This window comes from Streptomyces sp. NPDC001816 (assembly GCF_042892235.1).
Taxonomy (GTDB): Bacteria; Actinomycetota; Actinomycetes; order Streptomycetales; family Streptomycetaceae; genus Streptomyces.
Map to the genome: position 1 here is coordinate 1 of NZ_JBIATY010000022.1, position 56,628 is coordinate 56,628.

The window sequence follows — 56,628 nt, forward strand, 5'->3', positions numbered from 1 at the left end:
GGCGTACGGCCGAACGCATCGGCCTTCTCCGTACCGCCCTTGCCGTCCAGCGACACACTCTGGATGTTGCCGTTCAAGTGCTGGTAGAACCACCAGCCGACACCGGCCGTGCCGAGTACCAGGAGCGACAGGCACACCGCGGCGATCTTCAGCACTCGCTTCCCGCGCCCCGCACCGGCTCGGCGCCGCGAACGACTGCCGGCACGTGAGCGGGCCGCGGCCCGCCCGCCCGGGCGCGGTCCGTCGGGCTCGCCCGTGCGCTGTCCGGGCACCCGGGCGCTGCGGGCGCGCGTGGCCTGGCCACCCCGGCCGTCCCAGGGGTCGCTCATCTACCCACTCCCATGAACGGTCGGGCTCGGCGGGCCGGGCCGTCAGGTGTGCGGCCGGGCAAGCGCGGCGGTGTTCGGGCAGGCGGAAAGCGGTGGCTCCGCCTGAATTGCGTGATTGCGCAATCTAACAAACCCGTGGCCCGAACAGCACGGATCCTGTGGGAATTCACAGGTGAGGGATCTCATGGAACCGAGGAGTGGGCCCCGGTGGGCTCAGACCTCGACCTCGTGCAGCTGCCGTACGGAGGCGGACGCGTGCTGCGAGCGAGCGGTGAGCTGCCCGACCAGCACCCGCACGACGGTCACGATGTCGGGGTCGTCGATGAAGTAGACCTGCCGGCGGCCCTCACGGCGGGAGCTGACGAGCCCGGCGAGCTTCAGCTTGGCCAGGTGCTGGCTGACCGCGGGCAGCGCACCGCCCACCCGGTCGGCGAGGTGCGTCACATCGCTCTCGCCCTGCGCCAGCGCCCACATCAGGTGCAGCCGGGCCGACGAGGCGAGCAGCCCGAACGTCGCGGCCGCCGCCGCCAGCACCTCGGCCGACGGATCCTCGAAGCCGCCGTTCTCCGCCACAATCCTCTCCTGCCCCCGCCCGCTTCACCGTTCACGCACATGCGGGCACCCAGTGTAGGGGTCCGCCCAAAGTTCCCCCCGGGCGGACGAGGACTGCGTGTGCGGTTGTTCGATGAGGACTGTGTGTGCGGTTACTTGATGTACACCAGGCCGTCCGTGGTGACGGTCGGACGGCCGCTGGTGCCGACCACGACGATCTTGACCGTGTGCGTGGCGCTGCTGGACCAGGTCTTGGTCCAGATGGCCTGGCGGTACTGCGTGGTGGTGGCCTTCAGGTCGATCGTGGCGGTCTTGGTGCCGTCCACGTAGACGTCCGCCTGCCCGGAGGTGGAGGCGCGGGAGACCACCCAGGCGGCGTCGCGGCCGGTGAAGGTCAAGGTGAGGGCAGCGCTCTTCGAGCCGCTGGAGTACGACTTGCCCCCGAGGCAGCTGGTGGACGAACGGGTCGTCCGGCTGCCGGACTTGGTGGCGGAGGTCTCCTGAAGGATCAACCAGGTGGCGGCGGTGCCGGACGCGGCCGTGCCGTTGGAACTGGTGGTGGTCGGGCCGAAGGTGGCCGTCGTCGGGGACAGCAGGATCACCTGGCGCAGTGCGGTCTCGTCGGCGGCCTTCCAGCCGAGGGTGACGGGGACCGCGCCGGTGCTGACCGTGCCGGTGCGCAGGGAGAGCTTCGGGGCGGTGGTGAAGGTCGGTGCGGTCGTCTCGGCCACGACCTTCAGCGCGGCGCTCGTCGTGGACTTTCCGGACTGGTGGACGGCCCGGACGGCGACGGTGTGCGTGCCCGCGGCCAGCGTGGCGCCGGCCGAGGTGGCGGTACCGGCCACACTGGCGGCGGGCTTGCCGTCGACCAGCAGCTCGAACTTGGAGTTGAGCGAGCCCGGCGTGGTGGTCGTCCAGTCCTTCACGGCTGACCACCTCGACCACGCCCAGGCCACCAGCACCACTCAGGATGCGGGCGCGGTCCCGACCGGCCAACACGGAAGCATGCCGACAGAGGGACACGGCCTCGTCGTGTGGGGAGCGGGATCAGGGCCGGAGCAGGGGCCGGGGCACGAGGGGAGCGGAGCGACGTTCACGCAAGGAGCCGCTCTCCAGGGCGAGTACGCCGCTTCACCTGCCGACCACGCGCCGAGTCACCTCGACACCGCCCCGGTGACCGACGCGGCAGCAGTCTTCGGCACAGAGCACTGAATCTGGTCGGCGTTTCGGCCAACCCCGGTCCCGCTGCCTCCTGTTGTGCGGCAAGGATCGGTGCACCGGGCACGCTCCATGGTGGGCTCTGTGCCGGGGTTCTGAGCACGGCTGAAATACGTGTGTTCGATATCGGTGCCGGGTCGTTGAGTCACGTGACCAGCCGGAGCGACCGTCAGGGGGATCACGTTGACCTCGGCCGACACACGCGATCAACAGGACACGCCACCTCCTCCGCCACCGCCGGCGGAGATCAGATACAGCGGGCAGTACTCGGTCAACCCGTTGGCCGAGGTGTCCTTCCGGCGGATGTGCAGGCAGATTCCCGCGGTACTGGCCCGGATCGGACGGCTGTCGTGGCGCACCGACCGGCGTGCGGTGCAGTTGCTGCTCGGCTGCCAGGTGGTGACGGGGGTGTCCGCGGCGGTCCAACTCGCCGCGACGGCCCGGGCGATGGGGTACGTCCTCGGGCCGGGCCCGGTCGGCGAACGGCTGGGCGCGGCCGTGCCGGCGCTGGTGGTCGTGGCCGCCGCTGCCGCGCTCGCCCGGGGTGCGGGCGCGGTGGCGACGTACGCCGAGCGCCGGATCACGCCGCTGCTGACGACCGAGACCGACAGTGCCCTGGTGGAGGCGGTGTGCCGGGTGGAGGCGGCGGCCTACGCGGTCGACGGCTTCACCGACCGGCAGGAGGCGGCGGAGATGGGGGTGATGCGCACCATTGTGATGGTGGCCGACGCCCAGCGGTTCATGTCCGCGCTCATCCGCATGATCACCGCCAGCGGTGTCCTGTCCGTGCTGAACCTGATGATGCTGCCGCTGCTCCTCCTCGCCGTGCTGCCCGCGGGGATCGGCGCCCTCCTGACGGCCCGGGTGGACTACGAGATCCACTACGCCAACGTGGCCAACCGCAACGCACGCGGAATGATGCGCTGGTGGGCGACGACCGCGAAGTACGGGGACGAGGTCCGCGCCAACTCGATGACGGACTACCTGGTGTTCTGGTACCGGTCGCTGTCCGACCGGTGCGACCGGCGCACCATCGCCGCGGCCCCGCGCACGCTGCGGATCGCGCTGCTCACCTCTCTCGCCGGCGGGGTCTTCCTGGTCACCACCTGGGCGGCGCTGGCCTGGCTCGCGGTGAGCGGCCGTATCGCACTCGCGATCGCCGCCACCGCGGTCGTCGCCGTCCAGACCACCCTGGCCGCGCTGTCGCAGGTCGTCGTGAACGGCGCCGCCGTCTTCCACACCAGCCTCTACCTCGGCGACATGCAGGCCTTCCTGGACGACGCGGCGGCCCGCGCCCCGCGCCGGGGGGACCGCGCCGTCACCGGGCCGGTCGAGGAGATCCGGCTCGACGAGGTGGTGTACCAGTACCCCGGCAAGGACAGACCGGCCGTGGACGGCGTCTCCCTCACGCTGCGCAGGGGGTCGATCCTCGCGATCGTCGGTGTCAACGGCTCGGGGAAGTCCACCCTGACCCGGCTGCTCACCGGGATCTACCTGCCGGACAAGGGCAAGGTCACCTGGAACGGCACGGACCTCGCCCACGCCGACCCCGCGGCCGTGTGGGCGAGGACCGGGCTGGTGCCGCAGATCTTCGCCCAGTGGCCGCTGCGGGTCCGCGAGAACATCACGCTCGGCCAGCCCCGCAGCGACGACGACGGACCCGTGTGGGAGGCCGTCGACGCGGTCGGCATGCGCGCGGCCGTGGAGAGCCTCCCGGCCGGACTGGACACCCTCCTCGCCCGGGAGATCTTCGGCGGGGCGGAACTCTCCGGCGGCCAGTGGCAGCGGCTCGCCTGCAGCCGTGCCCTGTACCGCCGGCCGGAGCTGCTGATCCTCGACGAGCCCACCTCACAGATGGATCCCCGGGGTGAGCACGCCATCTTCGGGCGGATCAGGACCATCGCCGCCGACCGGATCACGGTGGTGGTCACCCACCGGCTGGAGAACACGAAGGTCGCCGACCACATCGTGGTACTGGACGACGGCCGCATCACCGAGCAGGGCTCGTACGACGACCTGGTCCACGCGGGCGGCACCTTCGCCGAGCTGCTGGCGCTGTCCCACGACCGCTGAGAGGTCAGGGGCGGTCCGCGGCGGCCGGGCGCCAGAGCACCGGCAGGTCCGCGGGCCGTACCCGCACCGTCACCGGCAGCGTGGCCTCCACCTCGCCGTCAGCTCCGTAGGGGACCGGGCGGGTGGCCTCGATGCGGATCTCCTTTCCGCGCAGGACCCGCACCTCGGGGCGGTGGACGTGGCCGCCGGTCTTCAGCTCGTTCATGAGGGCGAAGAACAGCCGGCGCGGCGCCTCGCGGATCATGACGATGTCCAGCAGTCCGTCGTCGACCCGGGCGTCGGGGGCGATGAGCCGGCCGGAGCCGTAGTAGGGGGAGTTGGCGGCCACGACGGTGTAGCCGCGATGGGCGTGTTCCTCGCCGTCGACGGTGACGCGGTAGTCCGCCGGCCGCCAGGTGGTCACCGCGCGCAGGCCGCCCGCGTAGTACGAGGCGGAGCCGCGCAGCAGCCGGGCCTCGTTGGCGTGGCGGTTGGCCAGCGCGTCGACCCCGGCGTAGACGCTGCCGAGGACCACGGTGCGCTGGTGCACGGCCGACTCCACCTCGATGGTGTCGACATGGCTGGGCTCGGCGTGCAGGAGGATGTCGGCGAGGGCGGCCGGGTCGGACGGCAGGTTCAGCGCCCGGGCGAAGTCGTTGCCCCGCCCGGCGGGTACGAGGCCCAGGACCGTACCCGTGCCGCTGAGCGCTCCGCCGATGCCGCCGGCCATGCCGTCGCCGCCGACCGCCAGGACCACCCGGCCGCGCTCCCCGGCCTGCCGGGCGATGTCCTGGGCGTGGGCGAGGCTGTGGCTGTACTCCGTCTCCAGCTCGGCCCCGGCCTCGCGGAGCAGTCGGGCCAGTTGGAGCAGCGATGCCGCTCCGGTCGAGTCGCCCGCGGTCGGGTTGACGACGGCGGTGAACTGTCGCATCGGTGGGCCTCCGGGCGATGACGAGAGTGACGGGCTGGGCGGGGGCGGATCAGTCGGTGGGCAGCAGGACGCCCGGGTTGAGGAGTCCCTCGGGGTCCAGGCGGCGCTTGACGGCGCGCAGGGCCTCGACGGCCAGGGGTCCGGTCTCCCTGACATACCAGTCTCGGTGGTCGGTGCCCACCCCGTGGTGGTGGCTGATGGTGCCCCCGGCGGCGAGCAGGGCGTCGTTGGCGGCGTGCTTGGCGCGCGTCCAGTGCGCGACGGGCTCCTCGCCCTGGGCGCTGACGACCGTGAAGTACAGGGAGGCGCCGTTCTCGTACACGTGGGAGATGTGGCACATCACCAGGGGCGGGGTGCCGGCCTCGGTGAGCGTGTCGGTGAGGGCGGTGCGGACCGCCGCGTACAGGTCGGGGATCCGGGACCAGAAGGCCGCGGTCTCCAGCGTCTCGGCGAAGGCTCCCGCGTCGAGCAGGGAGTCGCGCAGGTAGGGCGCGGAGTAGCGGCCGTGGGCCCAGCGTTCGCCCGGTTCGGATCCGACCAGGATGCCGCCGGCGTCCCGCAGGATGGCCGCCGCCTGCTCACGGCGCTGGGCCGTGTCCTCGGCCGTGCCCTCGTAGCCGGTGATGGCCATGCATCCGGCGTTGCTCTCCAGGCCGGCACCGATGGCGTCCGGCTGGGCGAGGCCGATGAGCGTCTCGGTCTCGTCGGACAGGCGCAGCACGGTCGGCCGGGGTCCGTCCTGGGCGAGCCGGCGCAGGGCCGCCGCTCCCTCCTCGAAGGAGGCGAACCGCCAGCCCTCGTAGACGCGCACCTCGGGCAGCGGGCGGATCCGTACGAGAACGGAGGTGATGACGCCGAAGGCACCCTCGGAGCCGAGGATGAGCTGGCGCAGGTCGGGTCCCGCGGCGGAGCGGGGGGCGCGGCCGGTCTCCACGGTTCCCTCGGGGGTGGCGAGGGTGAGGCCGAGCACCATCTCGTCGAAGCGGCCGTATCCGGCGGAGGCCTGTCCGCTGGAGCGGGCGGCGGCGAAGCCGCCGATGGTGGCCCACTCGAAGGACTGCGGGAAGTGGCCGAGGGTGAAGCCCTCTTCGTTGAGCAGGGCCTCGGCCTCGGGGGCGCGCAGACCGGGCTGGAGCACGGCGGTGCGGGAGACCCGGTCCAGGTGCTGCAGTTGGTCCATGCGGCGCAGGTCCAGGGCGACGAAGGCGCGCCGCTCGGGGGCGAGTCCGCCGACGACGGAGGTGCCGCCGCCGAAGGGGACGACGGCCAGGCCGTGCGCGGCGCAGGCTCGCAGTACTGCGAGGACTTCGTCGTGGGTCGCGGGCAGGACCACGGCCTGCGGGACGTCGGAGACGTCGCCGGCGCGCAGCCGCAGCAGGTCGGGGGTGGACTTGCCGCGGGTGTGCCGGATGCGGCTCTCGGCGTCCGTGCGGACGTGGTCCGCGCCGCCGACGGCCTGGGCGAGTGCCTTCAGCGCAGCCGGGTCGGCCGTGGGCGCGGGCAGGTCGATGTCCTCCAGGGCGAGCGCCGGCGTGCTGCGCGGTTTGACGCCGAGCAGGTCGCGCAGCAGTCCGGTCACCGAGTCGGGCAGCGGTGCCGCCTTGGCCGGGTCGCCCCAGCCGTTCCACAGCATGTCCATCGAAGGGTCGTCCTCACAGATCGGTGTGCTCGGTTCGCGCGGCGGCGTCTCCGCCCGGCCCCCGGGGCGTTACACTGTGACACATGACGCCTATTCGTCACAACGGTGCAGACAGTTCTGGCAACGATCACGTGCTCGACGCGGTGCGCGACTGTGTGCTGGCCGTCGGAGTCCGCCGCACCACCCTCGCCGACGTGGCCCGCCGCGCCGGCGTCTCGCGGATGACGCTGTACCGGCGCTGGCCCGACCTGCGCACGCTGGTGGGCGATCTGATGACCCGAGAGTGGATCGACGTGGCCACCCGCGCGATACCCGAGCCCGCTCCCGGCACCGACACGCGCGGCCGGATGGTGGCGGGTCTGGTGGCCGGGGTGGAGGCGTTCCGCGCCCACCCGCTCTTCGGCAAGATCGTCGACGTCGATCCCGAACTGCTGCTCCCCTATGTGCTCGACCGGCGCGGGGCGAGCCAGGAGGCGCTGCTGGAACTGCTGGCCGGCGCGCTGCGCGAGGGCCACGCGGACGGATCGGTACGCACCGCTCACGTCGAGCGGCAGGCCCGGGGCCTGCTGCTGATCGTGCAGTCCTTCGCCCTGTCCCTGCGCACGATGACCGACGAGGACGATCCCGACCTCGACTCCGCCGCCCTGCTGGGCGAGCTGCGCACCCTTCTGGAGAGGACCCTGACGCCATGAGTCACAACGAGGCCGTACGAGGCTCGTCCCTCAGCGCGGGTCGGCGGACCCGGGAACTGGCCGAGGCCACCGACGGCAGGGTCGCCGACGTCCTGGTCGTCGGGCTCGGCGCCACGGGGGCCGGAGCCGCCCTGGACGCGGCCGCCCGCGGTCTCGACGTCGTCGCCGTCGACGCGCACGACCTGGCCTTCGGCACCTCCCGCTGGAGCTCCAAGCTCATCCACGGCGGGCTGCGCTATCTGGCCTCCGCACAGTTCGACGTCGCCCACGAGAGCGCGGTCGAACGCGGGGTCCTGATGACCCGCACCGCCCCGCACCTGGTCGCCGCCCAGCCGTTCGTGCTGCCGCTGACCCCGCTCGTGTCGCGGGCGCAGGCCTCGCTGGCCTGGGCCGGGTTCCGGGCCGGCGACATGCTGCGGCTGGCCGCCCGGACCCCGCGGCAGGTGCTGCCCGCCCCGCGCCGGCTGTCGGCGACGGAGGCCCGGCACCTGGCGCCCTCGGTGCGCGCGGCCGACCTGCGCGGCGGGCTGCTGTCCTGGGACGGGAAGGTCACCGACGACGCCCGGCTGGTGACCGCGCTGGCGCGCACCGCCGCCACGCGGGGCGCCCGGGTGCTGACCCGGGTCAGGGTGCTGGAGCCGACCGGGACCGGCGCCCGCATACGCGACGAACTCACCGGCGAGGAGGGCGAGATCCGCGCCCGCGCCGTGATCAACGCCACCGGTGTGTGGGCGGGTGACCTGGTCGAGGGGATCCGGATCCGTCCCTCCCGCGGCACCCACCTGGTGCTGCGCTCGGAGCGGCTCGGCACCCTGCCGGCCGGCCTGCACCTCCCGATCCCCGGCGAGACCAACCGCTTCGTCCTGGTGCTGCCCCAGGGGGACGGCCGGGTCTACGTCGGACTCACCGACGAGCCGGTCGACGGCCCGATCCCCGACGTGCCGGAGGTCCCCGAGACCGACATCGGCTTCCTGCTGGACGTGCTCGGGTCCGTACTGGACACGCCGGTACGCCGGGACGAGGTCGTCGGCGCCTTCGCCGGGCTGCGCCCCCTGCTGGACACCAGCGGGCACGACGGCCCGGGTGACGCACCGGCCCGTACCTCCGACATCTCCCGCCGGCACGCGGTGCTGACCTCTCCCGACGGGGTGACGACCATCGTGGGCGGGAAGCTCACCACCTACCGCCGGATGGCGCAGGACGCCGTGGACGCCGCGGTCGAGGCCCGTGGCCTGCCCGTGCGCCCCTCCCCCACCGCCCGCCTGCCGCTGGTCGGCGCCACCGCACCGGACCGGCTGCGTGCCGTACCCGCGCCCCGCCGCCTGGTCCGCCGCTACGGCACCGAGGCCCCGGCGGTCCACGCCCTCATGGAACGGGATCCGGCCCTGGCCGAACCGGTGCTGCCGGGGTATCCGGTCACCCGGGCCGAACTCGTGTGGGCCGCTCGGCACGAGGGCGCCCTCGACGCGGCGGACCTCCTGGACCGGCGCACCCGGATCGGCGTCGTCCCCGAGGACCGCGCCGAGGCGCTCGCGATCGCCGGGGAGGTCCTGGCCCAGGCCGGCACTCTGGCCTGACCAAGGTCAGGTGAGTGAGCCGGTGTTGACCGGATCGCCGGAGCGCGGCCGGGGAACGGTGCCGCTCGGCGGCGGCACCTCGCCCCGTTCCACCCACGCCGTCAGCGCGGTGAAGGCGGCGCGGTAGCAGGGCAGGATCGGCCGCAGCCGGTCCGGGAAGGTGTCGTAGAGGCTGTCGACGTGGGTGCCGCCCTCGATCCGGTAGTACCGGTGCAGCCCGGACCGGCCCTGCTCGGCGATCATCCGCGCGTAGACGTCGGACTGGACGGTGATGGGCAGCAACGCGTCCAGGGTTCCGTGCAGCGTGATCATCGGCCGGCCGATGCGGCCGGTGAGCGAGATCCGGGCGACGGCGTCATGGACGGGGCGGGGCCGTGCGGCGTAGTCGTACGCGGCGTCGGAGGGGCAGGGGGCGAGGATCTCCTCGGGGGTCGTACCGGCCGAGGCGCCGGGGCAGGCGGGGTCGTAGCCGGGGTCGAACTCGGTGCGGTAGATCTTCTGGGTCAGACCCCAGTACACCTTCTCGTGGTAGGGCCACAGGAACTCCGACCCGCGTGCGAAGCCGGCCGCGTACATGTCCTCGTCGTCGGCCCGGCCCAGTTGGCGGGCGACGGCGGTGGGCAGGAAGGTGAGCAGGTTCGGGCCTTCGGGCCGCCACAGCGGGCCCTCCCAGTCGACGCCGCCGTCGTACAGCTCGGGATGGTTCTCCAGCTGCCAGCGGGTGAGATAGCCGCTGTTGGAGATCCCGGTCATGTACGTGCGGCGCGGGGCGTATCCGTAGTGCTGGGCGACCACGGCCTTGGCGGCCCGGGTCAGCTGGGTCGTGCGCCGGTTCCACTCGGCGACGGCGTCGCCGGGACGAACGCCGTCGGTGTAGAAGTCCGGGCCGCAGTTGCCCTTGTCGGTGGCGGCGAAGGCGTAGCCCTGGGCCAGCACCCAGTCGGAGACGAGGGTGTCCATCGAGTACTGCCGGCGCACGCCGGGGGCGCCGGTGACGACCAGCTTGCCGTTCCAGTGCTCGGGCAGCCGGATGACGAACTGGGCGTCGTGGTTCCAGCCGTGCGTGGTGTTCAGGTGCGAGGAGCCGGGGAAGTAGCCGTCGATCTGCCATCCGGGCACGCCGGAGGGGTTGTGGGTGCCCTGGGCGGCGAGTCCGGCCCAGTCCGCCGGGTCGGTGTAGGGCGTGCCGGTGAGGGCACTGGTCGTCAGATCGTCGTGATGGGAGACCAGCTGCCGTTCGGCACCGGGGACCGTGATCCGGCGCCGGCGGGTGGAACCGGCGTCGGCTCGGGCGGCGGCCGAGGGCGTGACCGCCGATGCCGCCAGCAGGGCGGCGGACAGGAGAGTGGTTCGTCGACTGGGGCGCATGACGCACATCGTTGGCTTGCTGCGCCGGGTCGGCCATGGAGGCAGCCCACACTCCGGTGGCGTCCGCAGTAGAGCCGACCAACATGCTGCGACGAGCGTCTCCGGCGTGCGGGCCATCGGTGCCTGCGGCACGCTACGGGGAGGGACAGAGAAGGGGAGTGATGCGGCATGACCCTCGAACCAGACCCCGCTTCCGCGTCGCCTCCTCCCCAGGTGCGGCCCTGGGCCGTCGACGACCTGCCGGCCCTGGACCCGGATCCCTTCCTGGACGAGGTGCTCCGCGACGAGCCGATCACCCGGATCAGCCTGCCGTACGGCTCCGGACACGCCTGGCTCGTCACGCGGTACGAGGACGTCCGGTTCGTCACGTCCGATCCGCGCTTCTCCCGTGAGGAGGTCGTCGGCAGGTCGGTGACCAGCATGGCGCCGCAGGCCGTGGCCTCGCAGACGGCGGGCCTGCAGTACATCGACCCGCCCCGGCACACCCGGCTGCGCAGGGTCGTGGCCAGGGCGTTCACCGGCAAGGGCATGGCCAGGCTGCGCCCGCCGGCGGAGCGCACCGCCCACCGGATGCTCGACGGGATGGAACGGGCCGGCCCTCCGGGCGATCTGATGGAGCATCTGCACACGCCCTTCCCGATCGCCGTCGTCTGCTTCTTCCTCGGCGCGGACGAGGACGACTGGCACGAGTGGGCCGGCAACTCCGAAGCGCTCCTGGCCAAGGCGCCGGACGGCAGCGAACGCCATCAGGCGGCGCGCCGGACCACGCGCGGCCGCGTGATCGACCTGCTCGAACGCCGCCGCGCCGAACCCCGCGACGACCTGGCAGGAGTGCTGGCCCACGCCGCCCAGGCCGGTGAGATCACCGACGAGGAGGCGATCTCGCTGGCCATGGCCATCTACGTCAGCGGCGGTCACGCGGTGCGCAACAACAGCGGCTCGATGATGTACGCGCTGCTGACCCATCCGGAGCAGCTCGACCGGCTGCGCAGCACTCCCGAACTGCTGCCCAGGGCCGTGGAGGAGCTGTACCGCTTCGTCCCGCACCGCAACGGCGTCGGGATTCCCCGCATCGCCACCGAGGACGTGGAGATCGGCGGCCACCTCATCCGCAAGGGCGAGGCCGTGTACAACGCCTATGTCGCCGCGAACCGCGATCCCTCGGTCTTCCCCGAACCGGACGTACTGGACTTCGACCGGGACGGTGCCGGCCACCTGGCCTTCGGGCACGGACCCCACTTCTGCCTGGCGGCCCTGATGGCCCGTATGGAGGCCGAGGTCATGATCAAGGCCGTGCTCGACCGCTTCCCCGGTGTCCGGCTCGCCGTACCCGCCGACGAGGTCGAGTTCCAGCGCGAGGGGCTCATCCGCGGGCCGAGGACTCTGCCGGTCACCTGGTGACGCACGTCCTTCTGATCAGGCGAAGCGACGGGCCAGACTCTCCAGGACGGCCACCGCCTGGTGAGCGTGCTCGTACGGCACGAAGAGGTGGTCGTGGTGGAACCCGGCGACCACGTTGCAGCTCAGGCCGGCGTCGGCGAGTTCCCGCGCCACAGCGGCCGTCAGCCCCACCGCCTCAAGGGCCGAGTGGACGCGCAAGGTGATCCAGGCGGCCACGTAGTCGTACCCCAGTCCCGCCGCGTCCGCCTCGTCGAGCCGCGCCACCAGGGTCAGGCCCTCCTGCTCGGCGACCGTGACCACAGGGGTGATGCCGGAGGGCACACCGCCCTCGACGGTGGTGAACACGTAGCGGCCCGGATTCAGCTCCGGACGCATCCCGCTCAGCAGCTTCTGCAGATCTCTCTCGCCGGTCATGATCCCCACGGTACGGAACGTTCGATCAGCGCTGCTCGAAATGGCTCGGTCTGTCGTCGTGGTCGACCAGACGGCCCAGCCGGGCGGCCCGCTCGCGGGGCATGAGCGTCCAGGTGCCGTCGGTGCGGCGGAGGGCGGCCGAGTGCCATGGGGTGGTCCAGGCGTCCGGGGCATCGAGGAGGCGGATGCCGAACTTGGCATCGCCGACGGGCTGGGGATGGATGGACAGCCGGACGGCATGGGGGTGGTGCTCGGCGACGAGGGCGCCCCAGGCGCGGCTGCGCCGGATGACGCCGTAGGCCCGCTGACGGCACTCCCGTTGGAGGGCGGAGCGGGTGCCGGGGAAGTCTGCGGTGTCCTCGACGAGGAAGCGGGTGATGCCGCGGTAGAGGGCGCGGGTGGCGTCGTCGGACCGGACCAGGGCGCGCAGGGCCTCGGCCGTCGGGGCGTACCGCTCCTGCACACGGGCGCGCTTCACGTCGTGCGGAAGAGGGCCGTAGACGTCCCGCAGGTCGAAGACCGACAGTCTGTCGAGGGCCAAGTCGTGGATGAGGGTGTGCAGTTCGTCGGCGTAGGCGTCGATGTGCCGGTCGGGCACCCGGACGAGATCGCCGAAGACATGGCCGTCGGAGCAGATGATCACCCGGGCGCCGGGCGGGTGGATCCGCTCGATCTCGGTGCACAGGGTGTTCAGGAAGCGCAGGGACAGCCGCTCCGCCTGGTCGGGCAGGTGGCCGAGGACCTTGGCCGGGTTGGGTGACTTGCAGGGGAAGCCGGGCAGGGTGAACTCGACGGGTGCGCCGTCGCGTACGAAGCCGGCGATCCGGCGCCGCTGGTGCGCGAACGCCTCGGCGGGGGCGGGGGCGGGGGCGCGGTCGGTGGTGCGGTGGTGGGGCAGCAGCAGGTTCAGGATGTCGGTGCTGATGCGCGTGGGCGAGGCGGTCGTCAGCAGCATGTCGCTCCTTGGGAGGGGAGGGCTCGGTCAGCGGCGTCGGTCGTAGCCGACGGGCAGGTGGTGGGTGCCGCGGCCGAGGACGGCCGGGATCCAGGCGAGGTCCTCGTCGGCGACGGCGAGGTGCAGGCCGGGCAGCCGGGCGAGCAGGGTGCCGAGGGCGATCTGAAGTTCGGCGCGGGCGAGGGCGGCGCCGGGGCAGAAGTGGATGCCGTGGCCGAAGGCGAGGTGGGGGTTGGGGCTGCGGTCGAGGTCGAGGGTGTCGGGGGCGGGGAAGCGGCGCGGGTCGCGGTTGGCGGCGCACAGGGAGACGATCACGGAGTCGCCGGCCGGGATCGTGGTGCCGTGCAGGTCGCTGTCCCGGTCGAAGAAGCGCCAGGTGGTCAGCTCGAAGGCGCTGTCGTGGCGCAGGAGTTCCTCGACCGCGCGGGGCAGCAGGTCCGGGGTGTCGCGCAGGCGGGCGAGCTGGTCCGGGTGGCGGAAGAGGGCGATCAGGGCAGTGGTGATCTGGTTGGTGACTGGTTCCTGGCCGGCCACCAGGAGCTGGAAGATCATGGAGTCCAGCTCCTCCTGGGACAGTTCGCCCCGGTCCCGGGCCACGACGAGCCGGCTGAGCAGGTCGTCGTCCTGGTGGTCGCGCTTGTGGGCCACGACGTCGGCGATGTAGCTCTGCAGGCCGTGCAGCCGGGCCTCGTACGCGGGCCGCCCGGGGTCGTTGGGCCCGACCGGCTGGACGACCTTGCCCCAGTCGCGGTCGAAGCGGTCCGCCAACTCCTTCGGGAGGCCGATGACTTCGGCGAGTACCTGGAAGGGGAAGGGTGCGGCGAAGTCGCTGACGAGGTCCGCGGGACCGGTCTCGGGCAGCGCGGCGACGAGCGCGTCGGCCAGTTGCTGGAACCGGGGCCGCAGGCTCTCGATGCGGCGCGGAGTGAAGGCGTCGGTGACGATGCGCCGCATGCGGGTGTGCTCGGGCGGGTCCTGGTGGAGGAGATGGACCTGGAGCCGGGAGTGCTGCGGCTCGGGCATGATCGAGGCGCGAGCGCGCCAGCGGTCGTTGCCGCGGTCGTGGTTCTTGCCGAGCCGGTCGTCGCCGAGGGCGGAGTGGGCGGCGTCGTAGCCGGTCACCAGCCAGGCCTGTACGCCGCTGGGGAAGAGGACGCGGTGGACCGGGCCGGCCTCGCGCATCCGCTCGTAGAGGGGGTAGGGGTTGGTCTTGTAGGGGCAGCCCATCAGCGGGACCGGATCGGGCAGTGTCGTCATGGGGGTTCCTCAGAGGGCGAGTTCGGGGCGGTAGTGGTCCAGCCAGAGGGCGAGGTCGACGACGCGTTCGAGGCGCAGTCGATGGCCCCACTCCAGCCGGTCGGACGGTGTGTCCAGGCAGGGCTTGAGGCGGGTCTCGTCGGTGAGGGCGCGGACCTGCTCGGCGGCGAGGGCGTCGCGGGCGAGCTGCTGCAGGCCGCGGTTGTAGTCGGGGTGGTGGGTGGCCGGGTAGTGGTTCTTGGGGCGGTGGAGCACCGAGTCCGGGGCGAGTCCTGCTCCCGCGGCGCGCAGCAGGCTCTTCTCCCTGCCGTCGTGGCTCTTCAGGGCCCACGGTGTGGTGAAGGCGTACTCGACGAGCCGGTGGTCGCAGTACGGCACCCGCACCTCCAGGCCCTGGGCCATGCTCAACCGGTCCTTGCGGTGCAGGAGTTGGCGCAGCCAGCGGGTCAGGGACAGGTGCTGCAGCTCGCGCTGCCGGTGCTCGGCGGGGGTCTCGCCGTCCAGGTGGGGTACGGCGGCCAGCGCGGTGCGGTAGGTGTCGTCGCGGAACTCGGCGATGCGCAAGTCGAGTTCGGGGTTGAGTGGCATCGCGGCCTCGTCGCCCGTCACCAGCAGCCAGGGAAAGGTGCCGGCGGCCAGCGCCTTGGGACTGTGGAACCAGGGGTAGCCGCCGAAGACCTCGTCGGCGGCCTCGCCGGACACAGCGACGGTGGAGTGCTGTCGTATCTCGCCGAACAGCAGATACAGCGAGGTGTCCATGTCGCCGACGCCGATCGGCGAGTCCCGGGCGACGACGACCGCCGTCCGGTGCGCGGGGTCGAGGAGGGAGCGCGGGTCGAGGACGACGGTGCTGTGGTCGGTGCCGATGAAGGCACCCGCTTCGACGGCGTACGGGGTGTCGTGGCCGGTGCGCAGGACGTCGCCGGTGAACTCGACGGCCTGGTCGCTGTAGTCGACCGCGTAGGAGCGGATGCGGGCCTGCGGCCCCTGTCGCGACCGGAGTTCACCGGCGAGCAGGGCGGTCAGAACGGTGGAGTCGAGCCCTCCGGAGAGCAGGCTGCACAGCGGGACGTCGGCCTCCAACTGGCTGTGCGCGGCGGCGCCGACCAGCTCGCGGACCCGCTCGACGGTCGTGTCCCGGTCGTCGGTGTGGGGCGCGGCCTCCAGCTGCCAGTAGCGGCGCTCCCGGATCCCGTCCCTGTCCAGGACGAGCAGCCCGCCGGGCTCGACCTCCCGTACCCCGGACCACACCGTCGGCCCGGTGTTGAACAGCAGGCTGTACGCCTCCCGCAGCCCGTCCGCGTCGACCCGGGGCCGTATCTCCGGGTGGGCGAAGAGCGCCTTCGGCTCGGAGGCGAAGGCCAGGCCACCGTCGACGGCGGCCCAATGGAGTGGCTTGACACCGAGCCGGTCCCGCACCAGCAGCAGCCGCTGCTCGCGCTCGTCCCACACGGCGAACGCGAACATGCCCTCCAAGTGCTCGGCCACCGCCTCGCCCCATTCGGCGTAGGCGCGCAGCACCACCTCGGTGTCGCTGCGGGTGCGGAAGACATGCCCTCGGCGGCGCAACTCAGCCCGCAGGTGATGGTGGTTGTAGACCTCGCCGCTGTAACTGAGCACGATCGCCGGCTCGTCGGGCCGGTCGGTCATCGGCTGCACGCCGCCTTCGAGGTCGATCACGGCCAGTCGCCGGTGGCCGATCGCGGCCCGCTCACCGAGCCAGACACCTCCGGCGTCGGGGCCGCGCGGGGCGAGCGTGGCAGTCATGGCCTCGATGACCGGGGTCTGCGTGCGGGCGTCGCTGTGGAACGACACCCAGCCGGTGATTCCGCACATGGGCAACGGCTCCTGGGTCAGGGGGAGATGGGGGCGGTGGTCTTGTCGGGGAAGGCGGCGGGGCGCCGGCCGGGCAGGGCGCGCATGGGCGGCTCCTGGTCAGGGGAAACGGGGTCGGTGGACTTCTAGGGGACGGCGGCTGGACGCCAGCCAGGGCGAGCGAGCACGGGTCGGCTCCTGGTCAGGGGAGACCGGGTCGGTGGCCTTCTCGGGAACGGTGGCCGGCCGCCGGCCAGGCAGGGCGAGCAGAGGAACGGCTCCTCGGTCAGGGAGAGACGGGGTCAGTGGACTTCACACGGACGGCGCCGGGGCGCCGGCCGGGCAGGGCGCGCATGGGCGGCTCCTGGTCAGGAGGAAAACGGAGTCGGCGGACTTCTCGGAGAGGGCGGCAGGCCGCCGACCGCGGCCGAGCGAGCACGGGTCGGCTCCTGGTCAGGGGGAAACGGGGTCGGCGGACTTCTCGGGGACGGTGGCGGGTCGCCGGCCGGGCGCGGCGAGCAGCGGTACGGCGAGGCAGGCGGCGACGGCTGCCAGGTACAGCCCGGACCGGGTGCCGGCCAGGGACCAGGCGGTGGTGGCCAGCGCGGGGCCGAGGGCGAAGCCGAGGCATCGGGCGAGCTGCACCGTGGATCCGACGGTGGCCGTCCGGTCCGGCGGGGCGGCGCCCATGACCAAGGTCTGGGCCGGTCCGCCGTTCAGGCCCATGCCGAGGCCGGCCAGGGCCAGCCGCCAGGCCACGTCCACCGGCGACCAGCCGTCGCCCAGTGGTATGCACAACAGCAGTCCGGACGCGGTGAGAACGGCTCCGGTCACGGCCACCGGCCGTGCACCGTACCGGTCTGCCAGGCGCCCGCCGAGCGGTCCGGCCAGGCCCATGGCGAGCGGGAAGGCGAGGACCGTGAGGCCGGTGGCCGTGGCGCTGACGCCTTCGTCGCGCTGCAGGTGCAGGGCGACGACATAGTGCAGGGCGGCGAAGCCGGTCGCGAGGGCCAGCACGGCGCCGTGCGGCCGCAGCAGCGCCGAGGCCCGCAGCACGCCGGCCACCGGACGGCCACCGGGGCCGCGCAGCCACCACCACACCGGCGGTACGGCGGCGAGCGCGAGCAGCAGCCACGCCGGGGTGTCCGCAGCCAGGGTCAGCGCGAGCAGGAGCACGGCCACACCGCCCGCGACCAGGAGCGCGTCCGCCGACTCGCGTCGGCCGGGCGGGCGCAGCCGCCCGTCGCGCGGCAGCGCGCGCCACGCCACCACCAGTGCGAGCGCGCAGAACGGGAGCTTCACCAGGAACACGGAGTGCCAGCCGAAGTGGTCCAGCAGCAGACCGCCCACGGCCGGTCCGGTGACCGCGCCCAGCGGGCCCAGGGTCGCGGGCACGCTCATCGCCCGGCCGCGGGCCTCGGGTCGTACGGAGCGGATCGCGAGGACCGGCATCAGGACGAACAGCGCGGCGGCGAAGGCGCCCTGGGCGAGGCGGGCGGCGATCAGCCAGACCGCCCAGGGCGCGAGGGCCGCGAGCGCGCTGCACAGGCCGAAGCCCGCGGTGGCGGTCAGCACGGCCGGGCGCAGGCTCACCCCGTCCAGCCATCGCCCGGCAGGCAACAGCAGGGCCACCACGGGGAGTTGGTATCCCAGTACGGCCCACTGGGCGGTCGCCGAGGACACCCGCAGGCCGTCGGCGATGTCCGGGAGGGCCACGTTGACGATGTTCATGTCGAGCATCGCGACGAACGACAGCAGGCCCGCCAGCCCGACCAGCCGCCAGCGGTCCGCACCGCCGGGTATGTCACCGGGTTGTTCCGAGCCGGGTCCCTGGTGTGTCACCCCTCCGCCCCTCCCCTTCGTACGTGGACCGCCGGTCTGCGGCCTCGTCCCACAAGTCGGGGCGAACGGCCTGCGAGTTCCCGGCCCGGTGGTCGAAGGCGATCAGCGGGTCGCCGGTGAGGGGGTGGTCGACGACGGCCGCCCGTACGCCGAACACCTCGGCCATCAGAGCCGGTGTCAGGACGTCGCGCGGCGGCCCCGAGGCGACCACGGCTCCGGCGTGCAGCACGTGCAGCCGGTCGCACACGGAGGCGGCCGCGTTGAGGTCGTGCAGCGACACCAGGGTCGTACGGCGCCGGGAGCGCAGCAGGGCGAGCAGTTCGACCTGGTGCCGGATGTCCAGATGGTTGGTCGGCTCGTCCAGGACCAGCACGTCCGGGTCCTGGGCGAACGCGCGGGCCAGCAGAACCCGTTGACGCTCGCCGCCGGACAGGGCCGTGAACCTGCGTCCGGCGTGCTCCGCCATGCCGACGTCGGCCAGCGCCCGCAGGACGATGTCCCGGTCGGCGGCGTCCTCCCCGGCGAAGACACGCTTGTAGGGCGTACGGCCCATGGCGACGACCTCGCGCACGCTCAGCTCGAAGTCAGTGCCGCGCTCCTGCGGGAGGGCCGCGATGTGCCGGGCCGACTCGACGGGGGTCAGGTCGCGCAGGTCGGTGCCGGCCAGCAGCACGCGCCCGGCGACGGGTCTCAGGTGCCGGTAGACGGTGCGCAGAAGCGTCGACTTGCCGCTGCCGTTCGGGCCGACCAGGCCGGTGATCTCGCCCTGGCCGGCGATGAGCCGGGCACCGGCCACGACCGTGCGCCCGGCGTAGGCGACGTGCAGGTCCTCGATGTCGATCCTCAACTGCCGCTCCCCAGGCGCCGGTCCAGCAGGTACAAGAGGGCCGGAGCGCCGAGCAGTGAGGTCACCACGCCGACCGGCAGCTCCTGCGTGTCCATGGCCGTACGGCAGACGACGTCGACCACGACCAGCAACAGGGCACCGCACAGCGCGGAGACGGGCAGCAGGCGCCGGTGGTCGCCGCCGACAAGCAGGCGGCACACGTGCGGCACCATCAGCGCGACGAAGGCGATCGCACCGGAGACCGCGACCAGGACGCCGGTCAGCACGCTGGTCACCGTGAACAGCTCGCGGCGCAGACGCCCGACGTCGATGCCGAGTCCGGCGGCCGTCTCGTCGCCCATCAGCAGGGCGTTCAGCCCCCGGGCGCGGGCCTGCAGCCACAGCAGGGCGATCGGCACGGTCACCGCGGGCACGGCGAGCAGCTGCCAACTCGCGCCGCTGAGGCTGCCCATGAGCCAGAACAGGACGCTGTGCGTCTGCTGCTCGTCCCCGGCCTGCAGCACCAGGTAGCTGGTGAAGCCGGACAGGAACTGACCGACCGCCACCCCGGCCAGCACCAGCCTGAGCGGTGCGAAGCCGCCGCCGCGCCGGGCCACCGCCCAGACGAGGGCGAAGGTGGCCAGCGCTCCGGCGAAGGCCGCGCCGGACAGACCGAGGCCCAGCGCTCCGCCCGCACCGAGTCCGAGCACGAGCGCGGCGACCGCGCCGAGCGAGGCGCCGTTGGAGATGCCGAGCAGGTACGGGTCTGCCAGCGGGTTGCGCACCAGGGCCTGCACCGCGGTACCGACGAGACCGAGGCCGGCGCCGACGAGCGCCGCCAACAGGGCGCGCGGCACGCGCAGTTGCCACACGATGAGGTCGTCGGTGCCCGGCCGCGGCACCTCACCGGACAGCCGGCGCCACACCACGCTCCACACCTCGCCCGGCGCGATGGAGGTGGAGCCCCAGGCGACGGCCGTGGTCAGCGCGGCCAGCAGCGCCCCGCCCAGGACCAGTGCGAGCGGCACCACGGGAAGAGTCCGCGTCTCCGTCCTCGTACGGCGGGACGCGGTCGGTGTGGACAGCACCGTCAGCGGACCTTCCCGGGGTGGAGGGTACGGGCGATCGCCTCGACGGTGTCGGCGTTCTCGACCCCGGCGATGGTGGTCCGCTCCGAGCCGACGCGCACGAAGTGACCCTCCTTCACCGCCTTCAGCCCCTTGGTGGCCGCGTTGGACTTCAGCCACCTCTCCGCCTCGTCGAACGCCTTCGCGTCGGCCGCGTCGCTGCCCCGGTCGCGCACCCCGAGCTGGATCCAGTCCGGGTTCCGGGCGATCACGTCCTCCCAGCCGACCTGCTTGAAGTCGCCGTCGCAGTCGGCGAAGACGTTCCGGGCGCCGGCCAGGGTGATCACCGCGTTGGCGATCTGGCGGTTGCAGGTGACGGTGGGCTGCTTGGTGCCGGCGTCGTAGTCGAAGAAGAAGTACGTCGGCCGCGCGCTCTTGGCCGTACCCCGGACCGCCTTGCGGACGGCGTCCACCTTCTGCCGCATCCCGGCGACGAGTTCCTCGGCCTTGGCACTCGTGCCGGTGACCGCACCGAGGGAGGTGATGTCGGCCTCGACCGCCGACAGGTCGGTGACCGGGCCCTCGCTCCCGGCCGCGCAGGCCGTGGACTTCAGGTGGATGTGCTTGATCCCGGCCGCCTGGAACTCCTCCTCGGTCGGCGCGTCTCCCATGCCCCCGCCGCCCATGCTCCCCATGGAGGCGAAGGTGTCCAGGTACAGATCGGCGCCGGAGCCGAGGAGCTTCTCCTTGGGGATGACACTCTCGCCGAGCACCTCGACCTTCCGCGCCTTCGCGTCGAGGTCGCGGGGCAGGGTGCCCTTGCCGGGCGGGAAGCCGGTGCCGATCACACGGTTCCCCGCGCCGAGGCGGAGCAGCAGCTCCAGGGCGGAGGCGTTGCTGGTGACGATCCGCTTCGGTGCGGCGGAGAACGTCGTCCTGGCGCCCGTGCAGTCGGTGACCGACACCGGATAGCCGCCGGAGACGGCCTTGTCCGCGCTCTCGTCCGCCGTTCCCTTCCCGCCGCCGCAGCCCGCCGTCAGCAGGCCGCCGAGCACGAGGGCCGCGGTACCGCCCCACACACGCACACGCATCGAATGTCTCCAGGTCCACTTGGTACTCGGGCGAACATCCGTCGCCCGGTCCAGTAGTCGGGGCGAACGTGCCTGGAGTTCCCGCCCGATGGAGACCGACGAAGACGAGGGTGCCGGCAGGCGCCGACACCCTCACTCCGGTCTCAGACCACCACGACGGCGGGCGCGACGGCCGGCGCGTCCTTCCCCACTGCCTCAAGTGCGCGGGAGGTACCCCCCTCGTCCAGCAGATCCATCAGCGTGGCGCGGGCCCGCGCCACGCGGGAGCGTACGGTGCCCACCGGACAGCCGCACGCCGCGGCCGCCTCCGCGTACGGCAGCCCGGCCAACTGAGTGAGGACGAAAGCCTCGCGGCGCTCGTCCGGCAGTGCGGCCAGCAGATCCAGCAGGGCGATGCCCTCGTCGAAGCCGGGCAGGTCGCGCGGCTGGGCCAGTTCCACGGCCGTCTGCCAGTCCGGGACGTCGGACAGCCGGGGCCGGGCGGCCGCGTACCGGTAGCTGTCGATGACGGCGCGGCGGGCGATGGACAGCAGCCAGGCGCGTGCCGAGGAACGGCCCTCGAAGCGGTGCAGGCTGCCGAGCGCGCGCAGAAAGGTGTCCTGCGCCAGGTCGTCCACGGCCTGGGGGTCGGCGCACAGATGGGCGACGTAGCGCAGGACGTCGCGGTGCAACGCGCGCACGAAACGCTCCACGGCACGGGGGTCGCCGCCGCGGGCCGCAAGGGCCCACGCGGTGATCGACTCGTCGGTCGAGACCGGTTGGTCGCCGGCGGCGCTGTCTTCGCGCGAAGTGGGCAGGGCAGGAGTGATCACCTGGTGTCCTTCTCGGGTCATCCGGGATCCGGGCCGCGGGCACGATCGGTGCCGGCGGTCCGGTGAGAGGGGAACCGGCCCTACGGGCGCTCACGCGGGAGTACGGCGTGTGCGCGGGCGTACGGCCGAGGCCCGAGGCGCACGGGGCGGCCTCGGGGAACCGGCTGTCGTCAGGCGACAGCGACCCCGGCGGGCGGACCCCGCGAGATGATCGAGTGGACGAGGAGAAGCAGCCGCGGCGCACGCCGCGAGCGACGCCGGCGGACGCGAAGCCGCGGCCGGACCGGTGTGTCGGGCAGGGCGAGCAGCAGCCGCAGCGGTGCCACCAGCCGGGCGGACGCGGCTCGCAGGATGCGGAACGCGGCCCGCTCGCCGTACGCCAGCCACAGACCGCACAGCAGGGCGGCCAACAGGTGGGCGGCGAGCATCCCGAACGACGACGAGCCGCCGCCCATGGAGTGCCCCATGTGCGCCATGCGCCCCGTATGATCCATGCCGCGCATGTCCATGTGCCCCATGGAGCCCACGTCCAGGGAGTCCATCGGCATCGGCCCCATGTCCATGGAGGCCGTGTCGGCGGAGGCCGACTGGGCGAACGAGAACGCCTCGTGCAGCGCCGTCTGCGCGGCGACCACGACGGTCACGATCAGCGGGAGCCCGCGCTCTCGGCCCGCCAGCGACCAGCCGGCGCCTCCGGTCACGGCCAGGCCTGCGGTCAGTGCCCACCCGGGCACGTGCTGACCCGACATCATGACGTGGCCCAGGGCGGCGAGCAGCACACAGACGGCCGCGAACACCGCGGCCCGTACCGTGCGAGAACACCACCCTGCTGTCATGGCGTCTCATCCTCGCATCCGGCTGTCCGTCATCATCCGTCGGTACGGGATGTGCCCTGCCGTGTCACTCAACCGGCGCGATATGAGCCAGAACACGTCAAGCGGCGGGAACGGGCGAGGCGTTCGATCCGACATCTGTGGCGAGGCCGCTACCGCCGTCAGCCGGGGCGGATCACCACCGCGAGCGCCTCGATCGCCCCGCTGTGCTCGAAGTGCAGGGTGAACGGCACAAGGTCGCCGGTCCGCCACCCGGCCCCGGCCCGCAGGTTCACGTCCAGACCGTGCGGCGACATGAACAGGGTGCGGCCCGCGGGGACGACCGCCGAGTCCGTGTCGGTTCTGGTGGCGGCTCCAGGGCCGGTACCGCCATGCCGGCTGAGTGTGATCCGGCCGGCGGTGCGGGAGGACGTGACCTTGACCAGCCGGTCGTCGGCGCCGCCGGCGTTGGAGAGGTCGAAGAAGGCGGCCGTCTCCTCGGTGTCGCCGTACGGCAAAAGGACCCGCGCCTTCGAGACGGTGACGCGGGCCGGGCTGCCCGCCTTCCCGGCACCGACCCAGGTGGTCAGGCCGCCGAGGGCAAGGCTGCACGCCGTGACGGGTGCGAGGGCCGCGAGGAGGGTGTCGGTCAGCCGGCGCCGGGTGGGACGCCACGGGCTCTGCTCGGTCATCGGGTACGCCTCCCGGCAGAAGACGGCTGCCAGGTGCGCAGCCGAACGCTGTTGCCGACCACCAGCAGCGAACTGACCGACATCGCCGCCGCGGCGACCATCGGGGTGAGCAGACCCACCAGGGCGAGCGGCACGGTCACGAGGTTGTATCCGAACGCCCAGACGAGGTTGGCGCGGATCGTGCCCAGGGTGCGCCGGGCCAGGCGGGCCGCGTCCGCGAGGGCCTCGATGTCCCCGCGCACCAGAGTCACGTCGGCCGCGCCGATGGCGGCATCCGTGCCGCCGCCCATGGCGATGCCCAGGTCGGCGGCGGCCAGCGCTGCCGCGTCGTTCACGCCGTCCCCGATGACGGCGACCCGATGGCCCCGCTGCTGCAGGTCTCGAACGAGGGACGCCTTGTCCTCGGGTGTACTGCGGGCGTGCACCTCCTCGATGCCCAGCTCCGCCGCGACCGCCTGCGCGGGTGCCTCGCCGTCGCCGGTGGCGAGCACCGGCCGTACGCCGAGGCGCCGCAGCCGGTCCACCGCCCGGTAGGCCCCGGGGCGTACGACGTCGCCGACCTCGATCAGCGCCTCGGCGATCCCGTCCACGCGGACCAGGACCGGGGTGTGTGCGGCGGCCTCTGCCACCGGAAGCGCCTCGGCCAGCGCCGTGGGCAAGTGGTCGTCGGGGGCCAGGACTTCGACCAGGCGGCCCTCGACCCGGCCGCGCACGCCCCGGCCGGCCTCCGCCCGGAAGTCGCTCACGGCCGGAAGCGACCCGGGCGCGTGAGCGGTGACGGCCCGGCCGAGCGGATGCTCCGAGCCCTGTTCGACCGCTGCGGCCAGCCGCAGCGCCGCGTCCCTCCCGAGCCCGCCGGGTACGGCGGTGACCCTGGCGACGCTCATCCGGCCGGAGGTGAGGGTGCCGGTCTTGTCCAGGACGACCGTGTCGACGTGGCGCAGCCCCTCCAGGGCCTGCGGGCCGCTGACGAGGACGCCCAGTTGAGCCCCGCGACCGGTGGCCGCCATCAGCGCGGTCGGGGTCGCCAGGCCCAGCGCACACGGGCACGCCACCACCAGGACGGCCACCGCGGCCGTGACGGCGGCCTGCGGATCGGCGCCCGCACCGAGCCAGAACCCGAGCGCCGTGACAGCCAGCGCGAGCACGACCGGTACGAAGACACCGGCGACCGAGTCGGCCAGCCGCTGCGCCCGCGCCTTGCCCGCCTGCGCCTCCGTCACCAGCTGGGCGATCCGGGCCAGTTGGGTGTCGGCCCCGACCGCCGTGGCCCGTACGAGCAACAGTCCGCCGGCGTTGAGGGCCCCGCCGGTCACCGCGGAGCCCGGCCCGGCCTCGATGGGCTCGCTCTCCCCGGTGACCAGAGACAGATCCACCGCGGAACGGCCCTCCACCACCTCACCGTCCGTGGCGACTCGCTCCCCTGGCCGCACGACGAAGATCTGCCCGACCGTCAGCTCCTCGATGGGCAGCAGTCGTTCGATGCCGCTCTCGTGCACCGCCACCTCCTTGGCGGCGAGTTCCGCGAGCGACCGCAGTGCGGACCCGGTCCCGCGCCGGGCCCGTGCCTCCAGGAACCGGCCCGCCAGCACGAACAGCGGTACGCCGACGGCCGCTTCGAGGTAGAGATGCGCGGCACCGCTCGAGGCGGAGGGCAGCAGGGTGAACGGCATCCGCATGCCGGGGTCCCCGGCGCCGCCGAGGAACAGCGCGTACGCCGACCAGGAGAAGGAGACCAGCACGCCCAGGGAGACGAGGGTGTCCATGGTGGCCGCCGAGTGCCGCAGCCCGCGTACCGCCCGCTCGTGGAAGGGCCAGGCCCCCCACACGGCAACCGGGGCGGCCAGCACGAAGCACAGCCACTGCCAGTTGCGGAACTGCAGGCCGGGCACCATCGACAGCACGAGCACGGGCAGCGCAAGCAGCGCGGTGAGCAGGAGCCGGTCACGCTCCTGCCGTACTTCCTCCCCCGCACTCGCCTCTCCCCCGCGCTCGCGCAGGCGCTTCTCGGGTCGCTGCGGGATCTCGGCCGTGTACCCGGCCTGCTCGACGGTCGCGACGAGTTCCTCGGGGCTGATGCGCGCCGGGTGGCTCACGCGAGCCCGCCCGGTCGCCAGGTTGACGACCGCCGTGACCCCGTCGAGTCGGCCCAGCTTCTTCTCGACGCGCTTCACACAGGCCGCGCAGGTCATCCCGCCCACGGTCAGGTCGGTGGTCGTCAGGTCGGCAGTCGTCAGGCCGGCGGCGGTCGTCGGGTCTGCGACCACGGGTTCCGGGCCCATCAGTGGCTTCCCCCGTGCAGTTGCCCCATGTCGCCGCCGTCGCCCATGCCCCCGCCTCCGCCGTCACCGGTGCCACGGCCGGTGCCGGTGCCGTGCATGCCGGGGGCGACGGGTCCGGCCGCGGTGCCGACGGCGTACGACAGCGTGAACAGCAGGGCCAGCAACAGAAGGAACCCGCAGAGGGCGGGCGGGGGTACCGCTGTGCGCAGTACCGCGCCCGCGCCGGAGGGGGACTGACGGGACTCGTCCATCAAGCGCGTCTCCAGATCACGTCGTACGGCATCACCTGGTCGGAGCCGTAGCGCTTCAGGAGTCGGGCCGTCGAGGGACCGAGTTCCGGAGTACGGGTATGGCACGCGTCACTCGAGCGTCAAGCGCGCGGGGCTGCGCCGTCCTACAGACCGGCCATGCTGTTCTCGGCGTCCCGGTCGCCGGTCGTCCCGCTCTCCAGCACCCGGGCGAGGTCCGGTCCGGGCACGGTCGCCAGCCGCGCCAGCAGACAGGTCCAGAACTCCACCATGCGGTCCTTCGACAGCCAGTCCCGGTCCCCGCTGCCGAGGACCTCGAAGCCGACCGTCGCGGCCACCACGGCCCCGGCCACGCACTCGGCAGAGAGGTCGTCCGTCAGCTCTCCCGCCGCCTGCGCCTGGGCGATCACGTCGCGCACCCAGCCGTGCCACGAGTCCACCACCGCGGTCCCGCCGTTGCGTGCGGGGTCGCCGCTGAGCGCCAGCCCGGCCCGCATGACCGGGTCGGCCGCCAACGCGACCACCAGTTGGCGGATCGCGGCCACCAGTGCCGCGAGCGCGCTGCCGCCCGTGGCCCGGCAGTGCGCGGTCATCTCCTCCACCGTGCGTGCCGCCGAGCACTCGATCTCGCTCGCGAGTGCGTCCTTGCTCGGGAAGTGGAAGTGCAGCGCGCCGGCGCTCACCCCGGCCCGCCTGCTGATCGCAGGCAGGGACGCGCGGGCGTATCCGTCGTGGGCGAAGGCTTCCGCCGCCGCGCGGACGAGGGCCTGCCGTGTGCGAACCGCCCGTACCTGCTTGACCATGACGCCCTCCTCTAATAACCGCATGTTCAGTATGTTTATGGGAGGGCGGTGCGGCAAGACCTGACGGGATGCCAGGGCGAAAACATCGAGGGACCAGGCAAACTCGCCCGTCGGAGTGATCTGACACCCCGCAGGCCACGAAGCAAACCGCGTGCTTGGTTTGGCTGGAAGCAAGAAGGTCAGGTGACGGACGCGCCTTCGTTCCCGTGGCACACAAGGAAGTCCGCCGCCCGCGAAGGGCGGCGGACTTCCGGCGGGCGCATCCGCCCGCGCGCTCAGGACGCCGACGGACGCAGCAGCACGGGCAGCGACCGGTATCCGTTGAGCATGAATGTCGGCAGCGGGGCCAACTCCTCGGGTGCACAGGCCAGCTGCACGTCCGGGAAGAGGTCGAAGAGCTTGGCGAGGGCGGAGGCGGCCTCGATCTCCCCGAGCGGTGCACCGAGGCAGCGGTGCGTTCCGTGGCCGAAGCCGAGGACGTCCCGGTCGCCGTCGCGCAGCAGGTCGAAGCGGTCCGCGTCCGGGCCGTGCCGGTCGGTCTCGTGGCCGCCCGCCGCGAAGTTGACGAGGATGCAGTCGCCCTTGCGGATCCGCACCCCGTCGAGGTCGATGTCCTCGACCGCGAACCGCATCGGCGCGTAAGCCCCGGGGGTGTGCACCCGCATGGTCTCGGAGACCACGTCCGCCCAGGTCGCCCGGCCCGCGCGCAGGTGCGCAAGCTGTTCGGGGTGGGTCAGCAGGGCACCGGCCGCGTTGGTGATGAGGGTGGCGGTGGTGTCCTGTCCCGCGGCGATGAACATGAAGAGGGAGCCGAGCAGTTCGTCCTCGGTGAGCCGGTCGCCCTGGTCCCGGGCCGCGATCAGCGAGCTGGTGAGGTCGTCACCGGGCCGCTCCCGCTTGGCCTTGACCAGTGCGGCGAGCCGCCCGAAGGCCTCCAGCCGGGCGGCCTCCATCTCCTGGCCGCTGACGGTGGAGCTGAACACCGTGCTCAACGCCGCGGACAGCGCGTCCGTCTCGGCGCCCTGCGGCACGCCGAACAGCTCGCAGATGACCCGCAGCGGCAGCACCTCCGCGTACGAGGTGCGCAGATCGACCGGGGTGCCGGGCGGGAGGGCGGCCAGTCGGCCGAGCAGCTCGGCCGACAGCTCCTGCACCCGGGGGCGCAGCGCCTCGGAGCGTCGCGCGGTGAACGCGCCGGCGACGAGCCGGCGCAGCCTGGTGTGGTGCTCCCCGTAGGCGAACAGCATGTTCTCGTTCGCCACCCATGGGTAGAGGGGCCACTCCTGCGTTATCGTCCCCTCGATGAACGGCGGCCAGTGCAGGCGGGCGCTGCGCGAGACGCGTGGGTCGGTCAGCAGCTGCTCCACGTACCTCTGCTGGACGACGGCCCAGGCGAGCACGCCTCCGGGCAGTTCGACCTGGACCGCGGGGCCCTGGGCGCGCAGCATCGCGGCCTCCCCCAGATGGTCCTGGCCGGTCAGGTCGAGGGCGTAAGGGCAGGCTGTCTCTTCCATCGATGTGCTCCCTGGGTCGGTTCTGCATCACGTTGTGGTGTTGCGACGTGCCCATGGCAGCAATGTCCGCTCCCCCCGGCTCCCGGTGGTGCCGGTGTCCGTGGTCCGCGGAGAGACCCCGTTCAGCCGGCGGCCGGCGCCTCCTGCGGTTCCCGGCTCAGCTCCATGGCCTCTTCGTAGACGCGCCGGCCCCGGTCGAGCGACATGTCCAGGCGCACCAGCACCGCGGGGATCGCGATGCTGGTCATCAGGTGCCGGTAGAGGTCGACCACGCGTTCCATCAGGTCGGCATGGTTGTTCATGATCTTGGACAGCACCTGTGCCCCGGTGAACGCTGCCACGAAAGCCTGCGCCGCGGCGTCCACGTCGACCTGGGGCAGCACCTCGCCATTCGCCTTCGCCCGTTCGAGCAGCGCGGTGTTGTAGTCGACCCAGGAGGCCATCGGCACCCGCCGGTCCAGCCCGTCGTGCGGTGACCCCTGGTCCACGGTGAGGCGGATGCTGCCGCGCACCATGGGATCGCCCGAGCCGAGCAGATGGGCGAGGAGGAAGCCGGCGTCCAGTCCCTCCTGGAGCACCAGCTCCCGAGGCGGCGAGGCCGGCACCGACTTCAGCTGGTCGGTCAGCACCGCCTGGGCGAGCTGCTCCTTGGAGGAGAAGTGGAAGTAGAGGGCGCCCTTGGTGACGTTCGCCCGCTGGAGGATCTCCGAGATGGTCGCCGCCTCGTAGCCGACGTCGGCGAACACGTCGGCGGCTGCCACCAGGATGTTGCGCCTCGTCCTGATCGCTCGTTCCTGCAGGGCCACGGCACATCCTCCGCACTGGCTTCACGGACCGGTCGGCCACAAGAAAGAAACCGACAGGTACGTATCCTGCCACCTCGGAAGATGGCCTTTCAACCATGCGAATGCGCCCTCCTCACCAGGTACGCGGGAACTCGTCGAGCCGTCGCTGACCGCCACGATAAAACCTGTCGCCCGGTATCTCAACGTTCCCGCAGCATCTGCCGGTACAGGGAAGTCCACCGGACCGGACCGAAGTTGAGCATCGCGCTTACTTCCGAGGCCGGGGAGTGCCCCCAAGACACCGAAGTTCGGCCACCGTTGGCAGAAATTTGGCTTGATAAGCAAACCGGGAGGTCCGTATCTTCTGACTCTGCGCATCCACACCCTTCCGGTTCTGCGACGACGGGAGAGGGCAATGACCCTTCTGACACCCCAGGTACATCTCCCCCCCTTGCCGGACATCGAGCACTACGACATGGATCAGGCGCTTGGTCCGGACACGTTCCGAGCCGACGGTCTGCACACCGGGCCCGGCGGAGCGTTCTCCGGCACCGTGTCCGGCGAGTTGGCCCGGCTCCTCTTCGACGGCGACGACCGGGAGCACATCCACGGGATGTGGCGCGACCTCATCTCGAAGGACACGTTCCGCCACCGTCCCGGGCTGGGCCCCACCGAGCGCGCCGCCCTCTCCTACGAGTGGCTGCGGCTGGTGAACGACACGGCCGGAGGGGCCGAGTCGCTGGCGGACGACCCGCAGCTGCTGGCGGGGCTGCACGAGTGGGCGGCGATCGTGGACGGCGGCGGGGGCCTGTGCACGGTCGCGAGCATTCACTACAACCTCTTCCTCGGCAGCGTGCTCGACCACGAGGGTGCCGAGCGCCGGGACCTGTCCGACTTCGCGACCCTGCGGCGCACCGGCACGTTCCTGTGCACCGAGCTGGACCACGGCAACGACGCCTCGGCTCTCGCGACCACCGCCGAACTGGACCCGGCCACCGGCGGGTTCGTGCTGAACACACCGCACGCCGGCGCCCAGAAGTTCATGCCCAACACCAGCATGACCGGCGGACCCAAGAGTGCCGTGGTGGCTGCCCGCCTCATCGTCGAGGGCCGGGACGAGGGCGTCTTCCTGTTCCTGACCCCGCTGAGCGACGAGCGGGGCCTGCTGCCGGGGGTGCGGGTCCGCCGGCTGCCCCTGCGCACCGGCGCCCCGCTGGACCACTGCATGACCGCGTTCGACCGGGTGCTGCTGCCGCGTGACGCCCTGCTGGAGTCCGAGCACGGCCGCCTGGACGCCGACGGCCGTTTCCACAGCAGCCTCGGCAACCGGCGCAAGCGGTTCCTGCAGTCCATCGGCCGGGTCACGATGGGCAAGCTGTGCATGAGCGGCGCCGCCGTCGGCGCGACCCGGGCCGCACTCGCCATAGCCGTCCGCTACGGCGAGAACCGGCAGGTCAGCGGGCCCCGCGCGGGCGAGCGCATCCCGGTCAACGCCCACCGCTCGCACCACGGGCGGCTGTTGAAGGGCCTGGCCTCTGCCTACGCGATGACCTTCCTGCACCGCTCGGTGCTCGCCCGCTGGGCCGCCGTGCACGCCGGCCACGACGCCGGGCAGCAGGCGGATGCGGAGCGGCTGGTCGCGATCGCCAAGAGCTGGATCACCTGGCAGGCACGGGACATCACCATCGAGTGCCGGGAACGCTGCGGCGCGCAGGGCCTGTTCGCGGCCAACGGTCTGTCCGAGTTCCCGCAGTACGTCGAGGGCACGATCACCGCCGAGGGCGACAACCTGGTGATCTGGGTGAAGGCCGCCGCGGAGATGCTCTTCGAGCACCAGCCGCCCCGGGAGGCGCCCGAACACCCGGGTGGCGTCGAGCGGTTGACGGATGCCCGGCATCTGCGCGGGCTGCTGGCCCGGGCCGAGGTCGGCTGGCAGGACCGGGCCCGGGCCGCGCTGCGCCGGGGGCCGTCCGGGGATCCGGTGGAGCGCTGGAACGGCGCCTCCTCCGCCGCTCTGGAGATGGTCTCGGTGCACGCCCGACTGCGGGCGGCCGACGCCTTCCTGGACGCGGTCGGCCGGGCGGCGGACCCCGAGGCCCGCGAACTGCTGGAGCGGCTCTGCGTGTTGTTCCTGCTGCAGCAGCTCGGCGAGCACTCCGGGGATCTGCTGGCCGACGGCCATCTGTCCGCCGAGCAGGTACGCGCCCTGCCCCAGCTGCTGGACGACGTGCTGCGCGACCTCGCCCCGCACATGACGGAGCTGGTCGAGGGCTTCGACCTGCCGGCCCCCTACCTGGAGGGAATTCCGCTGGCCAACTCGGGCCGCATCGACCTCGCGGACTACGCGACGGCGGCCGAGTAGCCGGCTGGCCGCGCACCCCGCGAGAAGCGGCGACACGTCACGTCGGAGAAGTGACTGGGGCGACCCGCCCCCCTGTATCAGGGGACGTCCGAGCCTGGATCAGGGCTGTGCGAAGCCGTCGATCCAGGCTTGGAGGCGTTCGCCCTGGCTGACCATCAGTCCGGGGTCGCGCAGGGTGTTGGTGAGCACCGACATGCCCTGGTAGGCGGCGACCAGCTCGACGGCGAGGGCGCGGGCGTCGGGTCGGCCCAGTTCGGTGAACTGGCCCTCGACCCAGTCGAGCAGAGCCCGCATGACCTTGGCCGCGGCCAGGTCCAGGCCGTCGTCGCGCTTGTCGAGTTCGGTGGCCAGGGTGCCGAAGGGGCAGCCGAAGCGGGCCGCCGTCTCGCGTCCCTCGACCCAGCCGGCGACCAGGGCCTTCAGCCGGGTTGCCGGGTCGTCCAGCTCCTCGAGTCGGGCCGTGAGCCTGGTGAGCTGCTCGCAGTGGGCGTCCACCGCGGCTTCGACCAGCTGGTCCTTGGTCTTGAAGTAGTAGTAGACGTTGCCGAGGGGCACGTCGGCGGCCCGGGCGATGTCCGAGAGGGTGGTCTTCTCCACGCCCTGCTGGTGGAAGACCTGGACGGCCGCTTCGACCAGGCGTTCACGCTTGCCGCCCCGCCGGTCTGTGGCGGTTCGGGCCGCCGTACCGGGTTTTGAGTCAGTCACCTGACTAAGGATAGACAGCGCCCGACCGACCGGCTAGCGTAGCGACTTAGTTAGTCAACTGACTCAATCGGGGAGCTGTCATGATCGTCGTAACGGGTGGTACGGGGAACGTCGGGCGGGCCCTGGTCGCGAAGCTGGCCGGGGAAGGGGCGGCCGTGACCGCGGTGGCCCGGCGCATCACCCCCGAGGACGTCCCGGCGGGGGTGCGGGCCGTGGCCGCCGACCTCGGGCAGCCGGCCGGTCTCGGTCCCGCGCTGCAGGGGGCCACGGCACTGTTCTTGCTTGTCGCCGGGGACGATCCGCAAGGAATCCTGAAGCAGGCGGCCGCGGCCGGCGTCACCAGGGTGGTCCTGCTGTCCTCGCAGGGCGTGGGCACCCGGCCGCACAGCTACGCGCACGCCGCCGGCTTCGAGGCGGCCCTGGCCGTGTCCGGACTCGCCTTCACCGTGCTGCGCTCGGGCGGCCTGGCCTCCAACGCCTTCGCCTGGGCCGAGCCTGTCCGGCACCACCGCACCGCGGCGGCGCCCTTCGCCGACGTGGCACTGCCGTTCGTCGACCCGGACGACGTCGCCGCGGTCGCCGCCGCGGTCCTGCGCGAGGACGGGCACAACGGCGTCACCTACACCCTGACCGGCCCCGAGGCCACCACACCCCGGCAACGGGCCGCCGCCCTCGCACAGGCCATCGGCGAGCCGGTCACCTTCGTGGAGCAGAGCCGCGAGGAAGCCCGCGCGCAGATGGCGCAGTTCATGCCGAGCGCCGTGGTGGAGGGAACCCTGTCCGTCCTCGGCGAGCCGACCCCGCAGGAGCAGGCGGTCAGCGGGGACGTGGAGCGGATCCTGGGGCGTCCCGCGGCCCCCTTCGCGGCGTGGGCGGCACGCAATGCCGCGGCGTTCCGCTGAGACACGCTCAGAAAGGGCCCGCCGGTGCCGCGCAGGCCTCAGGGGATCTCCTGCTCGGCCCAGATGATCTTCCCCTCGGCCGTGTACCGGGCGCCCCAGCGGAGGGCGAGCTGGGCCACCAGGAACAGTCCGCGGCCGCCCTCGTCCGTGCTGCGAGCGTGCCTCAGGCGGGGGGCGGTACTGCTGCCGTCGGCGACCTCACAGGTCAGGCGGGCGTCGCGGAGCAGCCGCAGGCGGATGGGCGAGTCGGCGTAGCGGATCGCATTGGTGACGAGTTCGCTGACGATCAGCTCCGTCGTCAGGGCCTGTTCCGCGAAGCCCCAGTCCAGCACCTGGCGGGTCGCCTCGGCCCGGACGTGTCCGACCGCGGCCGGGTCGGGGGGCACGTCCCACGACGCCACCTGGTCCGCGGCCAGGGCGTGGGAGCGGGCCAGCAGGAGGGCGATGTCGTCGGGCTGCGGTGCGGACAGCAGCTGCTGCACCGTGGAGGTGCACAGCGTGCCGAGGTCCGTCCCGGTACGCACCAGCACCTCGCCGAGCCGGGCCATGCCCGACTCCACGTCCCCGTCGCTTCCTTCGATGAGGCCGTCGGTGTAGAGACCGAGGAGGCTGTTCTCGGCCAGCTCGATCTCGGCGGCCTCGAAGGCCATGCCGCCCAGTCCGAGCGGTGGCCCGGCCGGGATGTCGGGGAAGTAGGCGCGTTTGTCCGGAGTGACGACGACGGGTGGCGGGTGGCCGGCCCGGGCCATCGAGCACCGCCTGGAGACCGGGTCGTAGACGGCGTAGAGGCAGGTCGCGCCGATGAAGGTCGCCGTGCTCCGGTCGGCCGGGGCGCGATCGGCTTCCTCGTCGCTCAGCCGCAGCACCAGGTCGTCGAGGTGGGCGAGCAGTTCGTCGGGAGGCATCTCCATGTCGGCGAGGGTCTGCACCGCCGTACGCAGCCGCCCCATGCTCGCCGCCGCGGTGATGCCGTGGCCCACCACGTCACCGACGACGAGGCCGACGCGGGCGCCGGACAGGGGGATCACGTCGAACCAGTCACCGCCGACGCCGCCCGTGGGGTCCGCCGGAAGGTAGGAGGAGACGACCTCCACCGCCGTTCCGCCGGTCAGGACGTGGGGCAGCAGGCTGCGCTGCAGGGTGACCGCCGCGGTGTGCTCCCGGGTGTAGCGGCGGGCGTTGTCGACGCACACCGCCGCCCGCGCCACCAGTTCCTGGGCCAGCAGGACGTCGTCGTGCCCGAACGGGGCCGTGTTGAGCGAGCGGGCGAACGTGGTCAGGCCCAATGCCGTGTTCCGCGCCCGCATCGGCACGGAGATGAACGAGTGCAGGCCGAACTCCCGGATACGGGCCATTCGCTCGGGCTGTTCGGCGACCCACAGGGCGTCACTCGGGTCGAGGACCGGGATGAGGACCGGCTCGCCGCTGATCAGGAGGTTGACGTCGCTGGGCGGCGGCAGGAAGTCCACCTGCTCGCCGATCCGCACCACGGCCTCGGGGCAGCCCTCCCGTACCGACTGCAGGCCGGCGCGGCGCATCGCCGGCCGGGCGGGCGCCGGTCCGGCATCGGTCAGCCAGGCTCCGTGGCCCTCGGTGCTGAGCACGGGCTCCAGGACGTCGACGGTGACGAAGTCGGCGAACCGGGGCACCGCGAAGTCGGCCAGTTCCTGGGCCGTCCGCAGCACGTCGAGGGTCGTGCCGATGCAGGTGCCGGCTTCGTTGACCAGGGACAGGAGCCGGCGGGCAGTCCAGCGCTCGGTGACGTCCAGGACCATGTAGCAGACCCCGGTGACGGTGTCCCCGGCGTCCACCAGGGGGAAGAAGGAGGTGGAGTAGGCGTGCTGGCGGTGCGGATCGGCCCAGCTCCAGCCGAGATACTCGTAGTCGGTGACCGGCTCCCCCGTCGCCAGCACCTTGCGCATCAGGCCTTCCAGGGTCTCCGCCTGCAGCCCGGGCAGCAGTTCGCTCAGCCGGCGTCCCAGCCGCTGGTCCCGGGGCACACCGCCGAAGCGTTCCAGCGTGTCGTTCAGCCAGATGTAGCGCAGCTCCAGGTCCATCACGGCCATGCCGACCGGTGAGCGGGTCAGGAATCCGTCCAGGACCGACTGGCCGACCGTCCACTGCGGCCGTTGCTCCCGTGCTGAGAGCAGAAAGCACTCCTGCCCACCCATGCGGAAGGCCGCCGAGACCCGGAGATCCAGCTCGACACGGTGGCCGTCCCGGTGCCGTACGGGGACGAGGCCGTTCCATCCCATTCCGGAGCGGCACCGCTCCGCGATGGCGGCTGCGCGGGCCGGGTCAGCGGGCACCGCCAGCAGACGTGCGGCGGGGTGGCCGACGACCCGGGACGCGCGGTGGCCGAGCAGCGCTTCCGCGCCCCTGGTCCAGCCGACCACGACGCCGTCCGCCGAGATCACCGCCGCGGCGTCGGTGGAGGCGTCCAGGAGATCACGCGGTTCCACGGACGTGGACGCGTCGAAACCCTTTCGCGGTGGTTCCATCTGCTCCATCCTCTTTATTCACCATGGTCCTGCTTGTCCGCTCGATACGCACGGGCCGGTGCTGCGGTTGGGGCAGGCGGAACCTGGAGGCAGCATGGAGGTGACGGTCATCGGCGCTCGGGCGTGCGGCCGTACCGGCACGGACGGGTGACCGGCCGCTGGAGGTGGTTCTGGCATGGCAGTGGAATCCTTGCGCGCCGGCGACGGCGAGCAGAGCCCCGAGCCGCCCCGGCCGACCGGCCTGCTGGACATGCTGAGCGTGGCCGCGGTGGCGCTGGACACCCGAGGCCGCATCGTCTTCTGGACCCCGCAGGCCGAGGACCTGTTCGGGTACGCGGCGGAGGACGTCCTGGGGAAGTACGCGGCGCGGCTGCTGATCCGTCCCGAGCATCTGCAGGCCGTGGTGAGCCTGTTCACGGAGGTGCTGGAGACCGGCCGGGGGTGGGCCGGCGCCTTCCCCGTGCGGCACAAGGACGGCAGCAGCCGCCTGACGGAGTTCCGCACCATGCGGCTGCTGGACGACCTGGGCGACGTGTACGCCCTGGGCATCGCGGCCGACCACACCCTGCTGCAGCGCGTGGAGACCGACCTGGCGCTGTGCGAGCGGCTGATCAACCAGTCCCCGATCGGGCTGGCCCTCCTGGACCCCGATCTGAAGTACCTGCTGGTCAACCCGGCGCTGGAGCGGATCGACGGGATCCCGGCCGAGGACCACATCGGCCGTCATCTGCGGGAGACCCTGCCCTTCCCCGACGTCGACACCGTCGAGTCCGCGCTGCGCCAGGTGCTCACCACCGGCATGCCGCTCCTCGACCAGTACCACGTGGGCCGCCCCCCGGCCGATCCCGAGCACGAGCACGCATGGTCGCTGTCCTTCTACCGGCTGGAGGACCCCAGCGGGCGGGTGCTGGGCGCGGCCGCGTCGGTCGTCGACGTCACCGAGCGGCACCACGCGGCCGCCGAGGCCGACCGGGCCCGGCGGCGCCTGGCGCTGATCGCGGAGGCCTCCGCCCGTGTGGGCACCACGCTGGAGGTGGAGGAGACCGCCCGCGAGCTGGCCGACATCTGCACGCCCGTGCTCGCGGACGTGGTCGCCGTGGACGTCCTCGACTCCGCACTGGCCCTGCGCCGCGCCCGCCGGCCGGACAACGGCCCGGAACTGTTCCGCGCCCTCGCCCTCAAGGCGGCTCACCCCACCGTGGCGCTGCGCGCCGCCGACGCGCCCGGCAACATTGCCTCGTATGACGGTGACCGCCTGGTCACCCTGTGCGTCCACACCGGCCGGCCGGTCATGGTGCGCCATGTCGGGGCCCGTGATCTGCGGCAGATCGCCCGGGACTCCGAGGCCGGCGTGCTGCTGGCCCAGGCCGGCGTGCACTCGTATCTGGCCGTGCCGCTGATCGCGCACGGCGAGGTGCTCGGCGCCCTCGATCTCAAGCGCACCCGCAACCCGCTGCCCTTCGACGAGGACGACGTCGTCCTGGCCGGCGAGCTGGCCAGCCGTGCCGCCGTCGCCATCGACAACGCCCGCTGGTTCCAGAGCGTGCGCAACACCGCGCTCACCCTCCAGCGCAGCCTGCTGCCGGACCACTCGCCGCACCACACGGGCCTGGAACTCGCCTCCCGCTACCAACCCGCGCAGGCCACCAGCGAGGTCGGCGGCGACTGGTACGACGTCATCCCGCTGGCCGACGAGAAGACCGCCCTGGTGGTGGGTGACGTCATGGGCAACGGCATCGACGCGGCCGCCACCATGGGCCGGCTGCGCACCGCCACGTGTGCGTACGCGGACCTGGACCTCGCCCCCGGCGCGGTGCTCCAGCACCTGGACAAGATCACCTGCGATCTGGAGCACTACATCGTCACCTGCCTGTACATCGTCTACGACCCCCGCACCAGGCAGTGCACGATCGCCAACGCGGGACACATGCCGCCCGCCCTGGCGCGGCCCGGTCGGGCGCCCGTGTACCTCGACCTGCCCGCCGCGGCTCCGCTCGGTGTCGGCGGCATCCCGTTCGAGACCACGACGACCGAACTGACCCCCGGCGACCTGCTGGTGCTGTACACAGACGGTCTCGTGGAGACCCGGCAGCACCCCATCGACGACCGTCTCTCCGTTCTCCTCGGCTTCCTCGACGAGCCCGGCCGGCCGCTGGAGGAGACCTGCGACCGGCTGCTGTACGGTCTGCGCCATCCCGACGACCACGACGACGTGGCCCTGCTCGTCGCCCGGGCCCTGTAGGCCGTGGCGCCGCTCCGTCCGCTTGGTGGGGTTCGCCCGCTGGTGGGACTCTGGTTGGAGAGGTGTCCGAGGAGCGGAACCCTGGAGGGCCCCGATGGGACGGGACGTCCCGGCGCTCGTCTTCACCCGCGAGGACCGCCGCCGGTACCGGATCAAGATGCAGGAGTGCCTCGACGCGTTCGCGCAGATGCTCCGCGACGCACGCTTCGAGTCCGAGCGGCCTCAGGTCGGCCTTGAGATCGAGCTGAACCTGGTCGACGACCGGGCCGAGCCCGCGATGCGCAACACCGATGTGCTGGAGGCGATCGCGGACCCCGCCTGGTCGACCGAACTGGGCCGGTTCAACCTCGAGATCAACGTTCCGCCCCGCGGGCTGACGACGGGCGGACCCGACGCCTGGGAGTCCGAGATCCGCGCCGCGCTGAACCACGCCGACGAGCGGTCCAGATCGGTCGGCGCCCGGCTGGTCATGGTCGGCATCCTGCCCACCCTGCGCCAGGAGGACATCGGCGAGGAGTCCCTGTCGGAGAACCCGCGCTACCGGCTGATCAACGACCAGATCTTCGCGGCCCGGGGCGAGGACCTGCGCATCGAGGTGGACGGCGTCGACCGGCTGCGGACCTACGCGGACACGATCACTCCGGAGGCCGCGTGCACCAGCACGCAGTTCCATCTGCAGGTGTCCCCGGAGACCTTCGCCGGCTACTGGAACGCGGCGCAGGCCATCGCCGGGGTCCAGATCGCGCTGTCGGCCAACTCGCCGTTCCTGTTCGGCAAGGAGCTGTGGCACGAGACCCGTATCCCGCTGTTCGAGCAGGCGACCGACACCCGCCCGGAGGAGATCAAGATCCAGGGGGTACGGCCGCGGGTGTGGTTCGGGGAGCGGTGGATCAACAGCGTCTTCGACCTCTTCGAGGAGAACCTGCGCTACTTCCCGGCCCTGCTGCCCCTGTGCGACGAGCAGGACCCCGGGGAGACGCTGGACCGCGGGGACATCCCCGAACTCTCCGAACTCACCCTGCACAACGGCACGATCTACCGATGGAACCGGCCCGTCTACGCCGTCGCCCACGACAAGCCGCACGTCCGGGTGGAGAACCGGGTGCTGCCCGCCGGACCGACCGTCGCCGACACGCTCGCCAACGGCGCCTTCTACTACGGGCTCACCCGCGCCCTGGTGGAGGAGGACCGCCCGGTGTGGTCGCGGATGTCGTTCTCCGCGGCCGAGGAGAACCTCCACACGGCGGCCCGGCACGGCATCGAGGCGCTGCTGTACTGGCCCGGCATGGGTGAACTGCCGGTGCCCGAACTGGTTCTGCGGCGGCTGCTGCCGCTGGCGCACCGCGGGCTGGAGCTGTCCGGCATGGACGCGGCCTGGCGGGAGCCGCTGCTCGGCATCATCGAGCAGCGCTGTGTCACGGCCCGCAACGGGGCTGTGTGGCAGAAGGAGATGCTCCACCGCATCGACGCCACCACGCACGCCGGCCGCCACGAGGCCCTGCGGCGGATGACCGAGCTGTATATCGACTTCATGCACCTCAACGCGCCGGTGCACACCTGGCCGGTCGACTGACGGGGCCGCGAAATCGGGGATGCCACCGAAGACGATCACCGGTTAGGCTCCTGCAGCGTTTGTCGGGGGAACGACTGAGGTGGGGGAACATGGTTGACGTTGACGATCCCGCGTCCGAGAGAGACCGGAGACCCTGGGTCCAGGCGCTCGTGGCGGTGCTGGTCTTGGGGGTGCCGGGAGCCCTGCTCGCGCAGACGGCACTGCATGGTTCCTCGGACTCGGGACCGGCCACGTGCTCGTCCGATGACAAGCCGGTGTCCAAGCGCGTGTCCGCGGCACAGTTGTGCAAGGCACTGAACCGATCGGACCTGCCCACGCTCCTCGGCACACCGCAGGAACAGGCCGAGACCGCCTACGGGTCCGAGAGTTCGTTCAAGGACGCCGACGGCAAGAAGACCCCGACACCCGATGCGGAGGTCTCGCTGAAGACGTACTCCGTGAAGCTGTGGGCGTCGGACCATCTGCGGGTCGGCGAGTTCTCCGGACTCTTCAGCAGCGACGAGGAATCGAAGACGATCCTCGGTCACCCCGCCGTCCTGTACTCGGGCCAGACCATCGGCCTCAAGATCAACCTCGGCGACAACAAGATCGGCACCGGCCCGGGCGGCATCGCCCGTCATCTGCTGGTCGCCCGTGACGCCAAGGACGGGGGCGGCTCGTTCGAGATCGCGATCTGGCGCCAGGACGACGTACCGCCCGACGACACGGCACTGCTCCGCGTCGCCGAGCGGGTACTGCCGACGGTCCCCGGTTGGACATAGCGTGCTGCCATGCGCGTCGACTACTCACCCCAGTCCCTGGACCCGAGAGCGTTCTACCAGCTGCTCACCGCGGTGGTCGTGCCCCGGCCGATCGCGTGGGTCTCGACCCTGACCGCGGACGGCAGGACGGCGAACCTGGCACCGCACTCGTTCTTCACCGTGGCCTGCACGGCTCCGCCGATCGTCCAGTTCACGTCCGTGGGCCGGAAGGACTCGCTGCGCAATGTGGAGGAGACCGGGGAGTTCGTCGTCAACTTCGCGCCCGAGCCGCTCTTCGAGCAGATCAACGCGACCGCGACCGACTTCCCCAGGCACGAGGGCGAGTTCGACGCGGTGGGCATCCGGCCCGAGCCGTCGCTGCGGGTGAAGCCGCCGCGTGTGGCCGCCTCCCCGGTGGCACTGGAGTGCACGCTGCACTCGACGCTGCGGCTCGGCAACTCGACGGTGGTGTTCGGCCAGGTCGTGCACGCGGCCGTCAGCGACGACGTCCTGGTCGACGGCCGGCCGGACATCAAACTGCTGCGCCCCCTGGCCCGGTTGGGCGGGAACGAGTGGAGCACGGTCGGGGAGGTGCGCGAGGCGGCGCGGATACCGTACCGGGAGCGGACGGCCGACTGAGGACGGGCGCGTCCGCCCGCGCCCTGTCGGACGAGCCCTAGTGCCCCGGCAGGCAACGTTTGCCCGTCAAGGAGCGCCCGCCGCGGAGCGGCTGTGTCACCGCGGTGCGTGCTCTGGGGGTACCCCCTGCTCGCAGAGCTTGGGGGAGTGCCGGCCGGAAGGCCCCGTTGATGGACCGGACGTACTTGGGCTTTCGGCCGGTGCGGCGAGTGGGGGTACCCCCTGCTCGAAGAGCTTGGGGGAGCGTGCCGGGCGTCGCGACGGGGCGAACGTTGCCTGCCGGGGCACTAGGTCAGCACGAGGACGAGTGGGACGCCGTGGCAGGGCACCAGCCGCAGACCCGCGTGCTCGGCGGGTGCGGCCTCGGTGAGCAGTTGGCCGAAGTCGGGGCCCTTGGTGAGGGAGCCGGCCAGGTGGGCTGGGTCGGCGGAGGCGGCGACCCGGCCGCGGGCGTTGACCAGGTGGGCGGGCCGGGGCAGCCGCCGCAGCAGCGGGAGTACGGCCGCCTCGAAGTGCCGTAGGTACACATCGGCCGCGGCGACCCCGGCGAAGCGGCCCTCGGTCTCGACCGGTGCGGACAGGGTGAGGCTGTACTCGTCGGAGCAGAGGTAGTCGACGTACGGCCCGGCCACGGCGCGGCGCCCGGTGTCGCGGGGCAGGGCGAACCAGTCCCAGTGCGTGTAGTCGGAGTACGCCGAGTGCCCGGGGTCGAGGTCGAGCAGCAGGGGTCGTACGTCGCCGTCGGCGCCCGTCTGCCACCACTCGAGCCATGCGGGTACGTCGGTCAGCAGGCCGGGGGCCGCCACGAAGCCGACGCCGGAGACCAGTTCCTGGCGGGTGAGCCGCTGGTGCAGGCCGGGGCGGAGGGCGGCGAGGTCCGCGCTCGCTGGGCGACGGCCCTGTGCGGTCGCCTTGGCGAGCAGGGCCGCGGTGTCGGCCCGGGTGGCGGCGACGGCCTCGAACACCACCTCCAGCGCACCGCCCACCTGCGAGGCCACCCATGCCTCGGCGTCCGTGTCGAGCGTCGCGGCAGCCGAGGGGATCTGCCCGGGGCTCCAGCCCATGGTGTCCTCCAGCGGGACGGGAACCGGACGCGGCGCGTTCAGAGGGTGAGGCGTACGGCGACGAGCCGCGCCGTCGACTCCCTGACGCACCGCTCGGCCAGCGTGCCGGCCGATTCGTGGGCCCCATCTTGCACGGCCGAGATCACGGCGCGGTGACGGTCCGCCACTTCTTCACGATATTCACCGCTCCCCAGGACCAGGCACAGCAGCGCACCCACCTCGCTCTGCAGCGCGACCTGCTCACGGGTGAGCCGGGCAGACTGGGCGGCCGCGGCGAGTTCCACGTGGAAGCGGCCGTACAGGCGGCTGCGCGCCGCCGTCTCCTCCGCGTGCGCCAGCTCCTCGGCCGTACGGCGCAGGGGGAGGAGGTCCTCGGGTTGGGTGCGCTGGGCGGCGAGGCGGGCGGCGGCGCCGGACAGGGCGGCCCAGTGGTCGCCCAGGTCGCGCAGTTCCTCGGTGCTCCAGCCGCGCAGCCGGGCCCTCAGCCGGTCGTCGGCGGGGACCTCGGGCAGCGACACGAAGCTGCCGCCGCCGCGGCCCCTGCGGGTGGTGACCAGGCCCTGCTGCCGGAGCGCCATCAGCGCCTCACGCAGGGTCACCGTCGACACACCGAGCTGTCCGGCCAGTTCGCTCTCGCCGGGAAGCTGCTCACCGTCGGCGAGGAGCCCCAGTTCTATGGCGTCGCCGATGCGGCGGACGACCGTGTCCACGCGGGCCCGGTTGTCCACCGGGCTGAAGACGGCCCGGCGGGCGCCGCCGCCCGCGCCCCGGGCACCGCCGCCGATCTCGTGTTGCCTCACGGCCACCACCTCGTGCGTTGACTCAAGCTTTACCCTAAGGGCCCCTTGAGCTTAGAACTATGACTTCATATGTTTGCGGTCAACGTAGAGCGCGCCAGAAAGGTTCCCGCATGGAGGGAATTGCGATCCGGCTGCAGGACCTGCGGAAGTCGTTCGGGGAGACGACCGCCGTGGCCGGTGTGGACCTGGAGATCCGGGACGGGGAGTTCTTCTCCATGCTCGGCCCCTCCGGCTCGGGCAAGACCACGGTCCTCAGACTCATCGCCGGGTTCGAGACGCCCAGCGCGGGCCGCATCGAACTGGCCGGACAGGAGGTCACCGGCCTCGCCCCGTTCGAGCGGGACGTGCACACCGTCTTCCAGGACTACGCCCTGTTCCCGCACATGACGGTCGAACAGAACGTCGCCTACGGGCTCAAGGTCCGCAAGGTGCCGAAGCCCGAACGTCTCGTCCGCGCCCGCAAGGCACTCGCCGAGGTCCGCCTGGAGGGCTACGGCCAGCGGCGCCCCGCGCAACTTTCCGGCGGACAGCGACAGCGGGTCGCCCTCGCCCGCGCGCTCGTCGGCCGCCCCCGGGTCCTGCTGCTCGACGAGCCCCTCGGCGCCCTCGACCTGAAGCTGCGCGAACAGATGCAGGTCGAACTCAAGGCGCTCCAGCGGGAGGTGGGCATCACCTTCGTCTTCGTCACTCACGACCAGGAGGAGGCCCTGACGATGAGCGACCGCATCGCCGTCTTCGACCAGGGCCGCATCGCCCAGGTCGGCACACCCGCCGAGATATACGAGCGCCCGGCGACCCCCTTCGTCGCCTCTTTCGTCGGCACCTCGAACCTGCTGGAGGGCGAGGCGGCCCACCGGATCGTCGGCACGCCCGGCACGTACAACATCCGCCCGGAGAAGATCCGTGTCCTGAAGGAGTCCGCCGAGGCGGACGAGCCCGGACACGCGACCGTCGCCGGCACGGTCGGCGAGGTCGTCTACCTCGGCGACGCCACCCGCTTCCTCGTCGACCTCGACGGCGGCGGCCGCCTCACCGCCCTCCAGCAGAACCTCGAAACCTCCTCCGAGGACGTCGCCGCCTACCGCGGCGCCCGGGTGCGCCTCCAGTGGCACCGCGGACACGCCGTCCGGATCCCCTCCTGACCCCCACTCCCCCGAACCCACCGCTCCGCGCAAGGCTCCCTCACCCATGGAGAACGTCGTGCGTCTCACCCGAACCCTCGTGGCCGCGGCCGGCACCGCAGCCCTGCTGCTCACCGCCGCCTGCAGCTCCTCCGGCAACGGCTCCTCGGCCACCGGCCTCAATCCGCCCGACCTCAAGGCCCCGACGAAGCTCGGCAAGACCGAGGGCCAGGTCAACCTGATCGCCTGGGCGGGCTATGTCGAGGACGGTTCCAACGACCCCAAGGTGGACTGGGTCAGCGACTTCGAGAAGCAGACCGGCTGCCAGGTCAACTCCAAGGTCGCCGCCAGCTCGGACGAGATGGTCAAGCTGATGAAGACCGGGGAGTACGACGCCGTCTCCGCCTCCGGGGACGCCTCCCTGCGCCTGATCGCCTCCGGCGACGCGGCCCCCGTCAACACCGGCCTCGTCCCGAACTACAAGGATGTCTTCAGCGGTCTGAAGAACGGCTCCTGGAACTCGGTGAACGGGCAGATGTACGGCATCCCGCACGGCCGGGGCGCCAACCTGCTGATGTACAACACCGAGAAGGTCAGCCCGGCGCCCACCTCCTGGTCGGCGGTCTTCGACGACGCCCCGAAGTACAAGGGGCACGTCACCGCGTACGACTCGCCGATCTACATCGCCGACGCGGCCCTGTACCTCAAGGCAACCAAGCCCGAACTGAAGATCAAGAACCCGTACGCGCTCGACCAGAAGCAGTTCGACGCCGCCGTGGCCCTGCTGAAGCAGCAGAACGCGAACATCGGCGAGTACTGGAGCGACTACCTCAAGGAGATCTCCGCCTTCAAGAGCGGGGACTCGGTGGTCGGCACCACCTGGCAGGTCATCGCCAACCTGACCGCAGGTGAGGGTGCCAAGGTCAAGGCGTTCGTCCCGAAGGAGGGCTCGACCGGCTGGTCGGACACCTGGATGGTGTCCGCCAAGGCCAAGCACCCCAACTGCGCCTACAAGTGGCTCGACTGGATCGTCTCCCCCAAGGTCAACGCCCAGGTCGCCGAGTACTTCGGTGAGGCCCCGGCCAACTCCGGGGCCTGCGCCGAGACCAGCGACAAGAACTTCTGCACGACCTACCACGCCGCCGACGAGGGCTACTGGAAGAACATCGCCTTCTGGAACACGCCCATCGAGCAGTGCCTCGACGGCCGCACCGACGTCAAGTGCGTGCCGTACGCGAAGTGGGTACAGGCCTGGACCGAGATCAAGGGCTGAGCCGTGACGAGTGAAGTGACGCCCGCCGCCGGACGGGGAACCGTCCGGCGGCTCGCCGGAGCGCTGCACACCAGACCCCGGCTCCGCCTCGCCCTGCTGCTCACCGCGCCGCTGCTGTGGCTGACCGTCCTCTACCTGGGCTCGCTGACGGTCCTGTTCGTCTCCGCGTTCTGGACGACCGACTCCTTCACCTCCCAGGTGGTGAAGGTCTGGTCGACGGACAACTTCCACGCCCTGTTCACGACCCCGGTCTTCCGCCAGGTGATCCTGCGCAGCGTGGGCGTGGCGCTCGCGGTGACCGCGCTGTGCGTCGTGATCGCCTTTCCGGTCGCCTTCTACACCGCGCGGGTGGCCCGCCCCAAGTGGCGCCCGCTGCTCGTGGTGGCGATCCTCACCCCGCTGTGGGCGAGCTACCTGGTGAAGGTGTACGCCTGGCGGCTGATCCTCTCCGAGGGCGGCCTCGCCGACTGGATGCTGGGGCCCTTCGGCCTCAGCGGTCCGGGCTTCGGGCTGACCGCCACCGTGCTCACGCTGACGTACCTGTGGCTGCCGTACATGATCCTGCCGATCCACACGGCCCTCGAACAGCTTCCGAGTAATCTGCTCGACGCCTCGGCGGACCTCGGGGCGAAGGCCGGCCGCACCTTCCGTTCGGTGGTGCTGCCCATGGTGCTGCCGTCCGTGGCCGCCGGATCCGTCTTCACCTTCTCGCTCAGCCTCGGCGACTACATCACCGTGCAGATCGTCGGCGGCAAGACCCAACTCGTCGGCAACCTCGTGTACTCCAACATCGAACTCAACCTGCCCATGGCGGCCGCGCTCGGCACCGTCCCCGTGCTCGTGATCGTCCTGTACCTGCTGGCGATCCGCCGCACCGGCGCCCTGACCAGCCTGTAGGAGAAGAGCGCCATGCATCTCAGCCGCACCGCGCGCACCGCCCTGCGCACAGGCGCCGCACTCGGCTTCGCGGTGATCTACGTCCCGCTGCTGCTCGTCCTCGTCAACTCCCTGAACCCCGACCGCAGTGCGAGCTGGCCACCGCCCGGGTTCACGCTGCGCTGGTGGTCCGTGGCCCTCGACAACTCGGGTGCGCGCGAGGCGCTGTGGGTGTCCGTGAAGGCGGGCCTGGGCGCCACCGCGATCGCGCTGGTCCTCGGTACGCTCATCGCGTTCGCGGTGGCCCGGTACCGGTTCTTCGGCCGCGACACGGTGTCGTTCATCGTGGTCCTGCCGATCGCGCTGCCCGGCATCGTCACGGGCATCGCGCTCAACTCGGCCTTCGGCACCGTCCTCGCGCCGCTCGGTGTGGGCCTCGGGCTGTTCACCGTGATCGTCGGCCATGCCACCTTCTGCATCGTGGTGGTCTTCAACAACGTGGTGGCGCGACTGCGTCGTACGGCCTCCTCGTACGAGGAGGCGGCGATGGACCTGGGGGCGACCACCTTCCGCGCCTTCGCGGACGTCACCTTCCCGCTGGTCCGCTCCGCGCTGCTGGCCGGCGGCCTGCTCGCCTTCGCCCTGTCCTTCGACGAGATCGTCGTCACGACCTTCACGGCGGGACCCGGTATCGAGACCCTCCCCATCTGGATCTTCGACAACATGACCCGGCCCCAGCAGGCCCCCGTGGTGAACGTCGTGGCCGCCGTCCTCGTCCTGCTGTCGGTCGTCCCGATCTACGTCGCCCAGCGGCTGTCCTCGGACACGGCGACGTCGAGCCGGGTGTGAGCGCATGTCCAGGACACGCGTCACCGGTCGAACAGCTCCCACCACGAGTCGAACCACTCCCGGGTCTCCTCGAGCCGGTACTCCGGCTGGAGGAGGAGCGCATCTCCGCTCTCCTCGGCGGGCAGATGGAAATAGGACGTCAGCACGGTGCGGTCGTTGATCAGGTACAGCTCCATCGGCGCCTGCGAGGTGGACGTCCGCGCGTCGAACCGCACGGCACCGTGGTCCCGCCCGAGGGTGTTCTCCAGCAGGTGCCGCAGTGCCGCGATGTCACTGCCGTCGGTGGCCTCGTCGGCCGTGCCCTGAGCGCTGTCTTCGCCGACCCCCAGGAGCAGCACCCGCACACGGATCGACGTGGGTCGCGCTTCGCCCTCAATGACGCGCCGGGCCTGCGTCGTGAGCGCCGCGAGCAGGGGTGCGGCGCTGCCCGCGACCGCGTCGATGCTGACATCGGGCGCGGCGAAGGCGTCGAGGAGGGCGTCGTCCAGCCCTTGTCGAGCCGGTGCGCCGTCACGATACGGCCCGGAGGTCTCAGGAGCTGTGACGGATGGCTCTGCAGGGCCGATGCCGCGGGTGGGCGGCGCCTGCCGTGGCCGCGCGCGGACGGTCGTGCCACTGCCCTGACGGGACCACACCAGCCCCAGGTCCACGAGTTCCCGCAGGGCGCGCTGCACAGTGCCGCGCGCCACGCCGAAGCGGGCGGCGAGTTCCAGTTGGGTCGGAAGCCTGCCTCCCACGGGGAAGACACCGGACGCGATCTCGTCGCGCAGTGTTTCGGCCACCACACGGTACGCGGGCCGTCCCCCGGAGGCATCGTCCTGCTCGGGTCCCGCCGTCCGGGCGAACGGCAGTGCCTCCGGCTCGACGACGCAGGTGCCCGTACCCGAGGCCGTGCCACGGATCGCCGGGAAGTCACGTGTGGTGCGGGTCCGGCTCAGACAGGCGGACACCTCGTCGCGGACGAGTTCCTGCACGGCGGTGATCTCCTGGCGGAGCCGCCCGCCGATCAGGGCGTCCCTGACACCCGGGCGGAAACGCAACTCCGCCGATACGGGGTCGACCGGGTCACGGACCTCCCAAGGTTCCAGCAGGCCGCCCAGCGCCACCTCGGCGAGGTGCCCCTGGTCCGAGCCGGGGAGCATGACGCGTCGCACCAGGTTCATCACGGGCAGCGTGAGCGGCACCGCCGCCAGGTGGCCCGCCAGTTCCCTGGCGACCGGCGAGGCGCTCTCCTCGAACCGGCGCACGGCTCGCAGTGCCGCCCCCTCCTCGCCGGCGCCGACCGCTGCCCTGTCGTACGGACCGAGCAAGGGCTCGCCGGCGGCATCGTCGACCCGCCAGTCGGAGTCCAGCGGGAGACACTGCAGGAGGTACGGGCGTCCGCTGCCGGCCACCAGCGACGCGAGCACGGACACCGCCCGTGGTGAGAAGTCCACCACCGGCAGCGCGGCCTTCGGCACAGGCACTGACAGGGCGTGGCGCCCCCTGCGGTCGCGGGGTGGTGGGGCAAGGCTCCAGGAGAGGGTGGGGGCAGCGGGGCCGGCCGTGCGCACCAGACGGCGTTCCGGCCGGATCGCGCTGCGCCCCCACAGACGTTCGGGCAGCACGTCGAGCAGCGCCACCGCGCTGTGCGCGCACCAGCGGCCGATCACTCGGCGCAGCTGCGGCCGGTGCCACGCGTCCGACACGGCGTCACTGACCAGGAGGATCAGCCCGTGCCGTCGGCCGGCGGTGACCTCCTGGGGACTGCGGGGTGCGCCACTGGGTGTCGTGGACACGGTGATCCGGTCGGATGCCACCCCGCGCCGGGACGCGTGCAGGTACCACACGCGCAGGGTGCGGAACAGCCCGGTCTGCACGAGCAACGTGCGGAGTTCGCCGACCAGGTCGTGCCAGAGCAGCATCGAACGGTGGGTGTCCACCACGAGGGTCAGGTCCAGCCAAGCGTGTGCATGGCCCTGATCTGCGACAACCGGTAGACCGGGCGCCGGTCCTCGGGGTCCTCCAGGGGCATCGGCAGTCTGAGGTCACCTCCGAGACGTGGCTGGAGCAGGCGGATGCCGACCGACACGGGACGGACCTCCCCGAGACGCAACCGCTCGGCAGTGACCCGGAGTTGCGAGCTGAGCGACTCTCCGGTCGGCGTGAAGACGTCGATGGTCACGTGCAGGGAGGTGAAGGCGTCGGCCACGTACGGACCCAGCGCAGGTGGGCGTCGGGCCGCTCGGTCCCCGTTCCGTCCCGGACGGAGAACAACTCGCACCCCGCTGCCCTGACGCGCATCGACGTACCCCAGGTCCCTCAGTTCCCGCAGCGCACGCTGGACCGTGTCCCTGGACACCTCGAAGTCCTCGGCCAGCACGCGTTGGGGCGGAAGCAGACTGCCGGACGGGTAAGCGCCGTCGCCGATCCGGGCCAGTAGTCCCTGCACGACTCTCTCGTGCTGCGACGGGGGCGCGTGCTCATCCCCCGGCTCTCCTCGTCCAAGGAACCGACCTGCCCGTCTCGGTCTCGTACGGTACCGGTCATCGTACGGCCGCGAGAACGCTGCCGGTCACCCTGGCCCGCGGCCGAGACCGCGGCGGGCCGCGCGCTTCCGTAGGCTGAACAGTGCCCGAAACTCCTCCAGGAGGTGCACCCGCAGGCGGGAGACGGTCGTGATCGAACTGGCCGCGGCGTTCGCCGTCGTGGGAGCGGCTAGCAACGCCGTCGGCACGGCGTTCCAGCGCAAGGCCGCGTCCACCAGCCGTCGCGGCGGGGTACGGCTGCTGGCGGAGCTGCTGCGCCGGCCGGCCTGGCTGATCGGCATGGCCGGGGTGGTCGGCGCCGCGCTGTTCCAGAGCCTGGCCCTCGTCAACGGCCCGCTCGCGCTGGTCCAGCCGTTGTTCATCCTGGAGCTTCCCTTCGCCCTGCTCGTCGCCGGGCTGTTGATGCACCGCCGCCTGCCCCGCTCGGGGTGGTGGGGTGTCGGCGGCGTGGTGACGGGCCTGGCCGTCCTGCTGGCTGCGGCCGCCCCGCACGGTGCCACCTCCCAGGCGCCCCTCGGCCGGTGGATCCCGGCGCTCGGCCTCTGCCTCGGCGCCATGGCCGTCGCGGTTCTGCAGGCCGGCCGGGGGCGCCCGGCGGTGTCTCGTGCCGCGCTGCTGGCGGCCGCCTCGGCCACGGGCAACGCGCTGACCGCCGCGCTGCTGAAGTCGGCCTCGGGGACCTTCGCCGACGACGGCTTCCTGGCGTTCCTGCGGTCCTGGCAGACGTACGGCTTCGCGGTGACCGGCGCGGTCGCCGTCCTCCTGCTGGGGAACGCGCTGCAGGCCGGTCCGCTGGCGGCGGCGCAGCCCGCGCTGACCATCGGGGACGCGACGGTCAGCCTGGCCCTGGGTATCGCCCTGTTCGAGGAACGCATCCGCACGGGCTGGTGGCTGGTGCCCGAAATATGCGGTGCCGTACTGATCGTCACGGGAGTGGTGGTCCTGAGCCGAGCCGTCCAGCACCTTGCCGTCCGTTAAGTCCATGAAAGGGCAATCAGTCCTTCATGGTGCCGAATAAATACCCCACGCCCTTACCACTCGGCCGCACTGCCGTTGACTGTCGTTCAATCAATGACCTCTGCGGCGAACACCCAACGGTTACCGGTCGACTCCGCGTTGTGAAGTTTCCCCTATCTCAGTGATAGCATCCCCGCGTCTGCGACCTTGGTCCACTCGACTCAGGCGCTGTTTTGAGATCGGGCCGGTTCTCAACGACGGCGACCGAGTCGTACCGAGCGGTTGTGCCACGGATTCCCCCGATCCGTCCGCCGACGACTGCAGGCTACATATAGGAAAGGTTTCCATGAATCGAGACGCACTCGTGTGGTGCCTGGTTGCGGCGCTGACCATCGCCGTCGCCGCGGCCCTGGTGCTCAGTCGTCGCAACAAGGCCATAGCGGCGAAGAAGCAGCAGGCCGAGGCCGCGCTCACGCAGAGGCTGGGCGAGGCCGACGTGCAACTGGCCGCCTTAAGAGCAGAGTTGCAGCAGCACCAGGACGAGCACGACAAGACCATCCAAGAAGCCGAGGAGGCGGCCGAGGAGAGCACCAAGGCTGTCCTCAAGGGTTCCGCGCGCTTTCTGCAGAGCCTTGCCGCGGAACAGCTGGCGCTTCTTGAGGAAATCCAGCGCAAGTACGGCGGCCATTCCGTCCTGAGTGATTTGCTGGAAGTCAGTCACGCCAATGCACAGATGGCCCGGAAGTCACAGGGCATTGCGGTTATGTGTGGCGCTCCGCTGGGTCGCCGCAATAGGCCCGCGAGCGTTTATGACGTGGTGCGCAGCGCGCAGGGTCAGATTCGTAACTTCCGGCGCGTCGAAATCATGCAGCAGACCGGTTTTGCATTGAAGGCGTCCGCCGTTTCTCCGGTCGCACTCGCCGTCGCCGAACTTCTCGACAACGCTGCCAGTTTTTCTCAGCAGGGTTCGCCGATCGAGGTGACTTTCCAGCGGGTGCAGAAGAACCTGTGCATCGTCATCGACGACGCCGGTGTCGGTATGAACGACGAGGACCGGCAGAAGGCCTCCGCGCTGCTCTCCGGTGACTACCGGCCCCGTCTCTCGCATCTCGGCAACCAGCCGAAGTTCGGTTTCCCCGTCATCGGCCTGCTCGCGCAGCAGTACGGATTCCGGGTGGACGTGACCGGTGTGTCCCGCTACGGCGGCGTGCGCGCCGTCGTGCTGCTGCCGGAGGAGCTGTGGACCGAGGAGGAGGCGGCTCCGGCCGAGGACTCCCAGGTCAGCGGCATCCGTGGCGCCGTCGGCCGGCCGGAGCCGGTCAGCCGTACCGCGCACGGCCTGCCGCGCCGTGGCGCCCGCCAGGTGCCCATCGCCAGCGTTCCCGACCGGGACAGCTCGGAGCCGCCGGCCGCGGCGCCGGAGGACGCCGGCCGTGCCGCGGGCCGGAGCCTCGGAGCCTTCCAGCGCGGCACGCTCTCGGGCCGCAATCTCGCCTCGGCGCCGTCCGAAGGGTCCGATGACGCATGACCACAGACCTGTCGTGGATGCTCGAGGACATCGTGCACAACGTGCCGAAGGCGCGGCACGCCGTCCTGCTGTCCGCGGACGGCCTTCCCCGGGGCGCGACCGACGGCATGGCCCAGAAGGACGTGCGGACCATCTCCGCCGCCATGGCCGGCATGCAGTCGCTCAGCCGTGCGACCTCCCACTTCGCCGGGCCGGGGGAAGACAGGCAGTGGAACCAGACGATCATCGAGTTCTCGCACGGCTGGATCTTCCTGATCGGCGCCGGGCAGGGCGCCTACCTGGCGGCGGCCGCGGCGGCGGACGTCGACATGCAGCAGATCTCCTTCCGCATGCACCGGCTGGTCGCCCGGCTCGGCAACAACCTCACCTCGCCGCCCCGGGTCAACGCGGACGGCCTCGCCGGGCAGTCCGGCGCGGCCCGGGCGCAGCAGGAGGCGGGCGGCAAGGGGATCCCGATCGCGGACCTCGACGAGGTGGTCGCCGAGGTACAAGGCGCCCGCCACGCCGTCCTGTTGGGCTCCGACGGCCTGCCCCGCGGCGCCACCACGGGCATGAGCCAGGACCTGGCGGACACCATCTCCGCCGCCATGACGGGGATTCACGCCTACAGCCGGGCGACCTCGCAGTTCGCCGGTGTGGGCCAGGATGCGCAGTGGCGGCAGACGGTGATCGAGTTTCAGCATGGCTGGATCTTCCTGATCTCGGCCGGCCATGGGGCGTTCCTGGCCGCGGCCGCCGAACACGATGCCGATATCGAGGAGTTCACCACCCGGCTGCATCAGGTGGTGCCCCGGCTGAGCGCATATATGGCACCACGCGGGGAGGCGAGCCGTACGTGAATGACGGGCCGGATCAGGAACTTGAGCTGACCTCAGCATTAGTCCCGCTCTTCGTGATCACGAACGGGCGAGCCCTGCCCCCGGACAATGCCTACGAGCGCACCACCCTGGTGTCCGCGCTAGAGGGTGCCACTGCTTCGGCTCGCACGCTTTCTCCGGAGGCGAGGCAGGTTCTGGAGCTGGTGACGGAAGGTTTTCTCTCCGTCGCCGAAGTGGCCGCCCACACGCATCTGCCGCTGGGGATCGTGCGGATTCTCCTGGCGCAGATGGAGGAGAGCGGTCTCATCATCGCGCGGAAGCCCGTGCCCCGCGCCGAACGTGTCGACCGAGAAGTGCTCAACGCCGTACTCGACGGCCTCAAAGCCCGATTCGGAGCGTGATTCGTGTACCTGGATTCAGGTGTCCTCACCGCGGTGAAGATCCTCGTGGTGGGGCACTTCGGGGTCGGGAAGACCACGTGCATAGGCAGCATCTCCGAGATCGAGCCCCTGCGGACGGAAGAGGAGATCACCGAAGCCAGCGTGGGCTTTGACGATCTGTCAGGGACTCCGGACAAGACCACCACGACGGTCGCCATGGACTTCGGCCGCCTGACCATCAGCGAGGAGGTGGTGCTGTACCTCTTCGGCACGCCGGGTCAGGAGCGCTTCAAGGAGATGTGGGAGGAGCTGTCCAGGGGGGCGCTGGGCGCGCTCGTTCTCGTCGACCCGGAGCGGCTGTCGGAGTCCTTCCCGGTCCTGGACCTGGTCGAGCGGTTCGGCCTGACGTACGCCATCGGCGTCAACCACTTCGACGACACGACCAACTACCCGCTCGCGGAGATCCGCGAGGCACTGAACCTGTCCGACCAAACGCCCGTCGTCTCCTGCGACGTACGGGACCAGCAGTCGTCGGCGCAGGCCCTCATCACCCTCGTTCACCACCTACTGTCCCTTCTCGACTAGGAGCCTCCCCCACATGCAGCAGCGTCCCGGTATACAAGGGCCACCGCCCGGCTGCCCTGCGCACGGCAATGTCCCGCTCTACGGCCCGCAGTTCGGCTCCGATCCCGACTCCACCTACGCGTACCTGCGCAGCCTCGGACCGAGTGCGCCGGTCGACATCGCCCCGGGCGTGGAGGTCGAGCTGGTCACCAGTTACGACGCCGCCCTGTACATCCTGCAGAACCCTGCTTCGTTCGTCCGGGACTCGCGGCGCTGGCGGGCGCTGAACGAGGGGCGGGTGCCCGAGGACAGCCCGGCGCTGCCCATGATGGGGTACCGGCCCAACGCGCTGTTCAGCGACGGAGCGGCACACGCCCGCCTCCGCCAGGCGGTGACCGACAGTCTGGCCACCGTCAACGAGATCCAGCTGGTGCGGCAGACCCAGCAGTCCGCCGACTACCTGGTCAGCCGGTTCAGCTCCGACCGGCTCGGGCAGGCCGAGCTGATGGCCGAGTACGCGCAGCCGCTGCCGCTGCTGGTCTTCAGCGACCTGTTCGGGTGCCCGCCCGAGATCGGTGACCGGGTGATCGTCGGGATCAGCGGCATCTTCGACGGTACGGCCGGAGCGGACCAGGTGCTGGGCGAGGCGCTCGGCGAGCTGATCGCGCTCAGGCGGCGCAGGCCCGGCAACGACCTGACGACCCGTCTGATGCAGCACTCCGCCGAACTGACCGACGAGGAGGTGCTGCACCAGCTCGTGACGCTGCTCTCGGGCGGCACCGCGCCGCTGTCGGCGACGATCGGCACCAGCAGCGCGCTGATCCTCGGCGAGGACTGGCAGGCCGGCCTGCCGGTCGAGGACGCGGTCGGCCAGGCCCTGTGGAACTACGCGCCGATCGCCAACTACGCGGCCCACTACCCCACGCACGACGTGGAGTTGGGCGGCCGGATACTCCGCGCCAACGACCCGGTGGTGATCTCCTTCGCGGCCGCCAACACCGATCCCCGGCTGGCGGAGCACCGCGAGCAGCTCAGCGCCAAGGCCCATCTGTCCTTCGGGGCCGGGCCGCACGCCTGCCCCGCCAAGGACCCGGCGTTCGTGATCGCCGTCACCGCCGTCGAGTCCCTCCTCAACCGGCTGCCGGACATCGAAGTCCGGGTGCCGTTCAAGGACTTGAGCTGGGTGCCCGCTCCCTGGAGCCGGTCCCTGGTGGCGCTGCCGGTCCGGTTCACGCCGCGCACCGTGGCGCCGACGCCCGCTCAGGCACCGCAGCAGCCTGCCGCGACCACCGCGCACCACGGCCCGAGCCCCGTGCCGCAGCCTGCGGCGCAGGCCGCGTCCAAGCCCAAACCGGGCCTCTTCAGCCGGTTCCTGGCATGGACCAGGGGAGAGTGACGTAGGCAACTCTCCGCACGAATAGTCATCTTGTATGTATCGGCAAACGGGGGGGTATGCATGGCGGCTGATACCTGAGAGCAAGAAGGGATATCGTGGAGATTGCGATAACTCCGCCCGTCGACAGACGATTTGCCGTTTCGCTGTTCTCGCGCTTGAGGACGGCGAAGGGCCAGGCAAATCCCTTTCCGATCTACGGGGAGCTGCGGTCGAGGGGCGGAGTCGTCGCAGCCCCCTGGGGCGGACATCTCGTCACCGCCTTCGAGCTGTGCGACCAGGTGCTGCGCAGCCGTGACTGGCTGGAGCCCGACACACGCTGGCGGGAGCAGCAGGGAGACGGCACGCGCTGGACGGCTCCGTCCTCGCGCGACATGAGCCGGACACTGCCCGCGCTCAACCCTCCGGAGCACACCTGGGTGCGCCGGTCGGCGGGCATGTTCGACCGCACCACCCTGGAGCAGCTGCGCGGGACGGTGGGCCACAGCACGACCAGGCTCCTCGACTCGCTCGCCGAGCGGCTGCACGACGGCGAGGCGGACTTCAACGCCCTGGTCGGCGACGAGCTGCCCATCGCCACCATCGGGCACTGGCTCGGGCTGCCGACCGCCGACTTCCCCCGGCTGCGGGAGCTGACCCACGACCAGGTCTTCACCCAGGAACTGCTGCCGTCGGCCAGCCAGCTGGCGAAGTCGGACGCGGCCATGGCGGAGCTGCGGACCTACTTCATGGACCTGGTGCGCAGGCGCCGGGCCAGTCCCGGTGACGACCCCGTCTCGCGGTGGATCACGGTGTGGGACACCATGGAGAGCGACCAGGACAAGGCGGACGAGGCGGTCTACTTCCTTGCGTTGTTCGTGCTGCTGGCGGCGCTGGAGACGACGGCCACGCTGCTGTCGACGATGACGCTCCTGCTGCTGGAGCATCCCCGGCAGTGGGACTGGCTCACCGTGCACCCCGAACTCGTGCCCGCCGCCGTTGAAGAATCGTTGCGCTACGACCCGCCCACGCATGTCATCAGCCGCGTCTCCTCCCGGGACACCGTCCTCGGCGGCGTCGAGATCCGCAAGGACGAGATGGTCCACCTCATGGTGGGCGCGGCCAACCGGGACCCGGCCAAGCACGAGGATCCCGAACTGTTCAACCTGCACCGCAAACCGGCGCACCTCGCCTTCAGCGGTGGCATCCACTACTGCCTCGGGGCTCCCCTGGCCCGCATGGAGGCACAGACCCTGCTCCACCAGCTGGTCAGGCGCTTCCCCCGCCTCACCCTCGTACGCAGGCCGACCTGGGCACCGCGTGTGGCCTTTCGGCGCCTGCTGAACCTGGACGTCGCCCTCTCATGACCGACATGATCAACACCTCCCCCCACTTCCCCTACAAGGCGCTGCACGTCGAACACGACGGGCCGGTCCTCCGGGTCCGCCTCAACCCCTCGGCACAGGACGGCACGCTGACCGTCGCCGCCCTCGACGACCTCGCCACCCTCCTCCACAGCCTCCACGACCGGCCCGACATCCGGGTGCTGATCCTCTCTGCCTCCGGGGAGAACTTCTGTCTCGGCGCCGACCGGTTCGAGTACCAGGCGGCGCTGACCGAGGACCCGACCGGAGCCGCCATGCGCCGGATCGCGGACAAGGCCCACCGCGTGTGCGACGCGCTGGAGAACACGCACGCGGTCACCGTCGCCAGGCTCCACGGCAAGGTGGTGGGCGCCGGTCTCGCGCTCGCCTCCTTCTGCGACCTGCGCGCCGGAGCCGACAGCTGCCGGTTCCGCATGCCCGAGATCGGCCTCGGTCTGCCGCCCGCCTGGGGAGGCGCCATGGGCCGTCTGATCGT

At 71.7% G+C, this 56,628-nt stretch carries 48 protein-coding genes and 2 pseudogenes (1 of these 50 only partly in view); 22 read left to right on the plus strand and 28 right to left on the minus strand.

All coding sequences use genetic code 11. The annotated features are described in order from the left end of the window. The 3 genes and pseudogenes from ACFYZZ_RS44055 to ACFYZZ_RS44065 all read right to left on the minus strand — a co-directional run. Positions 1-329: pseudogene (locus ACFYZZ_RS44055) on the minus strand (LytR family transcriptional regulator); the annotation flags it as partial. A 213-nt stretch (positions 330-542) separates the two neighbouring features. Beyond that, a complete protein-coding gene (locus ACFYZZ_RS44060; RefSeq protein WP_389189633.1) occupies positions 543-905 on the minus strand; it encodes an ArsR/SmtB family transcription factor in 363 nt (120 codons plus the stop codon). 128 nt (positions 906-1,033) lie between these two features. After that, positions 1,034-1,798, minus strand: a pseudogene (locus ACFYZZ_RS44065) (N-acetylmuramoyl-L-alanine amidase); the annotation flags it as partial. A gap of 484 nt (positions 1,799-2,282) precedes the next feature. On the opposite strand from ACFYZZ_RS44065, the gene ACFYZZ_RS44070 reads away from it, so the two are divergent. Next, positions 2,283-4,172: an ATP-binding cassette domain-containing protein gene (locus ACFYZZ_RS44070; protein WP_389189389.1), complete on the plus strand. Its 1,890-nt coding sequence runs from the start codon at positions 2,283-2,285 to the stop codon at positions 4,170-4,172. Between the two features lie 4 nt (positions 4,173-4,176). Here the strand turns inward: ACFYZZ_RS44070 and ACFYZZ_RS44075 are convergent, their stop codons facing one another. Further along, positions 4,177-5,082: a YegS/Rv2252/BmrU family lipid kinase gene (locus tag ACFYZZ_RS44075; protein ID WP_386578677.1), complete on the minus strand. Its 906-nt coding sequence runs from the start codon at positions 5,080-5,082 to the stop codon at positions 4,177-4,179. Positions 5,083-5,131: 49 nt separating this feature from the next. Further along, a complete protein-coding gene (locus ACFYZZ_RS44080) occupies positions 5,132-6,721 on the minus strand; it encodes an FAD-binding oxidoreductase (RefSeq protein WP_389189393.1) in 1,590 nt (529 codons plus the stop codon). An 83-nt stretch (positions 6,722-6,804) separates the two neighbouring features. Between ACFYZZ_RS44080 and ACFYZZ_RS44085 the strand changes: the two genes are divergently transcribed. Both ACFYZZ_RS44085 and ACFYZZ_RS44090 read left to right on the plus strand, forming a co-directional pair. Beyond that, complete coding sequence (locus ACFYZZ_RS44085; RefSeq protein ID WP_386578679.1) at positions 6,805-7,413, plus strand: TetR/AcrR family transcriptional regulator; 609 nt, start codon at positions 6,805-6,807, stop codon at positions 7,411-7,413. Then, positions 7,410-8,990, plus strand: coding sequence for a glycerol-3-phosphate dehydrogenase/oxidase (locus ACFYZZ_RS44090; RefSeq protein ID WP_389189396.1), 1,581 nt, complete (start codon positions 7,410-7,412; stop codon positions 8,988-8,990). The genes ACFYZZ_RS44085 and ACFYZZ_RS44090 overlap by 4 nt, the downstream gene beginning before the upstream one ends. Positions 8,991-8,996: 6 nt before the next feature. Here the strand turns inward: ACFYZZ_RS44090 and ACFYZZ_RS44095 are convergent, their stop codons facing one another. After that, positions 8,997-10,358, minus strand: coding sequence for a tannase/feruloyl esterase family alpha/beta hydrolase (locus tag ACFYZZ_RS44095; protein WP_389189399.1), 1,362 nt, complete (start codon positions 10,356-10,358; stop codon positions 8,997-8,999). Between the two features lie 168 nt (positions 10,359-10,526). Here ACFYZZ_RS44095 and ACFYZZ_RS44100 point away from each other — a divergent pair, with 168 nt between their 5' ends. After that, positions 10,527-11,759, plus strand: coding sequence for a cytochrome P450 (locus tag ACFYZZ_RS44100; protein WP_389189402.1), 1,233 nt, complete (start codon positions 10,527-10,529; stop codon positions 11,757-11,759). Between the two features lie 15 nt (positions 11,760-11,774). On the opposite strand, the gene ACFYZZ_RS44105 is transcribed toward ACFYZZ_RS44100, so the two are convergent. The 16 genes from ACFYZZ_RS44105 to ACFYZZ_RS44180 form a co-directional block, all read right to left on the minus strand. Next, a complete protein-coding gene (locus ACFYZZ_RS44105) occupies positions 11,775-12,173 on the minus strand; it encodes an ACT domain-containing protein (RefSeq protein ID WP_386578684.1) in 399 nt (132 codons plus the stop codon). A 25-nt stretch (positions 12,174-12,198) separates the two neighbouring features. Beyond that, positions 12,199-13,128, minus strand: a complete 930-nt coding sequence (locus tag ACFYZZ_RS44110; protein ID WP_389189405.1) for an L-tyrosine/L-tryptophan isonitrile synthase family protein — start codon at positions 13,126-13,128, stop codon at positions 12,199-12,201. A 27-nt stretch (positions 13,129-13,155) separates the two neighbouring features. Beyond that, the gene (locus ACFYZZ_RS44115) at positions 13,156-14,385 is read right to left on the minus strand and encodes a cytochrome P450 (RefSeq protein ID WP_389189408.1); all 1,230 of its coding nucleotides are present in this window, start codon (positions 14,383-14,385) and stop codon (positions 13,156-13,158) included. 9 nt (positions 14,386-14,394) lie between these two features. After that, positions 14,395-16,221 (minus strand): asparagine synthase (glutamine-hydrolyzing), encoded by a 1,827-nt coding sequence (gene asnB, locus ACFYZZ_RS44120; RefSeq protein WP_389189411.1) that lies wholly within the window; start codon positions 16,219-16,221, stop codon positions 14,395-14,397. 432 nt (positions 16,222-16,653) lie between these two features. Beyond that, entirely contained in the window at positions 16,654-18,042 is a 1,389-nt protein-coding gene (locus ACFYZZ_RS44125) for an MFS transporter (protein WP_389189414.1), read from the minus strand. Continuing rightward, positions 18,005-18,889 carry an ABC transporter ATP-binding protein gene (locus ACFYZZ_RS44130; RefSeq protein WP_389189417.1) on the minus strand — a complete coding sequence of 295 codons (885 nt, stop codon included), beginning with the start codon at positions 18,887-18,889 and terminating at the stop codon, positions 18,005-18,007. The genes ACFYZZ_RS44125 and ACFYZZ_RS44130 overlap by 38 nt, the downstream gene beginning before the upstream one ends. Further along, positions 18,886-19,956 (minus strand): FecCD family ABC transporter permease, encoded by a 1,071-nt coding sequence (locus ACFYZZ_RS44135; RefSeq protein ID WP_389189420.1) that lies wholly within the window; start codon positions 19,954-19,956, stop codon positions 18,886-18,888. The genes ACFYZZ_RS44130 and ACFYZZ_RS44135 overlap by 4 nt, the downstream gene beginning before the upstream one ends. A 2-nt stretch (positions 19,957-19,958) precedes the next feature. Beyond that, positions 19,959-21,026, minus strand: a complete 1,068-nt coding sequence (locus ACFYZZ_RS44140) for an ABC transporter substrate-binding protein (RefSeq protein WP_389189423.1) — start codon at positions 21,024-21,026, stop codon at positions 19,959-19,961. A gap of 143 nt (positions 21,027-21,169) precedes the next feature. Continuing rightward, positions 21,170-21,838, minus strand: a complete 669-nt coding sequence (locus ACFYZZ_RS44145) for a sigma-70 family RNA polymerase sigma factor (RefSeq protein ID WP_389189426.1) — start codon at positions 21,836-21,838, stop codon at positions 21,170-21,172. A gap of 170 nt (positions 21,839-22,008) precedes the next feature. Further along, positions 22,009-22,674 (minus strand): hypothetical protein, encoded by a 666-nt coding sequence (locus ACFYZZ_RS44150; RefSeq protein ID WP_389189429.1) that lies wholly within the window; start codon positions 22,672-22,674, stop codon positions 22,009-22,011. Between the two features lie 158 nt (positions 22,675-22,832). Next, entirely contained in the window at positions 22,833-23,342 is a 510-nt protein-coding gene (locus ACFYZZ_RS44155) for a copper chaperone PCu(A)C (RefSeq protein WP_389189432.1), read from the minus strand. Further along, entirely contained in the window at positions 23,339-25,624 is a 2,286-nt protein-coding gene (locus tag ACFYZZ_RS44160) for a heavy metal translocating P-type ATPase (protein WP_389189435.1), read from the minus strand. The genes ACFYZZ_RS44155 and ACFYZZ_RS44160 overlap by 4 nt, the downstream gene beginning before the upstream one ends. Continuing rightward, positions 25,624-25,875: a hypothetical protein gene (locus ACFYZZ_RS44165; RefSeq protein WP_389189438.1), complete on the minus strand. Its 252-nt coding sequence runs from the start codon at positions 25,873-25,875 to the stop codon at positions 25,624-25,626. The genes ACFYZZ_RS44160 and ACFYZZ_RS44165 overlap by 1 nt, the downstream gene beginning before the upstream one ends. 143 nt (positions 25,876-26,018) lie before the next feature. Then, on the minus strand, positions 26,019-26,675 hold the full coding sequence (locus ACFYZZ_RS44170; RefSeq protein ID WP_389189441.1) for a ScbR family autoregulator-binding transcription factor: 657 nt from the start codon (positions 26,673-26,675) through the stop codon (positions 26,019-26,021). Positions 26,676-26,950: 275 nt separating this feature from the next. Further along, entirely contained in the window at positions 26,951-28,189 is a 1,239-nt protein-coding gene (locus tag ACFYZZ_RS44175) for a cytochrome P450 (RefSeq protein WP_389189444.1), read from the minus strand. Positions 28,190-28,311: 122 nt separating this feature from the next. Further along, entirely contained in the window at positions 28,312-28,995 is a 684-nt protein-coding gene (locus ACFYZZ_RS44180) for a ScbR family autoregulator-binding transcription factor (RefSeq protein ID WP_389189447.1), read from the minus strand. Positions 28,996-29,449: 454 nt separating this feature from the next. On the opposite strand from ACFYZZ_RS44180, the gene ACFYZZ_RS44185 reads away from it, so the two are divergent. After that, on the plus strand, positions 29,450-31,336 hold the full coding sequence (locus tag ACFYZZ_RS44185; protein ID WP_389189450.1) for an acyl-CoA dehydrogenase: 1,887 nt from the start codon (positions 29,450-29,452) through the stop codon (positions 31,334-31,336). A gap of 99 nt (positions 31,337-31,435) precedes the next feature. On the opposite strand, the gene ACFYZZ_RS44190 is transcribed toward ACFYZZ_RS44185, so the two are convergent. Next, on the minus strand, positions 31,436-32,041 hold the full coding sequence (locus tag ACFYZZ_RS44190; protein WP_389189452.1) for a TetR/AcrR family transcriptional regulator: 606 nt from the start codon (positions 32,039-32,041) through the stop codon (positions 31,436-31,438). An 80-nt stretch (positions 32,042-32,121) separates the two neighbouring features. On the opposite strand from ACFYZZ_RS44190, the gene ACFYZZ_RS44195 reads away from it, so the two are divergent. Beyond that, a complete protein-coding gene (locus tag ACFYZZ_RS44195; RefSeq protein ID WP_389189455.1) occupies positions 32,122-32,943 on the plus strand; it encodes an SDR family oxidoreductase in 822 nt (273 codons plus the stop codon). 38 nt (positions 32,944-32,981) lie between these two features. Here ACFYZZ_RS44195 and ACFYZZ_RS44200 read toward each other — a convergent pair whose 3' ends face one another. After that, on the minus strand, positions 32,982-35,444 hold the full coding sequence (locus ACFYZZ_RS44200) for a SpoIIE family protein phosphatase (protein WP_389189458.1): 2,463 nt from the start codon (positions 35,442-35,444) through the stop codon (positions 32,982-32,984). Positions 35,445-35,619: 175 nt separating this feature from the next. On the opposite strand from ACFYZZ_RS44200, the gene ACFYZZ_RS44205 reads away from it, so the two are divergent. From ACFYZZ_RS44205 to ACFYZZ_RS44220, 4 genes are all read left to right on the plus strand, one after another. Next, a complete protein-coding gene (locus ACFYZZ_RS44205) occupies positions 35,620-37,686 on the plus strand; it encodes a SpoIIE family protein phosphatase (RefSeq protein ID WP_389189461.1) in 2,067 nt (688 codons plus the stop codon). 94 nt (positions 37,687-37,780) lie between these two features. Continuing rightward, positions 37,781-39,259: a glutamate-cysteine ligase family protein gene (locus ACFYZZ_RS44210; protein ID WP_386578705.1), complete on the plus strand. Its 1,479-nt coding sequence runs from the start codon at positions 37,781-37,783 to the stop codon at positions 39,257-39,259. An 89-nt stretch (positions 39,260-39,348) separates the two neighbouring features. Beyond that, a complete protein-coding gene (locus tag ACFYZZ_RS44215) occupies positions 39,349-40,020 on the plus strand; it encodes a DUF6215 domain-containing protein (RefSeq protein WP_389189464.1) in 672 nt (223 codons plus the stop codon). Between the two features lie 9 nt (positions 40,021-40,029). Further along, the gene (locus tag ACFYZZ_RS44220; protein WP_389189467.1) at positions 40,030-40,638 is read left to right on the plus strand and encodes a flavin reductase family protein; all 609 of its coding nucleotides are present in this window, start codon (positions 40,030-40,032) and stop codon (positions 40,636-40,638) included. Between the two features lie 287 nt (positions 40,639-40,925). Here the strand turns inward: ACFYZZ_RS44220 and ACFYZZ_RS44225 are convergent, their stop codons facing one another. Together ACFYZZ_RS44225 and ACFYZZ_RS44230 are read right to left on the minus strand one after the other, a co-directional pair. Further along, entirely contained in the window at positions 40,926-41,702 is a 777-nt protein-coding gene (locus ACFYZZ_RS44225) for a cache domain-containing protein (RefSeq protein ID WP_389189470.1), read from the minus strand. A 38-nt stretch (positions 41,703-41,740) separates the two neighbouring features. Then, positions 41,741-42,502, minus strand: coding sequence for a FadR/GntR family transcriptional regulator (locus ACFYZZ_RS44230; RefSeq protein ID WP_389189473.1), 762 nt, complete (start codon positions 42,500-42,502; stop codon positions 41,741-41,743). A gap of 110 nt (positions 42,503-42,612) precedes the next feature. On the opposite strand from ACFYZZ_RS44230, the gene ACFYZZ_RS44235 reads away from it, so the two are divergent. From ACFYZZ_RS44235 to ACFYZZ_RS44250, 4 genes are read left to right on the plus strand one after another with little or no spacing between them, the layout of a single operon-like run. After that, the gene (locus tag ACFYZZ_RS44235) at positions 42,613-43,644 is read left to right on the plus strand and encodes an ABC transporter ATP-binding protein (RefSeq protein ID WP_389189476.1); all 1,032 of its coding nucleotides are present in this window, start codon (positions 42,613-42,615) and stop codon (positions 43,642-43,644) included. A 58-nt stretch (positions 43,645-43,702) separates the two neighbouring features. Next, a complete protein-coding gene (locus ACFYZZ_RS44240; RefSeq protein ID WP_389189479.1) occupies positions 43,703-44,896 on the plus strand; it encodes an ABC transporter substrate-binding protein in 1,194 nt (397 codons plus the stop codon). A 3-nt stretch (positions 44,897-44,899) separates the two neighbouring features. Further along, a complete protein-coding gene (locus ACFYZZ_RS44245) occupies positions 44,900-45,793 on the plus strand; it encodes an ABC transporter permease (RefSeq protein WP_389189482.1) in 894 nt (297 codons plus the stop codon). Between the two features lie 12 nt (positions 45,794-45,805). Beyond that, positions 45,806-46,621: an ABC transporter permease gene (locus ACFYZZ_RS44250; RefSeq protein WP_389189485.1), complete on the plus strand. Its 816-nt coding sequence runs from the start codon at positions 45,806-45,808 to the stop codon at positions 46,619-46,621. 20 nt (positions 46,622-46,641) lie between these two features. On the opposite strand, the gene ACFYZZ_RS44255 is transcribed toward ACFYZZ_RS44250, so the two are convergent. Both ACFYZZ_RS44255 and ACFYZZ_RS44260 read right to left on the minus strand, forming a co-directional pair. Then, complete coding sequence (locus tag ACFYZZ_RS44255; RefSeq protein ID WP_389189488.1) at positions 46,642-48,546, minus strand: SAV_2336 N-terminal domain-related protein; 1,905 nt, start codon at positions 48,544-48,546, stop codon at positions 46,642-46,644. 5 nt (positions 48,547-48,551) lie between these two features. Beyond that, the gene (locus tag ACFYZZ_RS44260) at positions 48,552-49,052 is read right to left on the minus strand and encodes a GntR family transcriptional regulator (protein WP_389189491.1); all 501 of its coding nucleotides are present in this window, start codon (positions 49,050-49,052) and stop codon (positions 48,552-48,554) included. A gap of 226 nt (positions 49,053-49,278) precedes the next feature. Between ACFYZZ_RS44260 and ACFYZZ_RS44265 the strand changes: the two genes are divergently transcribed. The 8 genes from ACFYZZ_RS44265 to ACFYZZ_RS44300 form a co-directional block, all read left to right on the plus strand. After that, positions 49,279-50,127: a DMT family transporter gene (locus ACFYZZ_RS44265; protein ID WP_389189494.1), complete on the plus strand. Its 849-nt coding sequence runs from the start codon at positions 49,279-49,281 to the stop codon at positions 50,125-50,127. Positions 50,128-50,452: 325 nt separating this feature from the next. Then, positions 50,453-51,634, plus strand: a complete 1,182-nt coding sequence (locus ACFYZZ_RS44270; RefSeq protein WP_389189497.1) for an ATP-binding protein — start codon at positions 50,453-50,455, stop codon at positions 51,632-51,634. Continuing rightward, complete coding sequence (locus tag ACFYZZ_RS44275) at positions 51,631-52,473, plus strand: roadblock/LC7 domain-containing protein (RefSeq protein WP_389189500.1); 843 nt, start codon at positions 51,631-51,633, stop codon at positions 52,471-52,473. Before ACFYZZ_RS44270 ends, ACFYZZ_RS44275 begins: the two co-directional genes overlap by 4 nt. Then, positions 52,470-52,853, plus strand: coding sequence for a DUF742 domain-containing protein (locus tag ACFYZZ_RS44280; protein WP_389189503.1), 384 nt, complete (start codon positions 52,470-52,472; stop codon positions 52,851-52,853). The genes ACFYZZ_RS44275 and ACFYZZ_RS44280 overlap by 4 nt, the downstream gene beginning before the upstream one ends. 3 nt (positions 52,854-52,856) lie before the next feature. Then, positions 52,857-53,417 (plus strand): ATP/GTP-binding protein, encoded by a 561-nt coding sequence (locus ACFYZZ_RS44285; RefSeq protein ID WP_389189506.1) that lies wholly within the window; start codon positions 52,857-52,859, stop codon positions 53,415-53,417. A gap of 13 nt (positions 53,418-53,430) precedes the next feature. Next, positions 53,431-54,792, plus strand: coding sequence for a cytochrome P450 (locus ACFYZZ_RS44290; RefSeq protein ID WP_389189509.1), 1,362 nt, complete (start codon positions 53,431-53,433; stop codon positions 54,790-54,792). Between the two features lie 155 nt (positions 54,793-54,947). Continuing rightward, on the plus strand, positions 54,948-56,135 hold the full coding sequence (locus tag ACFYZZ_RS44295; protein WP_389189512.1) for a cytochrome P450: 1,188 nt from the start codon (positions 54,948-54,950) through the stop codon (positions 56,133-56,135). Then, positions 56,132-56,628: the 5' portion of an enoyl-CoA hydratase/isomerase family protein gene (locus ACFYZZ_RS44300; RefSeq protein WP_389189515.1), read on the plus strand. The gene runs 301 nt beyond the window's last position; only the first 497 of its 798 coding nucleotides appear in the window; its start codon is at positions 56,132-56,134; its stop codon lies beyond the right edge, outside the window. Before ACFYZZ_RS44295 ends, ACFYZZ_RS44300 begins: the two co-directional genes overlap by 4 nt.

Excerpts from the sequence above, each read along its gene's own strand:
- ACFYZZ_RS44185 (WP_389189450.1), top strand. The coding sequence starts at position 29,450 with ATGGATCAGGCGCTTGGTCCGGACACGTTCCGAGCCGACGGTCTGCAC.
- ACFYZZ_RS44090 (WP_389189396.1), top strand. The coding sequence starts at position 7,410 with ATGAGTCACAACGAGGCCGTACGAGGCTCGTCCCTCAGCGCGGGTCGG.
- ACFYZZ_RS44235 (WP_389189476.1), top strand. The coding sequence starts at position 42,613 with ATGGAGGGAATTGCGATCCGGCTGCAGGACCTGCGGAAGTCGTTCGGG.
- ACFYZZ_RS44150 (WP_389189429.1), bottom strand. The coding sequence starts at position 22,674 with ATGACAGCAGGGTGGTGTTCTCGCACGGTACGGGCCGCGGTGTTCGCG.
- ACFYZZ_RS44195 (WP_389189455.1), top strand. The coding sequence starts at position 32,122 with ATGATCGTCGTAACGGGTGGTACGGGGAACGTCGGGCGGGCCCTGGTC.
- ACFYZZ_RS44290 (WP_389189509.1), top strand. The coding sequence starts at position 53,431 with ATGCAGCAGCGTCCCGGTATACAAGGGCCACCGCCCGGCTGCCCTGCG.
- ACFYZZ_RS44075 (WP_386578677.1), bottom strand. The coding sequence starts at position 5,082 with ATGCGACAGTTCACCGCCGTCGTCAACCCGACCGCGGGCGACTCGACC.
- ACFYZZ_RS44210 (WP_386578705.1), top strand. The coding sequence starts at position 37,781 with ATGGGACGGGACGTCCCGGCGCTCGTCTTCACCCGCGAGGACCGCCGC.
- ACFYZZ_RS44225 (WP_389189470.1), bottom strand. The coding sequence starts at position 41,702 with ATGGGCTGGAGCCCCGGGCAGATCCCCTCGGCTGCCGCGACGCTCGAC.
- ACFYZZ_RS44165 (WP_389189438.1), bottom strand. The coding sequence starts at position 25,875 with ATGGACGAGTCCCGTCAGTCCCCCTCCGGCGCGGGCGCGGTACTGCGC.
- ACFYZZ_RS44200 (WP_389189458.1), bottom strand. The coding sequence starts at position 35,444 with ATGGAACCACCGCGAAAGGGTTTCGACGCGTCCACGTCCGTGGAACCG.
- ACFYZZ_RS44220 (WP_389189467.1), top strand. The coding sequence starts at position 40,030 with ATGCGCGTCGACTACTCACCCCAGTCCCTGGACCCGAGAGCGTTCTAC.
- ACFYZZ_RS44205 (WP_389189461.1), top strand. The coding sequence starts at position 35,620 with ATGGCAGTGGAATCCTTGCGCGCCGGCGACGGCGAGCAGAGCCCCGAG.
- ACFYZZ_RS44160 (WP_389189435.1), bottom strand. The coding sequence starts at position 25,624 with ATGGGCCCGGAACCCGTGGTCGCAGACCCGACGACCGCCGCCGGCCTG.
- ACFYZZ_RS44095 (WP_389189399.1), bottom strand. The coding sequence starts at position 10,358 with ATGCGCCCCAGTCGACGAACCACTCTCCTGTCCGCCGCCCTGCTGGCG.
- ACFYZZ_RS44275 (WP_389189500.1), top strand. The coding sequence starts at position 51,631 with ATGACCACAGACCTGTCGTGGATGCTCGAGGACATCGTGCACAACGTG.
- ACFYZZ_RS44175 (WP_389189444.1), bottom strand. The coding sequence starts at position 28,189 with ATGGAAGAGACAGCCTGCCCTTACGCCCTCGACCTGACCGGCCAGGAC.
- ACFYZZ_RS44215 (WP_389189464.1), top strand. The coding sequence starts at position 39,349 with ATGGTTGACGTTGACGATCCCGCGTCCGAGAGAGACCGGAGACCCTGG.
- ACFYZZ_RS44115 (WP_389189408.1), bottom strand. The coding sequence starts at position 14,385 with ATGACGACACTGCCCGATCCGGTCCCGCTGATGGGCTGCCCCTACAAG.
- asnB (WP_389189411.1), bottom strand. The coding sequence starts at position 16,221 with ATGTGCGGAATCACCGGCTGGGTGTCGTTCCACAGCGACGCCCGCACG.
- ACFYZZ_RS44110 (WP_389189405.1), bottom strand. The coding sequence starts at position 13,128 with ATGCTGCTGACGACCGCCTCGCCCACGCGCATCAGCACCGACATCCTG.
- ACFYZZ_RS44270 (WP_389189497.1), top strand. The coding sequence starts at position 50,453 with ATGAATCGAGACGCACTCGTGTGGTGCCTGGTTGCGGCGCTGACCATC.
- ACFYZZ_RS44080 (WP_389189393.1), bottom strand. The coding sequence starts at position 6,721 with ATGGACATGCTGTGGAACGGCTGGGGCGACCCGGCCAAGGCGGCACCG.
- ACFYZZ_RS44140 (WP_389189423.1), bottom strand. The coding sequence starts at position 21,026 with ATGCGTGTGCGTGTGTGGGGCGGTACCGCGGCCCTCGTGCTCGGCGGC.
- ACFYZZ_RS44170 (WP_389189441.1), bottom strand. The coding sequence starts at position 26,675 with ATGGTCAAGCAGGTACGGGCGGTTCGCACACGGCAGGCCCTCGTCCGC.
- ACFYZZ_RS44100 (WP_389189402.1), top strand. The coding sequence starts at position 10,527 with ATGACCCTCGAACCAGACCCCGCTTCCGCGTCGCCTCCTCCCCAGGTG.
- ACFYZZ_RS44105 (WP_386578684.1), bottom strand. The coding sequence starts at position 12,173 with ATGACCGGCGAGAGAGATCTGCAGAAGCTGCTGAGCGGGATGCGTCCG.
- ACFYZZ_RS44085 (WP_386578679.1), top strand. The coding sequence starts at position 6,805 with ATGACGCCTATTCGTCACAACGGTGCAGACAGTTCTGGCAACGATCAC.
- ACFYZZ_RS44155 (WP_389189432.1), bottom strand. The coding sequence starts at position 23,342 with ATGACCGAGCAGAGCCCGTGGCGTCCCACCCGGCGCCGGCTGACCGAC.
- ACFYZZ_RS44250 (WP_389189485.1), top strand. The coding sequence starts at position 45,806 with ATGCATCTCAGCCGCACCGCGCGCACCGCCCTGCGCACAGGCGCCGCA.